52 protein-coding genes and 8 pseudogenes (1 of these 60 only partly in view) are annotated in these 55,949 nt (G+C 69.4%); 30 read left to right on the top strand and 30 right to left on the bottom strand.

From position 1 onward, the window contains the following. The 3 genes from ACIBEI_RS32105 to ACIBEI_RS32095 all read left to right on the top strand — a co-directional run. Positions 1-712, top strand: the 3' portion of a protein-coding gene (locus ACIBEI_RS32105; protein WP_398893709.1) for an ABC transporter ATP-binding protein. 242 nt of this gene lie to the left of the window's left edge; only the last 712 of its 954 coding nucleotides appear in the window; the start codon falls outside the window, past its left edge; the stop codon is at positions 710-712. A 416-nt stretch (positions 713-1,128) separates the two neighbouring features. Next, positions 1,129-1,344: a hypothetical protein gene (locus ACIBEI_RS32100; protein WP_398893708.1), complete on the top strand. Its 216-nt coding sequence runs from the start codon at positions 1,129-1,131 to the stop codon at positions 1,342-1,344. Positions 1,345-1,564: 220 nt separating this feature from the next. After that, a complete protein-coding gene (locus ACIBEI_RS32095) occupies positions 1,565-1,954 on the top strand; it encodes a hypothetical protein (protein WP_398893707.1) in 390 nt (129 codons plus the stop codon). A gap of 293 nt (positions 1,955-2,247) precedes the next feature. Here ACIBEI_RS32095 and ACIBEI_RS32090 read toward each other — a convergent pair whose 3' ends face one another. Next, positions 2,248-2,634, bottom strand: a complete 387-nt coding sequence (locus ACIBEI_RS32090) for a hypothetical protein (RefSeq protein WP_398893706.1) — start codon at positions 2,632-2,634, stop codon at positions 2,248-2,250. A 204-nt stretch (positions 2,635-2,838) separates the two neighbouring features. Here ACIBEI_RS32090 and ACIBEI_RS32085 point away from each other — a divergent pair, with 204 nt between their 5' ends. Then, the gene (locus tag ACIBEI_RS32085) at positions 2,839-6,714 is read left to right on the top strand and encodes an XRE family transcriptional regulator (RefSeq protein ID WP_398893705.1); all 3,876 of its coding nucleotides are present in this window, start codon (positions 2,839-2,841) and stop codon (positions 6,712-6,714) included. Positions 6,715-7,338: 624 nt separating this feature from the next. Here the strand turns inward: ACIBEI_RS32085 and ACIBEI_RS32080 are convergent. Genes ACIBEI_RS32080 through ACIBEI_RS32070 form a run of 3 tightly spaced genes read right to left on the bottom strand, consistent with a single transcriptional unit; the run spans position 7,339 to position 10,505 of the window. Then, positions 7,339-8,580, bottom strand: a complete 1,242-nt coding sequence (locus tag ACIBEI_RS32080; RefSeq protein WP_398893704.1) for a sugar ABC transporter permease — start codon at positions 8,578-8,580, stop codon at positions 7,339-7,341. Continuing rightward, positions 8,571-9,350 carry an ATP-binding cassette domain-containing protein gene (locus ACIBEI_RS32075; protein ID WP_398893703.1) on the bottom strand — a complete coding sequence of 260 codons (780 nt, stop codon included), beginning with the start codon at positions 9,348-9,350 and terminating at the stop codon, positions 8,571-8,573. The genes ACIBEI_RS32080 and ACIBEI_RS32075 overlap by 10 nt, the downstream gene beginning before the upstream one ends. Before the next feature lie 30 nt (positions 9,351-9,380). Beyond that, positions 9,381-10,505, bottom strand: a complete 1,125-nt coding sequence (locus tag ACIBEI_RS32070) for a sugar ABC transporter substrate-binding protein (RefSeq protein ID WP_398893702.1) — start codon at positions 10,503-10,505, stop codon at positions 9,381-9,383. Positions 10,506-10,969: 464 nt separating this feature from the next. Between ACIBEI_RS32070 and ACIBEI_RS32065 the strand changes: the two genes are divergently transcribed. The 3 genes from ACIBEI_RS32065 (at position 10,970) to ACIBEI_RS32055 (ending at position 12,341) form a co-directional block, all read left to right on the top strand. Next, positions 10,970-11,413 (top strand): hypothetical protein, encoded by a 444-nt coding sequence (locus tag ACIBEI_RS32065; protein WP_398893701.1) that lies wholly within the window; start codon positions 10,970-10,972, stop codon positions 11,411-11,413. 311 nt (positions 11,414-11,724) lie between these two features. Beyond that, positions 11,725-11,964 (top strand): hypothetical protein, encoded by a 240-nt coding sequence (locus tag ACIBEI_RS32060; RefSeq protein ID WP_189844351.1) that lies wholly within the window; start codon positions 11,725-11,727, stop codon positions 11,962-11,964. Further along, positions 11,964-12,341, top strand: coding sequence for a fic family toxin-antitoxin system, toxin component (locus ACIBEI_RS32055; RefSeq protein WP_398893700.1), 378 nt, complete (start codon positions 11,964-11,966; stop codon positions 12,339-12,341). The genes ACIBEI_RS32060 and ACIBEI_RS32055 overlap by 1 nt, the downstream gene beginning before the upstream one ends. A gap of 386 nt (positions 12,342-12,727) precedes the next feature. On the opposite strand, the gene ACIBEI_RS32050 is transcribed toward ACIBEI_RS32055, so the two are convergent. Further along, positions 12,728-13,669, bottom strand: a complete 942-nt coding sequence (locus ACIBEI_RS32050; protein WP_398893699.1) for a LysR family transcriptional regulator — start codon at positions 13,667-13,669, stop codon at positions 12,728-12,730. Positions 13,670-13,740: 71 nt separating this feature from the next. Here ACIBEI_RS32050 and ACIBEI_RS32045 point away from each other — a divergent pair, with 71 nt between their 5' ends. The 4 genes and pseudogenes from ACIBEI_RS32045 (at position 13,741) to ACIBEI_RS32030 (ending at position 17,605) form a co-directional block, all read left to right on the top strand. Beyond that, on the top strand, positions 13,741-14,628 hold the full coding sequence (locus ACIBEI_RS32045; RefSeq protein ID WP_398893698.1) for an SDR family NAD(P)-dependent oxidoreductase: 888 nt from the start codon (positions 13,741-13,743) through the stop codon (positions 14,626-14,628). 59 nt (positions 14,629-14,687) lie between these two features. Beyond that, positions 14,688-15,506: pseudogene (locus ACIBEI_RS32040) on the top strand (oxidoreductase); the annotation flags it as partial. Between the two features lie 118 nt (positions 15,507-15,624). Further along, the gene (locus ACIBEI_RS32035) at positions 15,625-16,704 is read left to right on the top strand and encodes an LLM class flavin-dependent oxidoreductase (RefSeq protein ID WP_398893697.1); all 1,080 of its coding nucleotides are present in this window, start codon (positions 15,625-15,627) and stop codon (positions 16,702-16,704) included. 442 nt (positions 16,705-17,146) lie between these two features. After that, on the top strand, positions 17,147-17,605 hold the full coding sequence (locus tag ACIBEI_RS32030; RefSeq protein ID WP_398893696.1) for a hypothetical protein: 459 nt from the start codon (positions 17,147-17,149) through the stop codon (positions 17,603-17,605). Here ACIBEI_RS32030 and ACIBEI_RS32025 read toward each other — a convergent pair. The 5 genes from ACIBEI_RS32025 to ACIBEI_RS32005 all read right to left on the bottom strand — a co-directional run bounded on the left by ACIBEI_RS32025 (position 17,580) and on the right by ACIBEI_RS32005 (position 20,372). After that, on the bottom strand, positions 17,580-17,912 hold the full coding sequence (locus ACIBEI_RS32025) for a transposase (RefSeq protein ID WP_398893800.1): 333 nt from the start codon (positions 17,910-17,912) through the stop codon (positions 17,580-17,582). The genes ACIBEI_RS32030 and ACIBEI_RS32025 overlap by 26 nt on opposite strands. Before the next feature lie 5 nt (positions 17,913-17,917). Then, complete coding sequence (locus ACIBEI_RS32020; protein ID WP_398893695.1) at positions 17,918-18,862, bottom strand: NADP-dependent oxidoreductase; 945 nt, start codon at positions 18,860-18,862, stop codon at positions 17,918-17,920. Positions 18,863-18,965: 103 nt separating this feature from the next. Then, positions 18,966-19,412 carry a hypothetical protein gene (locus ACIBEI_RS32015; RefSeq protein WP_398893694.1) on the bottom strand — a complete coding sequence of 149 codons (447 nt, stop codon included), beginning with the start codon at positions 19,410-19,412 and terminating at the stop codon, positions 18,966-18,968. A gap of 267 nt (positions 19,413-19,679) precedes the next feature. After that, positions 19,680-20,066 carry a cupin domain-containing protein gene (locus tag ACIBEI_RS32010; RefSeq protein ID WP_398893693.1) on the bottom strand — a complete coding sequence of 129 codons (387 nt, stop codon included), beginning with the start codon at positions 20,064-20,066 and terminating at the stop codon, positions 19,680-19,682. 132 nt (positions 20,067-20,198) lie between these two features. After that, on the bottom strand, positions 20,199-20,372 hold the full coding sequence (locus tag ACIBEI_RS32005; RefSeq protein ID WP_398893692.1) for a hypothetical protein: 174 nt from the start codon (positions 20,370-20,372) through the stop codon (positions 20,199-20,201). On the opposite strand from ACIBEI_RS32005, the gene ACIBEI_RS32000 reads away from it, so the two are divergent. The 4 genes from ACIBEI_RS32000 to ACIBEI_RS31985 all read left to right on the top strand — a co-directional run bounded on the left by ACIBEI_RS32000 (position 20,371) and on the right by ACIBEI_RS31985 (position 25,160). Continuing rightward, a complete protein-coding gene (locus ACIBEI_RS32000) occupies positions 20,371-20,874 on the top strand; it encodes a MarR family winged helix-turn-helix transcriptional regulator (protein ID WP_398893691.1) in 504 nt (167 codons plus the stop codon). The two genes, ACIBEI_RS32005 and ACIBEI_RS32000, sit on opposite strands and share 2 nt — an antisense overlap. A gap of 639 nt (positions 20,875-21,513) precedes the next feature. Further along, a complete protein-coding gene (locus ACIBEI_RS31995) occupies positions 21,514-22,347 on the top strand; it encodes a PIG-L family deacetylase (protein WP_398893690.1) in 834 nt (277 codons plus the stop codon). Positions 22,348-22,942: 595 nt separating this feature from the next. Then, positions 22,943-23,575: a DUF2461 family protein gene (locus ACIBEI_RS31990; RefSeq protein ID WP_398893689.1), complete on the top strand. Its 633-nt coding sequence runs from the start codon at positions 22,943-22,945 to the stop codon at positions 23,573-23,575. A 769-nt stretch (positions 23,576-24,344) separates the two neighbouring features. After that, positions 24,345-25,160, top strand: a complete 816-nt coding sequence (locus ACIBEI_RS31985) for a class I SAM-dependent methyltransferase (protein ID WP_398893799.1) — start codon at positions 24,345-24,347, stop codon at positions 25,158-25,160. 455 nt (positions 25,161-25,615) lie between these two features. Here ACIBEI_RS31985 and ACIBEI_RS31980 read toward each other — a convergent pair whose 3' ends face one another. Continuing rightward, positions 25,616-25,816 carry a type II toxin-antitoxin system VapB family antitoxin gene (locus ACIBEI_RS31980; protein ID WP_398893688.1) on the bottom strand — a complete coding sequence of 67 codons (201 nt, stop codon included), beginning with the start codon at positions 25,814-25,816 and terminating at the stop codon, positions 25,616-25,618. A 103-nt stretch (positions 25,817-25,919) separates the two neighbouring features. On the opposite strand from ACIBEI_RS31980, the pseudogene ACIBEI_RS31975 reads away from it, so the two are divergent. Then, a pseudogene (locus tag ACIBEI_RS31975) lies at positions 25,920-26,509 on the top strand (transposase family protein); the annotation flags it as partial. A 135-nt stretch (positions 26,510-26,644) separates the two neighbouring features. Here the strand turns inward: ACIBEI_RS31975 and ACIBEI_RS31970 are convergent. The 6 genes from ACIBEI_RS31970 to ACIBEI_RS31945 all read right to left on the bottom strand — a co-directional run bounded on the left by ACIBEI_RS31970 (position 26,645) and on the right by ACIBEI_RS31945 (position 31,388). Further along, positions 26,645-26,962: a putative quinol monooxygenase gene (locus ACIBEI_RS31970; RefSeq protein ID WP_398893687.1), complete on the bottom strand. Its 318-nt coding sequence runs from the start codon at positions 26,960-26,962 to the stop codon at positions 26,645-26,647. Positions 26,963-27,264: 302 nt separating this feature from the next. Next, positions 27,265-27,840 (bottom strand): hypothetical protein, encoded by a 576-nt coding sequence (locus ACIBEI_RS31965; RefSeq protein WP_398893686.1) that lies wholly within the window; start codon positions 27,838-27,840, stop codon positions 27,265-27,267. Then, positions 27,837-29,231 (bottom strand): hypothetical protein, encoded by a 1,395-nt coding sequence (locus ACIBEI_RS31960; RefSeq protein WP_398893685.1) that lies wholly within the window; start codon positions 29,229-29,231, stop codon positions 27,837-27,839. Before ACIBEI_RS31960 ends, ACIBEI_RS31965 begins: the two co-directional genes overlap by 4 nt. Then, positions 29,228-30,037 carry an ABC transporter ATP-binding protein gene (locus tag ACIBEI_RS31955; protein WP_398893684.1) on the bottom strand — a complete coding sequence of 270 codons (810 nt, stop codon included), beginning with the start codon at positions 30,035-30,037 and terminating at the stop codon, positions 29,228-29,230. The genes ACIBEI_RS31960 and ACIBEI_RS31955 overlap by 4 nt, the downstream gene beginning before the upstream one ends. A gap of 35 nt (positions 30,038-30,072) precedes the next feature. Further along, complete coding sequence (locus ACIBEI_RS31950; RefSeq protein ID WP_398893683.1) at positions 30,073-30,888, bottom strand: zf-HC2 domain-containing protein; 816 nt, start codon at positions 30,886-30,888, stop codon at positions 30,073-30,075. Further along, positions 30,885-31,388 (bottom strand): RNA polymerase sigma factor, encoded by a 504-nt coding sequence (locus ACIBEI_RS31945; protein WP_398893798.1) that lies wholly within the window; start codon positions 31,386-31,388, stop codon positions 30,885-30,887. The genes ACIBEI_RS31950 and ACIBEI_RS31945 overlap by 4 nt, the downstream gene beginning before the upstream one ends. 985 nt (positions 31,389-32,373) lie before the next feature. Between ACIBEI_RS31945 and ACIBEI_RS31940 the strand changes: the two are divergent. Beyond that, positions 32,374-32,811 (top strand): annotated as a pseudogene (locus ACIBEI_RS31940) (carbohydrate binding domain-containing protein); the annotation flags it as partial. A gap of 15 nt (positions 32,812-32,826) precedes the next feature. Here ACIBEI_RS31940 and ACIBEI_RS31935 read toward each other — a convergent pair. Continuing rightward, entirely contained in the window at positions 32,827-33,459 is a 633-nt protein-coding gene (locus tag ACIBEI_RS31935) for a TetR/AcrR family transcriptional regulator (protein WP_398893682.1), read from the bottom strand. 72 nt (positions 33,460-33,531) lie between these two features. Here ACIBEI_RS31935 and ACIBEI_RS31930 point away from each other — a divergent pair, with 72 nt between their 5' ends. The 6 genes and pseudogenes from ACIBEI_RS31930 to ACIBEI_RS31905 all read left to right on the top strand — a co-directional run bounded on the left by ACIBEI_RS31930 (position 33,532) and on the right by ACIBEI_RS31905 (position 39,450). Next, entirely contained in the window at positions 33,532-34,689 is a 1,158-nt protein-coding gene (locus ACIBEI_RS31930) for an FAD-dependent monooxygenase (protein WP_398893681.1), read from the top strand. 123 nt (positions 34,690-34,812) lie between these two features. Then, a pseudogene (locus ACIBEI_RS31925) lies at positions 34,813-35,053 on the top strand (transposase); the annotation flags it as partial. Further along, positions 35,054-35,569, top strand: a pseudogene (locus ACIBEI_RS31920) (transposase family protein); the annotation flags it as partial. It lies immediately after the preceding pseudogene. Between the two features lie 87 nt (positions 35,570-35,656). Beyond that, positions 35,657-36,625, top strand: coding sequence for a LacI family DNA-binding transcriptional regulator (locus ACIBEI_RS31915; protein ID WP_398893680.1), 969 nt, complete (start codon positions 35,657-35,659; stop codon positions 36,623-36,625). A gap of 102 nt (positions 36,626-36,727) precedes the next feature. Continuing rightward, entirely contained in the window at positions 36,728-38,047 is a 1,320-nt protein-coding gene (hisD, locus tag ACIBEI_RS31910) for a histidinol dehydrogenase (protein ID WP_398893679.1), read from the top strand. Positions 38,048-38,088: 41 nt separating this feature from the next. Beyond that, positions 38,089-39,450, top strand: coding sequence for an MFS transporter (locus tag ACIBEI_RS31905; RefSeq protein ID WP_398893678.1), 1,362 nt, complete (start codon positions 38,089-38,091; stop codon positions 39,448-39,450). Positions 39,451-39,815: 365 nt separating this feature from the next. On the opposite strand, the gene ACIBEI_RS31900 is transcribed toward ACIBEI_RS31905, so the two are convergent. The 4 genes from ACIBEI_RS31900 to ACIBEI_RS31885 form a co-directional block, all read right to left on the bottom strand. Next, positions 39,816-40,088: a DUF6896 domain-containing protein gene (locus ACIBEI_RS31900; RefSeq protein ID WP_398893797.1), complete on the bottom strand. Its 273-nt coding sequence runs from the start codon at positions 40,086-40,088 to the stop codon at positions 39,816-39,818. A 439-nt stretch (positions 40,089-40,527) separates the two neighbouring features. After that, positions 40,528-40,929, bottom strand: a complete 402-nt coding sequence (locus tag ACIBEI_RS31895) for a DUF5958 family protein (protein ID WP_398893677.1) — start codon at positions 40,927-40,929, stop codon at positions 40,528-40,530. After that, complete coding sequence (locus ACIBEI_RS31890; protein WP_398893676.1) at positions 40,926-41,582, bottom strand: Fic family protein; 657 nt, start codon at positions 41,580-41,582, stop codon at positions 40,926-40,928. Before ACIBEI_RS31890 ends, ACIBEI_RS31895 begins: the two co-directional genes overlap by 4 nt. Next, a complete protein-coding gene (locus ACIBEI_RS31885; RefSeq protein ID WP_398893675.1) occupies positions 41,579-42,256 on the bottom strand; it encodes a hypothetical protein in 678 nt (225 codons plus the stop codon). The genes ACIBEI_RS31890 and ACIBEI_RS31885 overlap by 4 nt, the downstream gene beginning before the upstream one ends. A gap of 14 nt (positions 42,257-42,270) precedes the next feature. Between ACIBEI_RS31885 and ACIBEI_RS31880 the strand changes: the two genes are divergently transcribed. Further along, a complete protein-coding gene (locus tag ACIBEI_RS31880; protein ID WP_398893674.1) occupies positions 42,271-42,654 on the top strand; it encodes a hypothetical protein in 384 nt (127 codons plus the stop codon). 18 nt (positions 42,655-42,672) lie between these two features. On the opposite strand, the gene ACIBEI_RS31875 is transcribed toward ACIBEI_RS31880, so the two are convergent. Then, positions 42,673-43,068, bottom strand: a complete 396-nt coding sequence (locus ACIBEI_RS31875; RefSeq protein ID WP_398893673.1) for a hypothetical protein — start codon at positions 43,066-43,068, stop codon at positions 42,673-42,675. A 335-nt stretch (positions 43,069-43,403) separates the two neighbouring features. On the opposite strand from ACIBEI_RS31875, the gene ACIBEI_RS31870 reads away from it, so the two are divergent. After that, positions 43,404-44,522, top strand: a complete 1,119-nt coding sequence (locus ACIBEI_RS31870) for a serine hydrolase domain-containing protein (protein ID WP_398893672.1) — start codon at positions 43,404-43,406, stop codon at positions 44,520-44,522. Positions 44,523-45,495: 973 nt separating this feature from the next. On the opposite strand, the gene ACIBEI_RS31865 is transcribed toward ACIBEI_RS31870, so the two are convergent. From ACIBEI_RS31865 to ACIBEI_RS31855, 3 genes are all read right to left on the bottom strand, one after another. Continuing rightward, positions 45,496-45,828, bottom strand: coding sequence for a hypothetical protein (locus tag ACIBEI_RS31865; RefSeq protein WP_398893671.1), 333 nt, complete (start codon positions 45,826-45,828; stop codon positions 45,496-45,498). Between the two features lie 469 nt (positions 45,829-46,297). Continuing rightward, positions 46,298-47,416 carry a fatty acid desaturase family protein gene (locus ACIBEI_RS31860; protein ID WP_398893670.1) on the bottom strand — a complete coding sequence of 373 codons (1,119 nt, stop codon included), beginning with the start codon at positions 47,414-47,416 and terminating at the stop codon, positions 46,298-46,300. A gap of 7 nt (positions 47,417-47,423) precedes the next feature. Then, positions 47,424-48,479: a ferredoxin reductase gene (locus ACIBEI_RS31855; protein ID WP_398893669.1), complete on the bottom strand. Its 1,056-nt coding sequence runs from the start codon at positions 48,477-48,479 to the stop codon at positions 47,424-47,426. Between the two features lie 87 nt (positions 48,480-48,566). Here ACIBEI_RS31855 and ACIBEI_RS31850 point away from each other — a divergent pair, with 87 nt between their 5' ends. From ACIBEI_RS31850 to ACIBEI_RS31835, 4 genes and pseudogenes are all read left to right on the top strand, one after another. Beyond that, entirely contained in the window at positions 48,567-49,706 is a 1,140-nt protein-coding gene (locus ACIBEI_RS31850) for a PucR family transcriptional regulator (protein WP_398893668.1), read from the top strand. Positions 49,707-49,799: 93 nt separating this feature from the next. Then, entirely contained in the window at positions 49,800-49,976 is a 177-nt protein-coding gene (locus tag ACIBEI_RS31845) for a hypothetical protein (protein ID WP_398893667.1), read from the top strand. A gap of 166 nt (positions 49,977-50,142) precedes the next feature. After that, positions 50,143-50,538, top strand: a complete 396-nt coding sequence (locus tag ACIBEI_RS31840; protein WP_398893666.1) for a DUF6188 family protein — start codon at positions 50,143-50,145, stop codon at positions 50,536-50,538. A 574-nt stretch (positions 50,539-51,112) separates the two neighbouring features. Then, positions 51,113-51,232: pseudogene (locus ACIBEI_RS31835) on the top strand (AAA family ATPase); the annotation flags it as partial. A gap of 70 nt (positions 51,233-51,302) precedes the next feature. Here the strand turns inward: ACIBEI_RS31835 and ACIBEI_RS31830 are convergent. Then, positions 51,303-52,010, bottom strand: a pseudogene (locus tag ACIBEI_RS31830) (LacI family DNA-binding transcriptional regulator); the annotation flags it as partial. 240 nt (positions 52,011-52,250) lie between these two features. On the opposite strand from ACIBEI_RS31830, the gene ACIBEI_RS31825 reads away from it, so the two are divergent. After that, positions 52,251-52,997 carry a hypothetical protein gene (locus tag ACIBEI_RS31825; protein ID WP_398893665.1) on the top strand — a complete coding sequence of 249 codons (747 nt, stop codon included), beginning with the start codon at positions 52,251-52,253 and terminating at the stop codon, positions 52,995-52,997. 57 nt (positions 52,998-53,054) lie between these two features. Here the strand turns inward: ACIBEI_RS31825 and ACIBEI_RS31820 are convergent. The 3 genes and pseudogenes from ACIBEI_RS31820 to ACIBEI_RS31810 form a co-directional block, all read right to left on the bottom strand. Further along, positions 53,055-53,675, bottom strand: a pseudogene (locus ACIBEI_RS31820) (IS701 family transposase); the annotation flags it as partial. 121 nt (positions 53,676-53,796) lie between these two features. Further along, positions 53,797-54,231: a hypothetical protein gene (locus tag ACIBEI_RS31815; RefSeq protein ID WP_398893664.1), complete on the bottom strand. Its 435-nt coding sequence runs from the start codon at positions 54,229-54,231 to the stop codon at positions 53,797-53,799. 59 nt (positions 54,232-54,290) lie between these two features. Continuing rightward, a partial coding sequence (locus tag ACIBEI_RS31810) for a PQQ-binding-like beta-propeller repeat protein (protein ID WP_398893663.1) occupies positions 54,291-55,949 on the bottom strand: 1,659 nt, incomplete at its 5' end.

Below are 55,949 nucleotides of genomic sequence, written 5' to 3'. Positions count from 1 at the left end.
GGACCTGCCCACCGCGGGCCGCGCGCGGGTGGCAGGGCACGACCTGCTCGCGCTGGGGCGACGCGAGCGGCTCGGCTACCGTCGCCGCACTGTCGGCTTCGTGTGGCAGCAGACCGGCCGCAACCTGCTGCCCTACCTGACCGCCCTGGAGAACGTGGCACTGCCCATGAAGTACGTACGTGTGCCGCGCCGCCGGCGTGCCGCGCGTGCCGCCGAACTCCTCGACGTCCTCGGCGTCGCCTACTGCCGCGACCGGCGACCCGCCGAACTGTCCGGCGGCGAACAGCAGCGCGTGGCCGTCGCGGTCGCCACGGCCAACACCCCGCAGGTACTGCTCGCCGACGAACCCACCGGCGAGTTGGACACCGCCAGCGCCGAGGAGGTGTTCGCCGCGCTGCGCCGCGCCAACGAAGAACTCGGCGCCACCGTCCTGGTAGTCACCCACGACCCGCTGGTCTCGGGTCAGGTCCGCCGCACGGTCCGCATCCGCGACGGCCGCACCTCCACGGAGACCCTGCGCGGGCCCGGCGGTGGGGGCGCCGAGGAGTACACGGTCCTGGACCGCGTGGGCCGCCTCCAACTGCCCCGGGACTACGTGGAGCACTACGGTCTGAGCGGCCGCGTCCGCCTGACCGGGGAACCGGACCATGTGGGGGTGTGGCCCGACAACACCGAACACCTCCCCGGCCCTGGCCCTGGCCCTTCGGCCTGAAGCATCCCAGCACGATTGCCGGTGCCTTGGTCCGCGGCGGCCGTCAGCCCGGTTCTCCTGGCGTAGGGGCACGCTGATGGTGGTTCGGGCGGTTCCCGGCAGGAGCAGGGACGGGCCCTCATCGCCCGCGCCGAGCGAGAGGGGCTCTCCCACGCCGGATTCCTCGCCGAGCTGCTGATAGCCGAGTGCGATACCGCGACCGCAGCCGGGCCGAACGACGCATCCGCGCTGCGCACTTCCCCCGCGAGAAGCCCCTGTGGCTATCTGGGGTAACGGTGAAGGCGTCCTGCCCGGTCGCTGTTCATCACGCTGCGGACGCGTCGGGAAGGCGGCTGGGGTTCATCCTCTGCCCAGGGTGCCTGCTCTTGGAGGTAAGCCCCTGTCCTATTGGAGTGGTGCTTCCGTAGCTTCACGTCATGACTACCGAAGCGCCACTCACCCGAGAGTCGTTCCGGCGCCTCCATCCGATCAACACGCCCCGGCCGGTGTCTGAGTTGCCGGATCGAGTCTGGACCGACGAGGACTGGGACCGGATCCGGCGCGGATATCGAGCCCGGGACATGGATGAGAAGTGGAACGTCTTCGTTGAAGGCGATGTCCTGCCGACCTCCGGGCCGGTCTCGTGGAGTTGACTGCTCGGGCTTCGGGAAAGAGCGATCTTCCCTCGGGCGTGGTGAAGCACAGTGTTCTGGGATTGCGCTCTGGATCATAGGCTCTGCAGCCCGGCGAGTGCTGTCACGATGTCGGGCTATGTGACTGGATCACCCGTTGCAAGCGCAGGATCCCGCCGTGTGCGTCGGCCAGTCGTGGTTCCGGCAGGCACCCCTTGGGCCACACCACCAGGAGGAACCAGTGTCATACCGGCAACTGCTCACCCCCGAGGCGAAGCTCGCCGACGCGAAGAAGCTGTTGAGCCTCCCGCGTATCGTCGTGATCTGCGGCTCCACCCGCTTCATGACCGAGATGAACGAGGCCGATCTGCGGGAGACCAAAGCCGGAAAGATCGTCGTCAAACCGGGCTTTGACATGAAGTCGCCGCACGGACTTTGGTCCGATCCTGTCGAGGCCGAGGCGCTGAAGGTTCGACTCGGCGATCTGCACCGGGCGAAGATCCGCCTCGCTGATGAGGTACTCGTAGTCGGCGACTACATCGGAGACAGCACCCGAGCCGAAATCGCCTACGCCCGGTCGCTGGGCAGGCCCGTGCGGTTCACGCACCCCGAAGTCGCCCCTGACGCCTGACCGCCCGCTGCCACCTCGACAACCAGGGCCGGCAGCCCGCCGCCTGCCCTCTCGCAATGGCTTCGGCCGCCGTCCACCCCACACCCTCCGCAGGCATCCCTTGGAATTGATCATCTAGACATCGACCGCCCCTGCCCTGCAGCGACGCGTTGACGAGTCCGCGGGCGCCATCTCTATCGAGGAACTGCGCGAGGAACTCGCCGCCCAGGGTCGAGCGTCACCCCTTCACCACGCGACACGTGGTGAAGGCGCCTTCGCGTTCCGGCCGCGGTCGAACCAGTGCTGAGTTCGGATCAGTTGTAGGCGGTGCATCCGATCACGCCGCGACTGATGTCCTTTCCGCAGGCACGCCACGGTGACCCGAAGGTGCCGACCGTGCCGCTGTTCATCGAGGTCGCGCCCGTGGGCACCGTACGCCAGGCGGTCACGACGCCCGATGCGTTCGTCACCCAGATCTCATCCCCAGGGGTGGCACCAGTGATCTGCCCGTGCCAGCCGTCGTCGCACCGGAAGAGGTGAACCCGCGTCGCGCCGGCGCTCACGGGATTCACCGGCTGGGTGCAGGCGGCGGCCTGGTCGAAGGGAGTCATCTCCGGCGAGGCGGTGGCCGGGGACGTGCTGATCAGTGCGGCCGCGATGGTTGTCGCACCGACTGTCAGAGTCGTACGAAGGTTCTTCATCAGCGGATCCTTTCGGGAGTGTGAGTATCCGTTTCCGTTCCTCAGCCTCGGCCGTTGGCCGTCACGAGTGCGGCCGGGCCGGTCGCTCCAGGTGTAGTGGCCCGCGCGTTGTTCGCCTTCAGAGCACTGGTGCCGAACAAACAACTCGTGAAAAATGTGACGCGGCTGTCAGGCCGTCACCTGGGGGAACGGGGAGGTGTGGCGATGCCGCGCAAGGAGCGACCGCTGGACGAGGGGGACGGTCCGTTACGGGAGTTCGCCGCGGGCTTGCGGCAGTTGCGGCGGAAGGCGGGCCATCCGCCCTACCGGACACTGGCGGAGCGGGCGCACTACTCGATCTCGACGCTGTCCTCCGCGGCGTCCGGGCAGCGGCTGCCGACGCTGGCGGTGACCCTGGCCTACGTGCGCGCCTGCGACGGGGACGTTCAGGAATGGGAGCGCCGTTGGCGGGAGGCGGCGGAGCACCTCGGTGACGGGGATCCCGCCCTCGGCCTGGCGGAGGAGTCCGGCACGCCACCGCCGTATACGGGTCTGCGGCCGTTCAGGGAGCAGGACGCGGGGTGGTTCTTCGGCCGGGAGCAGCTGGTGGAGGAGCTGGCCGAGCGGCTGGAGCGGCAGCGGTTCGTGATGGTGATCGGGGCTTCGGGGTCGGGTAAGTCGTCGCTGTTGCGGGCCGGTCTGGTGCCGCGCCTGCGGGACGCGACGACCGTGGTGGTGCTGACGCCGGGGCCCCGGCCGGTGGAGGAGTGCGCGGTACGGCTGGGCGCGCTGGCGGGCATCTCGCCGGGCCGGCTGTACGAGGAGTTGCGGCAGAACCCGGAGAACCTGGCACGGATGCTGCGGCAGATCGGCGCCCGCTCCAAAGGGTCCAACGGCTCCAACGGGTCCGAAGGGGGCGAAGGGGGCGACGGCGTCGTACTGGTCGTCGACCAGTTCGAGGAGATCTTCACGCTCTGCCGGGACGACGACGAGCGGCAGTGCTTCGTCGCGGCACTGGTCACTGCCGCGTCGACCGGGTCCGGCCAGTGCCGGGTGGCGCTCGGTGTGCGCGCCGACTTCTACGCGCACTGCACCCGCGACCCGCTGCTGGTGGAGGTCATGCGCGACGCGCAGGTGCCGATCGGGCCGATGAGCCTCGACGAGTTACGCAGGGCCGTCGTGAGACCCGCCCAGCAGGCTGGTCTCACCGTCGAGGGCGCACTGCTGGCGTCGCTCACCGCGCAGGCGCACGGTCACACCGGAGCGCTGCCGCTGCTGTCGCACGCGCTCCTCGAGACCTGGCGGCGACGCCGTGGTAACGCGCTGACGCTGGAGGCCTTCGAGGCAGTGGGCGGACTCGAAGGCGGCCTCGCTCGCACCGCGGAGGAGTTCTACGGGCAACTGAGCCCAGAGCAAAGGGATTTGGCCCGGAGGGCTTTTGTGCGGCTGACCGCGCTGGGCGAGGGGACGGAAGACACCCGGAGGCCGGCGCGCCTGGCGGAGCTGCGGGGGCTCGCCGAGCAGCCGGACGGCGACGACATCGTCGCCATACTGGAACAGGCCGCCCGAGCACGGCTGTTGACGCTGGATCACGAACGGGTGGAGCTGGCGCATGAGGCTCTGATCCGCTGCTGGCCCCGGTTGCACGGATGGCTGGCCGAGGACCGAGAGGCCCTGCGGGTGCTGCGCCGGCTCACCGATGCGGCACTGGCGTGGGAGACGCTGGGGCGAGACCCCGGCGCCCTGTACCGAGGCACGCGTCTCGCCATGGTCGCCGCGCTCGACCGCGCCGCCCTGTCCGTGCAGGAGCGGGAGTTCCTGGACGCGAGCCGGGCCGCCGCGCACAGCGAGCAGGCCGCCGCCCGCCGCGGTGTTCGCCGCCTGCGCCGGCTCACCGTGTCGCTGATTCTGCTCCTGATCACCGCCTCGGCCACCACCGTCTACGCGGTGCGTGCCGAGGGCACCGCCACCCGGCAGCGCAACATCGCCCTGTCCCAGAAGGTCGCGGAGCAGGCCACCGCGCTGCGCTCCACCAATCCCGCGCTCGCCACCCAGCTCAGCCTCGCCGCCTACCGCCTGGTCCCCACCACCGAGGCCCGGAGCAGTCTGCTCAGCACCTTCGCGACCCCGTACGCGACACGACTCACGGGGCACACCTACAACGTCAACGCGGTGGCCTACTCTGCCGACAGCCGCACACTGGTCACCGGCAGCAACGACGACACCGCCCGTCTGTGGAACGTCACCGACCCCCATCGCGCCCGCCCGCCGGCCATCCTGACCGGTCACACCGGCAAGGTCAGCCACGCTGCCTTCAGCGCCGACGGCAGGACCCTGGCCACCGCGAGCTGGGACGACACCGCGCGGCTTTGGGACATCACCGCCCCGGACAGCCCCCGCCTGCTGGCGGTCCTGCGTGGCCACACCGGCGATGTCAACGCCGTGGCGTTCAGCCCGGACGGCACCACCCTCGCCACCGCGAGTACCGACAGCACCCTACGGCTGTGGGACGTCACCGATCCGCGCCGTCCCCGCACGAGATCCTCACTGCGCGCGGACGACGACACGGACGCCGCGCTCGTCTCCGTGGCCTTCGGTCCCGACGGCCGCACCCTGGCCGCAGCCGGCTTCGACCGAGCCGTACACCTGTGGACGCTCGACGCCTCCGGGAACGCCCACCGGTCGGCCACCCTGACCGGCCACACCGCAGCCGTCAGCTGGGTGGCCTTCGGTCCGGACGGGAAGACCCTGGCGAGCGCGAGCTGGGATCGCACCGTGCGGCTGTGGAACCTGGCCGCCCCCGGACGCCCGGCCCCGCTGGCGACCCTGACCGGCCACACCGACGGCGTGCGCTCCGTCGCCATCAGCCCGGACGGACACACGCTCGCCAGCGCGAGCCTGGACCACACCGTGCGGGTGTGGGACATCGGCGATCCGCGCCACCCGAGGCAGCAGACAGCGCTGACCGGGCACACCGACGCCGCCGTCTTCGTGGCGTTCAGCCCCGACGGCCGAACCCTGGCCAGCGCCGGGGACGACCACACCGCACGGCTGTGGGACCTGCCCCTCCCGGCTCTCTACGGCCACACCGACACCGTCTGCGGGCTGGCGCTGAGTCCGGACGGCCGTACCCTCGCAACGGCCGGTTACGACGGCACGGCCCGGCTGTGGAACGTCGTCGACCCCCGTCGCGCCCGCCCGCTGGCCACCCTCACCGGTCACACCGACACCGTCTGCGGACTGGCGCTGAGTCCGGACGGCCGTACCCTCGCCACCGCCGGTTACGACGGCACGGCCCGGCTGTGGGACATCACTGTCCCCCGCCGCCCCCGCTCATTGGCCACCCTCACCGGGTACGGCGATCACGTGAACACCGTGGCCTTCAGTCCCGACGGCCGCGCCCTGGCCACCTCCGACCTGGACGGCACCGTACGGCTGTTGGACGTCTCGGACATCCGCCGCCCCCGCGAGCTGGCCTCCACCACCGCCCACCCCGATGGCGCCAATGCGGCCGTCTTCAGCCCGGACGGCAACACCCTGGCCACCGGGGGATGGGACCGCAGGGTAGGACTGTGGGACGTCGGCGACCTCCGCCACCCGAGGAGGCTGGCCGTCTCCCCGGCCCTCCCGGACGGGGTCAACGCCGTTGCCTTCCGCCCGGACGGCAAGACCCTGGCCACAACGGAATTCGGCGGCGTGACGCGCCTGTGGGATGTCACCGACCGCCGCCTGCACCAGAGCGCGGCTTTCGGCGGCCACGTCGGCGACGCCTTTTCTCCCGCCTTCAGCCCCGACGGGAACACGCTGGCCACCATGGGTGCCGACGGCACCGCCCGTCTGTGGGACACGACCGATCCGGTCCACCCCGAGACGTTTGCCTCGCTGACCGACGACGAGCCCATCACACCGGTGTTCGCGGCGGTGTTCGGCTCCGATGACCACACCCTGGCCACAGCGGGCGCGGACGGCGTCGTCCGTCTGTGGGAGACGGACCCGGAGCGCGTCGCGGACCGCGTGTGCCGACTCAGCCGTCCCGCCATCACCCGCGCCGAGTGGAACACGTACTTCGGGAACCTTGCCTACCGGCCCCCGTGCCCGTAACAGGCCACCTGCGAACGTACTCAAGGTCAGTGCCGCCGCGGTGGTGGACGACACTGGACAGCGCGGGTCGGTCCGAGGCCGACGAGTGGTCGCATCGGGACGTGGAGCCGGCTCGGACGCCGGAATCGAACAACCTTCACCGAGGGTGAGGACTCCCCGTGATCGCTGTCAGATCCCGACAGCGAACGCCCCGGCTCCTGGCCAACCGCGGTGCGTTCCTCGTCCTCGTGGTCCTCGTGCTCCTCGTGGTCCTTGTGCGACTGCACCGCGTCGCAGATCTCCGGGGGCGCCGGTGGAGGCGAGGCGGGCCGGGGAGCAGGCTTGGACGGTGCCTCGTGCTGCGGTGCGACTACGGCTGGCACTGTGCGGCCGAGGTCCACAGGCTGCCGGGGCACACGTCCCCCCCCGGACTGCTCGCTGGGCGTGAAGGGCTTCGCGCTCCGGCGCATGAAGGATGACTTCCGTGACGGCCGCAGGACGGTCCAGACGTTCACCGCTACGCGTCCGGTCGGTCGGTCGTCGGCGGTGCGGCTGTCGACCACTCGCCGCGGCGTGATCGGAGCCCCGCTCGGGCCCCGAACGCTAGGCGTCCTCCTGGCACTGGCCGGATCCGCCGGACATTCCTCAGTCCCGCCCGCGCGACTCCGCGGCGCGCCGTGCCAGCGCGTCGAAGACCACCGCGGTGAGCAGCACTCCACCGGTGATCATGAACTGGACGGCGGGCTCGACCCCGAGCAGCGCCATGCCCGAGGCGATCGACTGGATGATGAGCACTCCCAGCAGGGCGGACCAGGTCGAGCCGCGTCCGCCGAACAGGCTGGTGCCACCGATGACGGCAGCGGCGATGGCGTTGATGAGCAACATGCCGGAGCCTGGGACCTGGGTTGCCGAGGTGAGGCGCGACGCGACGAACAGGCCGCCGACCGCGGCCAGGGTCCCCGACACCAGGAACACGGCGATTCGCACGCGGGCCACGTAGACGCCCGCCCGCCGGGCCGCCTCCGCGCCGCCGCCCAGTGCGAGGACCTGCCTGCCGTAGGTCGTGCGGCGCAGGAAGAGGTCCGAGGCGACGATGACTGCGAGGAAGATCAGGAGCGCCAGCGGCAGGCCCTCGAACTGGCCCAGCACGTAGACGGTGGCGAACGTGACCACCGCGAGCAGAGCCGTACGCGCCCAGATCTCACGCACCCGCCGGTAGGGCATCCCGACGGAGCTGCGGCGCCTGCGGTCGTGGTAGGAGAGGAGCAGGTACGCGACCGTACCGAGCGCCGCCAGGCCGTACGTGACCACGGCGGCGCTGAAGTAGCGGCTGGTCAGCATGGCGACCAGCCCGTCGTCGCTGAAATTGATGGAGCTCTCCGGCCCCAGCAGGTAGAGCATCAGGCCGTTCCAGGCCAGCAGGCCCGCGAGGGTGACGACGAACGCGGGTACGCCGACCTTGGCGAAGAAGAATCCGTGGACGGCCCCGGCGGCCGCACCGCAGACGATCGCGATGATCACGGCGAGCCATTCGGGCATTCCAAGGTTCACGTTCAACGACGCGAACATGGCGCCCGCCAGGCCGGCGAGCGAGCCCACCGACAGGTCGATCTCTCCGATCAGCAGCACGAAGACGATGCCGACGGCGATCATGCCGGTCCCGACAATGTCCACGCTGAGGACGGACAGGTTGCGCGGCGAGAGGAAGTTGTTGTTGAGACTCTGGAAGACCAGCCAGGTCACGGCGAGAGCGAGCAGAGCCGGGGCCGGGCCGAGTTCAGCCTCGTGCAGCCTGCGGCGCACCGCACCGGCGTTCGCCCTGAGACGGTCGGCGGTGGGCGAGGCATCGGCGGCGCGCGCCGGCGTCCTCCTCCACCTCACGGCCATGCCTCTTCGGGGTCGGTCGTGCGATGGGCGACGGCATTGTCCGTCGCGCCGGTGATCGAGGAGATGATCTGTTCCTGGGAAGTGGTGTTCACGTCGAAGAGGCCGTTGTTGCGGCCGAGGCGCAGCACGGCGATGCGGTCGGCGACGGCCTTGATGTCACCCATGTTGTGGCTGATGAGGAGCACCCCGGTGCCCCGGTCGCGCACCTGCTCGATGAGGTCGAGGAGCTGATTGGTCTGCTCGATGCCCAGCGAGGCGGTGGGTTCGTCGAGCAGGAGAAGCCTGGGCGCGCTGAGAAACGAGCGGGTGATCGCGACGACCTGCCGCTGGCCGCCGGACAGCGTGGCGAGCGGCGCACGTACGTCGGGGATGCGGATGGACAGGGTCTGCAGCAGCTCGCGGGTGCGGCGCTCCATCTCCACCTCGTTGAGGATGCCGAGCCGGTGGATTTCCCGGCCGAGGTAGAGATTGCCGACGACGTCGAGGTTGCCGCACATCGCGAGGTCCTGGTAGACGGTCGAGATCCCGAGCATCTGGGCGTCCTGGGGGCGCTTGATCTGGACCGCGTTGCCCTGCCACTCGATGACGCCCTTGTCGGCGGGGCCGACTCCCGAGATCACCTTGACGAGGGTGGACTTTCCGGCGGCGTTGTCGCCCACCAGGGCGACCACCTCCCCGGCTCTGATCTCGAGCTCGACGTCCACCAGCGCCTGGACGGCAGCGAAGCGCTTGGAGACGCCGCGCAACGCCAGCAGGGGCTGTGCCGGCACGTGGCCACCTCCTTCCGCCTTCGCGGAAGCTCATGGAGTGAGTCCGGCCTTGTCGCAGGCGGACCGGAGCTTCGAAGTGCAGATCTGGTCGATTGTGTACATACCATCCTTTACCAGAGTGTCCTTGATGTTGCCGACCGTCACTGAGATCGAGGGGAGCAGGACCGCGGGGATGTCCTTGCTGGTGACGCTGTCGACGGTGTCGGTGGCGATGGAGCCGACCGACTCGCCGCGCCCCAGGGCGACGGCCATCTCGACGGCTGCGTCGGCCGCCGGCTTGAACGGCTTGTAGACGGTCATGTACTGGCCGCCCCTGACGATGCGGCGCACGGCCGGGAGGTCGGCGTCCTGGCCGGTGATCGGGGGCAGCGGTCTGACCTCCGTGGCGTTGAGGGCGGAGACCACGGCACCGGCGAGGCTGTCATTGGCAGCGAGAACGCCGTCGATCTTGTCCGCGCCCAGGGCGGCGATGGCGCCGGTCATGTTGACGTAGGCGTTCTCCGGCCGCCAGCCGACGGTGTCGTACGACTTGCCGATCTTCACCTTGCCCTTGAGGACGGACAGGGCGCCCTGCTTGTACCAGTCGGCGTTGGGGTCGGTCGTGGCGCCGTTCATCATGACGATCTGGCCACCGTCCGCCTTCGTGCCCATGGCCTTCAGGAGCCCCTCGCCCTGAAGCCTGCCGACCGTCGTGCCGTCGAACGTGACGTAACCGGAGATCGGGCCTTGCGCGAGCCGGTCATAGGCGACGACCGGGATACCGGCTCGATCCGCGGCCTCGACCGTCGAGCGCAGCCCCTTGGCGTCGACGACGGCGAGGATCAGGACATCCACACCCCTGGTGATCATGGCCTCGAGCTGCTGCCGCTGAACCGCCGGTTCAGGCGTGGCGGCGACGGTCGCCGCCGGGCAGTCGGGGCACAGCTGCTTCAGCTTCTGCTCGATCAGCGGCCTGTCGAACTGCCCGAAGCGCGAGGCGCCGCCGCCCGGAAGCAGTACGCCGACGGTGAGGCTGTCGCCGCCGCCCTCCCCGCCCCCGCCCCCGCCCCCGCCGCAGGCTCCGGTCAGGGTCAGACCGGCGGCAACCGAGATCGCCACGGACGCACGAGTGAGGGACCTGCGCTTCACGGCCGGAAGGCTGACACCGAGACCCATTTTCGGTTCCTTAGAAATGTTGCCCCATTGTGCCCAATATGAGGGGTTTGGTACCAAGCGTAGTCAAGGCATTGGTTTCGTCCCTTTCAGGTCCGGCACTTCCGGACGAGGGCCGGATGTGACCACGGCGGCACGACGCCCATGCTGAGGACTACCGGCAACTTCCGCTCGTCCTGCACCTCGCGGAACGCGCGGTCGGCCGGTGGATCGAGCGGTTGAAGTCGAGCAAGCGCCCCTGAACGTCGCCATCTCGAACAGGAGCTCCTGAACGTCGCCATCTCGAATCCGCGACCGCCACCCATGAGCCGGCCGTGTAGTCGCGTCGGACTTGGACGCCGCCCGCGTCGGACGGGCTCCACACCCCCGCACCCGGCCGGCGAGGAGTCGTCCCTTCGTCAAGGCACCCTTGCCAACGGGACTGAGTTGTAGAAGGCCGGCTCCCTGCTCACCAGCGGGCCAACCGCATGCACTGGTCCCGCGACAAGCGGATCGAAGCGTGCGCCGCCATCGTCGCCGAGTCCACCCGTATCCAGCTCGCCCTGCGCCGGGCATGGCGTCACGGCGACCCCCTGGACTGGGTGCCCTGGAATGTGGCTCTCGGAACGGTCTGGCTGGTCGGGAGCCCAGCCGTGGTCGCCGCCGCGGCGACCATGGACCAGGTCTTCTGGGATCACAGCGACCAGTTCGTCCAGCAGACCGCCACCAGTGAGACGGCCTGGAAAGAGGCCAGAGACCTCATGGAGGCCGCCCGGCTGGACTTCATCAACGCGGCCCGGCTGCACGTCGACCCTCGGCACAACAAGCTCACACAGGTGCCTGTCAGCCGACCTCCCCTTTTCCGTGCAGCCGCTCCCAGCGCAGGCCCACCACCGACCGGACGCGCGGTGCCGGACAGCTCCGGCGCCTGAACTACCGGACCGTCGGCCTACGGCACTGACGCACGCTTGGGCCTGGCCGCCGCTGCCGAGCCGGCCGCCATGCGGGACATCGCTCTCGGCCGCCCGCGCGAACCGGTGGCGTACGAGCCCGCCGCGCAGCGCCGGAGCCTCGGCAGGAGAGTCCCGGCTGGGCGGGGGAGACCTGTTTGGGATGCAAGTGGTGTCGACGTGGACGTGAACGCCTTCCCAAGCGCGCCGACAAGACAAATAGCGCGCGGACAAGAGAAATGCCGACGTGCGAAGACCGGTCGCCCACTGGTACCAGCTGTTACCATCTGGGAATGGCGAAGTCACAGAAGGGCTGGCGCGTCGACGACGAGATCGCGGAGCTGGCCACGGCCCGGGCCAAGGACCGCGGCATGAGCGTCGGCGACTACATCGCTGCTCTCGTGCGGGAAGACGTCGGCGGGCTGCGTCAACGAGGCGTGGACGCGGCCAGGCGCTTCCTCGACGAGCACCAGGCGGTCTTCGACGACGTCGAAGACGCCGACCGTCGCTCCTCGGGGGCTCACGCCGCCTGATGGACCTGTACATCGACGTCCCCTGGATCCTGCAAGTCGCGGAAGTCGCGGGTGCGGCGGATCCCGCCCCCGACGACTACGGGGTGCCCGTGGCCGCGGTCGCCTGCCACCGGGCCGAACTGCTGGAAACACCTGTCTACGACGGCCCCTACGCCCGGGCCGCCGCGCTGGTGCACATCCTCGGGCGCTGCCGCTGGCTGGAGCGTTCCAACATGGCCGTGGCCGCCGCGACGGGCGTGATGTACCTGGAGGCCTCCGGGATCCCGGTCAAGCCCACTCGCGAGAACGCCGTCGCCCTCCGCGACATGCTGCGCGATCCCGCCTGCACCGCCGCCAGGATCGCCACCCTGCTGCGCACCTGGCCCCAGGCCACCTGAACGGAACTCATCAGTGTGACGGACCGGGGAGCGCGAGAAGCCGCCCCGGCGTGGTCCATGGCATGGATGAACCTCTGCAGTGGTCTTGGTCGACGGAATGCCCGGCGTGCCATGCGGCCGCGAGTTGGAAGAGTTCCGGGGCGCCCTGGGCGCGGGCGTAGGGCTGGAAGCGGGGGAGTGGGTCGTCGACGAGGCTGAGGTGGCGGGGTGCTCCGATGCGGCGGGCCAGGCGGTAGGACTGGTTGCGGTTTCGATGAGGGTGGCGTTGAAGGTGAGCCGGTCCACGATGGCCGCGCAGAGCCGCGGATCGGTGAAGGTGCGGCTCCAGTCCGTGAAACCCGTCGAGCGCGCCGCTGCGGGTGACACCGCGCATGCTCGCTCCGCCGTTACAAGGGAGACAGGGAGGGAACGGGTGTGTCGGCGTCGAGGGCCGCCGCGCGGAGGGCGGCTGCCACGCGGATGCCGGGGTCGGTCGGCGAGTGGGGCAGGCGGGCCAGAAGAAGGCGCCGTTGTTCCTGGGGGCCGCCGCGGACGGGCAGGACGCGGACGCCGGGTGGCGCGGCTGCGGCGAGTACGGCGGGCACGGTGGTCAGTCCGCAGCCCGCGGCGACCAGTTGGAGCTTGGCGAGCCAGTCGCGGGCGGTGTGGGCGATCTCGGGCCGCTCGTCCAGGCCCGGCCACACGCCCAGCAGTTTGTCCTCTCCCGAGGGGGAGCCGGCGATCCATCGCTGTCCGCGCAGGTCGGCCACGTCGACGTAGTCGCCGCGGGCCAGTGGGTGAGTGGCGGGCACCGCCAGGCACAGGGCGCGTTCGGTGAGTGTCTGCAGCGCGAGCGCGGGTGACTCGGTGTCCGGCGGCCGGAACGGCGGCGCGGAGGCCAGCAGGGCCAGGTCGAGGCTGCCGGCCCGCAGGGCGCGCACCAGCGCCGGGGTGCTGCCCTCCCGGCCGACGACCTGAAGATCGGGATCCGTCTGGCGCAGCGCGGCCAGGGTGCGGGGCACCAGGACGGCGCCGGCGCTGGGGAACCACCCCAGGCGGACCGTGCCGGCCTGCCCGGGCAGGCCGGACAGTTCGCGCGCGGTCGCGTCGATCTCGTCGAGCACTACCGTCGTGCGGCGCATGACGACGCGGCCCGCCGCGGTGAGCCGTACGCCGTCGCGTCGCCGCTCCAGCAGTTCGGCGCCCGCGGCCCGTTCGATCGCGGCGATCTGCCGGGAGACCGCCGACTGGGTGTAGCCCAGCGACGCGGCGGCCGCGGTGAAGGTTCCCCGCTCGGCGACGGCCCGGAAGACACGCAGCGCGGTGAGGGACACATCCGTGAAGTCCATGACGTTTACGCATACCACCCGTGCCGAACTTTCGTTGGACTCATGGATGCGGGGTTCCTAGCGTGACATGCATGAACGCATCCCGTATCGCCCTCGTCACGGGCGCCAACCAGGGACTCGGCCGCGCCCTCGCCGAAGGACTGGCGGCCCGCATGAACCCCGACGACCTGGTCCTGCTCACCGGCCGAAGCCACCAGCGCGTGACCGACGCCGCCCGCGAGGTCGGCCGGCTGGCCGGTACCCGCGCCCGCGTTGAAGGCCGGGTCCTGGACGTCACCGACACCGACGCCATCGCCCACCTCGCCGATGACCTCCGAGCCCGGCACGCAGGGGTCGACGTCGTCATCTCCAACGCGGTCGCCCGCGTGCTGCCCGAGGAGTCACAAGCCGAGCGGGCCGATGAGTTCATCGACGTCTCCAACACGGCCACGCACGCCGTCCTGCGCTCCTTCGGTGCCGTCCTGCGCCCAGGCGGCAGGCTGCTCGTCGTGGCCAGTAGCTTGGGCACCCTCGGCCACCTCGACCCGCGACTGCACCACCTGTTCGACGGCGTGAACCTCGACCAGATCGAGTACGCCGTCGAGTCCTGGCGCAGCGCCATCCACCACAAGACCGCACAGGAGGCGGGCTGGCCGGTCTGGCTGAACGTGCCCTCGAAGGTCGCCCAGGTCGCCGCCGTCCGCGCCCTCGCCGCCGAACGACGCGAGCGCGACCTCGCCACAGGCACTCTGATCGCGTCCGTGTGCCCCGGCATGGTCGACACCGCCACCTCGCGCCCCTGGTTCAGCGACTACAGCCAGGCGCAGTCGCCGGCCAAGGCCGCCGCGGCCGTGCTCGACCTGGTCTTCACCACACACGTCGATCCCGCCCTGTACGGCGAGTTGGTCCGTTTCGGCAAGGCCCTGGACTGGCACGACGGTTCACCTCCGGTGGAACAGGACCGGATCCTCACACCCTGAACGCACAGAGCCGTCACTCAGCACCTCAGCACACAGCGAGTAGTCCACTCATGAGTGCCATCACCACCCCGTTCGGCTTCTCCAGCACCGCAGCCGAGGTCGCGGAAGGGACCGACCTCACCGGCCGCCGCGCGGTGGTCACCGGCGCCTCCTCCAGCCTCGGGGCGAGACCGCTCGTGTCCCGGCCGCCACCTCTAAAACTGACGGTCATCGTTGACACCTGGGTCTTCGATCACCAGGGAGATCCACATGCCGAAGTCCACTCTCACCACCCCGACGCTTGACCGTGAGGCCAAGCGGCGCCTGGCCGCCGACGGCAACGCCCGCATCGACGTGGTGAGTTCCACCGGCCACCAGCAGTCACCGGTCGTGTGGGACGACATCGACTTCGCCTTCCGCCCCTACGATCCGTGGCCGGCCTACGGGCAGTCCAAGACCGCCAACGTTCTCTTCGCGATCGAGACGACCCGCCGCCGGGCCCCGACAACATCACCGCCAACGCCCTGATGCCCGGCGCCATTTACACGTACCTGCAACGTCACACCGGCGGCCGGGGCAGCGGCAGGGCCCGCGCCCACCTGATCAAGACGGTCCAGCAGGGCGCCGCGACCTCCGTCCTCCTCACGACCTCCCTCCTCCTCGAAGGCGTCGGTGGCCGCTACTACTTCGACTGCAACGAGACCGAGGTCGTCGACCGACGCTCCGGCACGCTGCACGGCGTCGCCCGGTACGCCGTCGACCCGGACAACGGCCGACGCCTGTGGGCGCTGTCGGAGAAACTCCTCGCACAGGAAGCTGACCTGCTGGGCCGGGTACCCAGCCGGGCCGTGGTGGTCTGCGGGGCCGCAGCGGGCCCATTGCCCGATCGCCGTGTATGAGCCGGGGCCCGCCACCGCGCCCTGCGACGCCACGAGTTCACGCGACTCCGCAACGGCCCTGCGCCGGAACCTGCCATGCTGATCAGGTTCGATTCGATCCTCACACCTTGGAGGTTTGATGCGTGCAGGCGTCGTCGTCGCCGCGCAGCCCGGTGTGGAGGACCTCGCCGTGCGGGCCGAGGAGTTGGGCTTGCACAGCTTCTGGGTCAACGACACCCCGATGGTCCACGGCGACCCCTTCGTCGCCTTGAGCCTGTGTGCGAAGGCCACCAGCCGCATCAGGCTCGGCATCGCTGTGACCTCACCGGCGCTGCGCTCGGCCCCGGCCGCCGCGAGCGGGCTCGCCAGCCTCAACGCCCTGGCACCGGGCCGGATCATCTGCGGAGTCGGCACCGGAAACACAGCCCGGCGCACCCTGGGCATGCGGCCGACCAGGGCGGCCGGGCTGGAGACCTTCACCGTGGCACTGCAGGACCTGTGCGCCGGGCGGTCGACCGAGTACCGCGAAGGTGACCGGGTCCGCGACATCCGGTTCCTGCATGCCGGGGCGCACGTGAACTCCGCCGACCCGATCGAGTTCGTCGTGGCCGCGCTGCTCGGACCGAAGGCCGCCGCCGTCGCAGGCCGTCGCGGCACCGGCCTCATCTCCTTCGGCCTGCTGGACCCCACCGCCTGGCACGCGCTGCACGACACCCGCCGCCACGCCGCCCAGGGCACACCCCGCGACCCCGACGCCCACACGGAATTCCGGGCGGACTCCTACGTGGTCACCGCGCTCCACCTGCTCGACGAGGACGAGGACCCCCACGGCGAGGCGGCCCGGGACGCGACGGGCCACCTCGTCCTGTCGCTGCTGGCCTTCGCCGCCGACACAGCCGCCGACACACACGCCTTCGCCGAGCAACTCGGCCCCGAGGAACGTGAGGCGGTGCGGCGGCTCCTCGACCGGCGCGGCACCACCGCCACCGCGCCGGACCGGCACACCAAGCTCTACCCCAACTACCTCGGACGCATCGCACCGCAGGACCGGGACCTGGTTCTGCCCTCGCTGATGAACACCCTGGCCCTGGTCGGCACCCGCGACGACCTTCTCGCCCGCATCACCACCCTGGAACAGGCAGGCGTCGACGAACTCCTCATCCAGCCGGTGATCGACCCGCCCACCGAGATGGCCCTGCTCGCGAAACTCCTCAGCTGAGCCGACCCGCCTGCCGCACGTCCTTGACCTGCACGCCTACAAGATCACCAAGCCTTCGCAGTCGGCCTGGTGCGGGGGCGCAACGCGTCCTCGTGGTGCAGATGCTTGTCGACGAGGCCGCGGAGGTCGTCACGTACCGCGTAGGCATCCCCTTGGCCCTCGGCAGCAGGTGCTGCAGACCGTACGGGGCCGCGTCCCCGGCAAGCTCGGCGAGCGTCCAGCAGTTCTTGCGCGGCAGGTCCTACGGCAGTCCGAGCACGAACACCCGTGCCCTGCGCTGCGGTTCCACCCGCACAAACCGCCCCGCGATACGGCCCATCAGGGCCTTGAAGGCTCCCTGTCAGTGGGCAGGATGCATTGCCGCGCCCCCATTCCCGGACCAGCCCCGACCAGCAAGATCGCGATCATGGAGGCGGAGGGCGCAGGCCGGTAGCCTGCCGATGTGGCTGAGCCTTGGGACGAGCAGCAGTTGATCGCGGACGGCTTCGAGCGCGCGTACGCCGTCTTGGATTGGTACGACGGACCGCGTCAAGGACTCGCGGTCATCAAGGGTGTCCCGCACTACTTCGAGGGTTGGGACTATCACCCGGCCAACGTGGCCGACGAGTACGTCGTCTGGCCCGCGAGCGAGGCGGCAGTGGCGATGGAGCGCGAGCAGTGGGCAATCTACGTCAGGTACGAGGTTTCTGACGCCGGGAGGGACGAGCATCCGGCGAACGGAGGGGGCAATGCCCGCTACGACGAACTGAACTTGCTCCTCACACCACACCGTCAGGCGCCGGACGACGCTCGGCGGCTGCTGGGCGAGGTGCGGTTGGACGACGGAGAACGCTACCGGCCGGACGGGGGAGACGTCTGGTTCCGGTGGCGTCCGATCAGTGACGCCTCCGTCGATCACTAGGCGGATGCCGACCAGGTCCGCGACGACCGGCGCGCCTCTGAGCTGAACCTCCCGGCGACGACGCACCCAGGCCCGCATCCGCCGTAGCCATCTCCGGGGTCCAGCCAACCGCGCCCCTGGCGCCGAGTTCGTCCAGGACCGCGCGGTGTAGCCGGCGCCGCGGGCTCGCCTCGGTCCACGCCGTGATCCGGCGATGCGCCGTCGTGGCAGAGGTGCTGAACGTCGGTGGCACATGCCGCCAGGTGCAACCGGTGGCCAGGACGTACACCACCGCGGTGAACCCCGCCCGCTCGTCTCGGTGGGGGATCGGCGTCAGGCGACAGGTGGGACGACGATGACCTTGCCGTGCACCGTGCCTTCGGCGGCCCGGGCGTGCAGCGCCGACAGCTCGGTCAGCGGCACCCGCTCGGCGACATCCACGCGCAGTTCCCCGCGGTCGATCAGTGCGACCAGCCGCGACAGCTGGTCTGCGTCGCTGCGGACGAACAGGTCGATGCCGCGCACGCCGCGCTCCTCGTCGGCGGGCGCGGGCATCCACACCGTCGTGTTCACCACGACCCCGCCCGTACGGACCAGCGTGACGAGCGCGGCCAGCTCGGCAGGGTCGACCGGCGCGAGGTTGAGCACGACGTCGACCGGCGCGGTCACCGCCGCGGTCACCCTGGTGGTGGTGTGGTCGATGACCTCGTCGGCGCCGGCCGACGTGACCGCCTCGCTGCTGCGCGGGCTGGCCGTGGCTATCACGTGGGCATCGGCTCGCTTGGCCAGTTGCACGGCGTAGCCGCCGACCGCTCCGCCGGCGCCGTTGATCAGCACGCGTTGTCCGGCCGTCAGCTTGCCGTGATCGAACAGCGCCTGCCACGCGGTGAGGCCCACGACTGGCAGTGCGGCGGCGTCGGGCAGCGGGACGCTCTTGGGGGCCGACGTCAGGACCCCGGCCGGCGCGAGGACGTACTCCGCGGCGGCGCCGTCCCCGTCCATCGGCAGGAAGCCGACGACGTCGTCGCCGACCGCGATGCCGTCCACTCCCTCGCCCAGCGCGTCAACCGTGCCGGCGACGTCGATGCCGGGAGTGTGCGGCAGCACCACCGGTATGGGGCCACGCATGAAGCCGCCGCGGATGTTGCCGTCGACGGAGTTGAACGACGTCGCGGCGACGCGGATCCGGACCTCACCGGCCCCGGGGACGGGCTGCTCCACGTCCTCGTAGCGCAGGACGCCGGGGTCGCCGTACTCGTGGAAACGTACTGCCTTCATTTCGGTTCTCACCTTCACTGCGATCCAAGTTGCTTCGAATTCGAAGTAACTGTTGTAGACGCTACCTCTGCTTCGAATTCGAAGCAAGTGCAAGTGCTGTCGGTCACTGCCGGTGCGAGCGCATCGCCGCGGCGAGTTCGGCGGCGGCCCGGTCGATGCAGGCGTGCAGCCGTGCCGCGTCGCTGTGAGCCGTGGACCGCCAGTCGGCGGCGCCCGCGACAACGACCGTGGGCACGGGGTCGGCGTGCACGTCGGTCAGGCGTCTGCATAGCACCTGCGCGAGGTCGGGCGGCTTCAGGCGGGAGTCGCTGTTGAGCGCCAGCAGCACCGGCATGCAGGAGAGGACGCTGTCTCCGAGGGCGGCGAAGAACGAGTCGAACACCTCGCTCGGGGACGCGGTGAGTACCGGGGCCGCCACCACGAGTCCACCGGCCGCCACGACCGCCACGGCCGCCTCCCGCAGGTCGAGGCCGGCGCGGCCCTGGGCGGAGTGCCGGGCGAGGTCGGCCGTCAGCCGGTGCAGCTTCAGCCCCTCCACCTCGGCGCGCACCCCCGGTCGCCAGTGACCGGCACACGGCCTCCGTGACCCAGTCCGCGAGCAGGCGAGTCGGACGCGGATGACCGACACCGGCGCTCACGACGGCCAAGGACACCGGACTCCACGCGGCGGTGCTCATCCCGGCATCGTGTTCTTGGCTACTTGCCCGCGGCCGGGCTGTGGTGCCGTCACCGGGGAAGGCCGAGGACGACGTTGCCGGACAGTTCCGCCGCCTCGGCGAGCAGCTGCGCGGGGATCTCGAAGCCCTCCGGTCGTGGCTCACGAAAGCCACGGCCCGCGTGGCGGAACATCTTCTCCAGCCCTCTCCAGCCCTCCGGGAGTCGAGATGAGCAGTAGGCCTGCCTTCTCGGAGGTGATGCGGTCGCCGTGCGGGATGCGCCGGGGCAGGAAGACGATGCCACCCTCCCGCAACTCGAGCTCCTCGTCTCCGGCCCACACCAGCGCAGAACCGGCCAGGAGCAGGAAGACCTCGTCCTCGTTGTTGTGCACGTGGAACGGTGGAGCCTCGCCCTTGCTGACGTCGAAGCGTCCGACGGTCAGCTGCCCTCCGGTCGCCTCGGCGTCGAGCAGGACGCTGAAGACACTCCCGCCGATCCACTCGAGTTGCTGCTGGTCCTCACGTTGCGCGAGGTAGGGGATGCTCATGGCCGGTCCTCGGGATCCGTGGGCGGCGGCGCCGTCCTCCTTTCCGCAACCCTGCGCCGCACCACTGCCCGATCTTCATGTTCTGCGGTGCTCGGTCGGGTCCAACGCTGCCCACTCCGTGCGCTCACGAGGTCATGAGGTCGGGCCGATGAGACCTCGCGTGCGCCCGATCGCCCCGATCGATCCGATCCACCCGCCCGGGACGGCACCGGAATTCGCGGAGGAGGTCAGTTCCAGCTCCGTCTGCGATGGCTGGAACAGCGGCACGCCACACTCTTCGAATTCGAAGCAGTAGACTCCGGTCATGCCCGATTCACCGCCGTCGCTCGACCCCGTGCAGCTCGGCGCCTACTTCGACCTCGTCGAGGTGACCAGCCTGCTCCGGCATGCGGTCGAGCAGCAGCTGCGCGAGACCGGTGATCTCAGCTATGTGCAGTTCCAGCTGCTGGCCCGCCTCGGAGACTCGCCGACGGGCAGCCACCGCATGACCGACCTGGCCGACGGCGTCGTCTACAGCCGCAGTGGCCTGACCTACCAGGTGGGTCTGCTCGAAAAGGAGGGCCTGGTCGTCCGCGCTCCCTCACCGGACGACGAGCGGAGCATCACCGTCACCATCACCGATGCCGGGCGCGAGCTGCTTGCGAAGGTGCTGCCGGGCCACGTCGAGGTGGTCAGCGGCCTCCTGTTCGAGCCGCTTTCGCGCGACGACGCCAAGGCTCTCGCGGGCCTGCTGGCGCCGGTACGCGACCACATGCGCTCGACGCCGCCCCGCTCGGCCGCGCCTCGCCGCCGCAAGGGTGAACCGTAAGGACTCGACAGGCGTCGGAGCCCCGGAGACCGCAGAGGATCACCACGAGTGTGATCAGCCGCGCGGCAGGATCGGTCCACCGGTCGACGTTCGCGGACTGTTCGCGTGGGGTGTGGCGTGTGGGGTATGGGCGGAATCCGAGGGTCCGCGGTGCGGGGTCCGCTGGGGTTCGCGGGGTGAGTGATCGCAAGCCAACTCACGCTCTGCCAGTTCCACGTGCTCCCACTGAGGTCCGCCTTGAACTGCTCGGTCTACTGGGGAGGCCTATTCGGCCTAGATGCCCCGCACGGATGACAGATGGATGCCGCGTCGACCCAAGATCAGCACCAGGCGTCATTCTCAAACCACTTGGCAATCTCAAAGGTCAGCGCCCCACCAGCTGCCAACTCGAATCGGACGGGACAGCGGGTCGCGCCTGTACGTCGTTCGCGTTGAACGCCGACGCCTGCAAGGCCAAGCGGCCGCGCCGGGAACATCCGGTCCGGTCGGCACAGTTGCATCGACCGAGGGACCGGCGCCGCAGGGGCGGGGAAAACGGAGACCACAGGTCGGCCGCCCCACCAGGACCCGGGCCCCAGATCGCGGCACGCCCGCCGCGCTACTTGGATCAAGACGTATTTTCGCTGGAGGACTGTTTTGATGACTGACCGGCCCTTGACGCTCATGGCAGTACACGCTCACCCCGACGACGAGGCCACCGGAACCGGAGGGGTCCTCGCGCGATACGCGGCGGAAGGCATCCGCACGGTTCTCGTGACGTGTACCGACGGTGGTTGCGGTGACGGACCTGGGGGTGTCAAGCCGGGCGATCCCGGCCACGATCCGGTGGCCGTCGCCTTGCTACGCCGTCATGAACTCCAGGAGAGCTGTGACGTCCTGAAGATCAGCGACCTGGAGATGCTGGACTATGCCGACTCCGGGATGATGGGCTGGCCGAGCAACGACGCCCCCGGATCCTTCTGGCAGACCCCCGTGCAGGAAGGCGCGGCCCGACTCGCGGAACTCATGCGACACTACCGTCCTGATGTCGTCGTCACCTACGACGAGAACGGCTTCTACGGCCACCCCGACCACATCCAGGCCCACCGCATCACGATGGCGGCGCTGGAGATGACCGCGCTGACACCGAAGGTGTACTGGACCACGATGCCCCGCTCGGGGATGCAGCGGTTCGGGGAGATCATGCGCGAGTTTCATCCGGACATGCCGGAGCCGGACCCCGCCGAGGCTGCCGCGATGGCCGAGATCGGCCTCCCCGACGATGAGATCACCACGTGGGTGGACACCACCGCGTTCAGCGGCCAGAAGTTCGACTCGTTGGCCGCGCACGCCAGTCAGGGCGAGAACATCTTCTTCCTCAAGATGGGCAAGGAGAGGTTCGGCGAGTTGATGGGCATGGAGACCTTCGTACGTGTCCAGGACGCGACCGGCGCGGCCATACCCGAGAACGATCTCTTCGCCGGACTGCGCTGATCCTCCCGGTCGGCCTCCCGGTCGGTCAGCCGGCCGACCGGCCGGAAATGCTCATCGGCCGCATAGCGCGATCGAGCGGGGCACACACCCGGAGGCCGGTCCACGCGAGTTGCGCTCCGGCAGCTCGCGTCCGGGCCCTCGCCGACGGCGCCGACGTGTGCCCGCACTGCCCACCCGACACCGCGCTCGTCCGCGAGCCACCTGGCAACCGCACAGTTGGGGGACTTGCGGGCTGCTGACCCGGAAGGTGCGCGACAGTCCATGTCCCGGGCCCGGCGGTCTGCTCCGATCAGGACAGACCGCCGGGGAAGTGACACGAGGCTGAGGCTCCCATGTCCGACACCGTGAGACAACGGAAGAAGCAGCGGGTCACGAGTGCGGTCTCCGACACCACCGCGAGGCCCTGCACGGCTGTGGGATCTCACGTCCCGCCGCGCGCACTCTCCGTGTTCCTCGACGAACTCGCCCACCGCGCACGGCACATCGAACTGGCCGGCGAGCCCCGCCGCAACACCTCCCACCCCGGCTGCGGTTACGCCTCCCTGCCCGTCTCACTCTCCGCGTGCCCGGACTGTGGGTGGGCTATTCTGCGCGCATGCGCGGACAGTTCACCGGCTGGCCGGAGCAGGCCCTGGACGTGTTGTGGCAGCTCCAGGGGGAACCGACCCACGCGACCCGCGAGCGCTGCCGCGCGGACCGCGAACGCCTGGTCCGGCAGCCGATGATCGCCCTGCTCAACGCGGTCGCGGACACCGACCCTCGGTACGAGGACTTCTCCGTCTGGCACTACCGCACCGACTCCTGGTGGTGGCAGAACCAAAGCGCGGTGATCCGACTCGGCCGTAAGATCGAGATCGGTCTCCGGTTCTCGCTGGACGGCCTGCGGATCCAGGGCGCGTGGTGGTACCCCGATCCCGGCCAGGTGGACATGTTTCGCAAGGCCGTAGCCTCCGAGGGGAGCGGCCGCGAACTGTCCGCCATCGTCGAGGACGTGCGGAAGAAGGGCTACGACATCTCCGGGGACGTGATGAAACGCTCCCCGCGCGGCTATCCGACCGACCACTCCCGTACGAACCTGCTGCGCCACCGTTCGCTGATCGCCGCCCGTCCCCTCGGCTGCGAGGAGTGGCTGCACACCCCCGAGGCGGTCGACCGGGTCCTCTCGGCCACCGCCGACCTGGACGCCCTGTTGATGTGGCTGGTCCGCCACGTGAAGCGCACGGCCTGACATCACGAGGGCGCCGCGCTCGGAAGGTGATGCGCACCTTCAACGCCAACAGGTCGTCCATCGCCCGACAACCGTCCGGCGACCGTCCAGCACCTCGGCCAGGGAGTTGGCCCGGTCGAAGACCGGCCCCGGGTTGTGCCAGAGGTGTCACCGATCGGCGACCTGAAGGGCTTGTGGGCAGCCACGGGTGGCGCCTTCGGCGACGAAGGGGGGCGCGGTCGCGGCAGACAATCTCGATGCTGGGCCGCTCGGCGAGCCAGGCCGCCAGTTTGTCCGCTGGGCGTACTCGTCCACGCCAACTCACGCGGGGCGTGACGGCAGAAGGGCAGAGCAGCGCGGCGATCAGCCTCAGCAGCGTGTTCTGGTTGACCGAGGACCCGAACGCGTCCGCCCCCCCCCCCCCCCCGGGCGCCGGCCCGACCCGCGAGCACAAGACCCACCTAGACCGAAGCCGATCGCAGCCTCTCGGTCCCTCGGCCGAACTGGTGGGTAAACCCGGACACTTGCCCGACTCCGCTGACACGCCCTCCACTTGAGGAGAACAGCAACTCGTCCAGCTGCGCGCGTACTTCGTTCACGGCGCAGCACTGTCGACCACACCGCACTCCGGCCGGGCGATCTTCGGGCGGACTTCAGTGGTCGAAGGCGATCAGTGCGTGCATGAACGGCTGGCCGCGCATGAAACTGGCTCCCTTCATCAGGCCCCTTGGAATCGGTCTTCTAGGCTGGCACGGTGACTGATGAGGGGGAGCCGGTGCAGCCGTCGGGAGTGTGGGCCACGGCGGTGGGGGTGGCCAGGGTGCGGGCGCTGGAGACCGAGCGGGAGAACGCGCTGTTCCGCGATCCCCTGGCACAGGCCTTCGCCACCGCCGGCGGCCTGTGGCCCTCCTCGCTGCCGCTGCCCGATGACGCGGCCGCGCGACGCCGCCGGTTGGCCGTGGCGTTCTCGATCGTCATCAGGACGAAGTTCCTCGACGACCTGTTGCAGCAGGCCTCCGGGTCCGGGGTCCGGCAGGTTGTGCTGCTCGGCGCCGGAATGGACAGCCGGGCCTTCCGGATGGACTGGCCCGAGGGCACCCGGCTGTTCGAGGTCGACACCGCCGCGCCACTGGACTTCAAGGCTTCGGTGCTGCGTCAGGAGCGGGCCGTCGCACGCTGCGAGCGGATCACCGTCGCGGTGGATCTGCGTGAGGACTGGCCAGGCGCGCTGGCCGCCGCAGGGCACGACCCGGCCGTGCCGACCGTGTGGATCGCCGAAGGACTGCTGATCTATCTGCCCGAGGATGCGGTGGAGGTACTGCTGGCCCGGATCAGCACGCAGTCGGCGGCAGGCAGTCGGATGGGTCTGACATTGGGCTCGCGTGGCGTGATCGAGCGTTTCGGCGCGGACGCCGCGCAGGGATCGGCGGCGTCCATGTGGGTCTCGGAGATGCCCGACGACCCGGTGGGCTGGCTGGCCAGGCACGGCTGGGAGGCCGACATCCACACCCTGCGCGAGCGCGCCGCCGCCTACGGCCGCCCGATCAGCACCCCGCCACAGCACGAGGAGCGGCCTGGCGGACTGATCTCGGCGGTCCGCCGGTAGAGCGCCTCCCGGTTCCCTGGATGATCGGTTCCAAGGGGCCCAGTGAGTGGAGCCAGGTTCATGCGCGGCCAGCCGTTCATGCACGCACGCGCTGACCGCCTACGACCACTGAAGTCCGCCAGAAAATCGTCCGGCTGGATGGCGGTGTGGTCGACAGTCCTTCGCCGGGAACGAAGTGCTGCCGCGTTGGTCCGTCGCTCGAACCTGCGGGTGAGGCCGGGTACTTGCTCGGGGTCGGGGAAGGTTCTCTGCTCGCAGGATTCCTCCTGGCAGATGAACCTCCGCACCCGCAACGACACTGCCCGCCGTCGGCAGATCACGAGGAAATACGGCGAAGAACTGTCGACCACACCACCGCCTAAGGGGGCTGTCCCGTAACTACCGTTCGTCGTCTGTGCCGGCGGACTCTTGGATGCGTTGCCTGGCGGTTTGAGCGGCGGTACGCGGCAGGATGCTCAGCCTTGCGGCTCCTGCGGCTTGACGTCGAGCTCCCGCAGACTTTGGTCCTTGAGCTCGGTGCGGGCCTCCGTGCGGTGGCCACGGGCGATGTAGTCCCGCACGATCGCCTCGACCGCGTCCTGGGGCGAGCCGATCCCCGCCAGGACCATCACTTCCACTACGAGTTCGGCGTCGAGATTGATATTGACCTTGGCCACCGTGCCCCCTTATCGCGTCGCAGCCGCACTCTAGCTGCTCATGGTTCCGTAGCATTCGCTCAAGATTCGATCTCAGGGAGGTCCCGAATGGGATGATCTTGCTGTGGCTGGTGTGATCACGGCGTCGGAGCCGTCCTGGATAGCCCGTTCACCGGGCTGCGTCCGCGTCAGTTCGACAGACTGATTCACCGCGTTGCGGCGCGAGGGCGCGGATCCGGTCCGGAAGGGCCGGCCATGGAGCCTGCGGCTGGAGGACCGGGTCCTGCTGGTCGCCACGTACTGGCGCATCAACCTCACCCTGCGCCAACTCGCCCCGCTGTTCGGTATCTCGAAGTCGGCCGCAGACAGCGTCATCGACCACCTCGAGCCGTCGCTCTCCAGCAGTGCAGGCGGTTCCGCAAGGACACCGTGCTGATCGTGGACGGCACACTGGTGCCCACCCGCGACCACACCGTCGCCGAGCAGTCGAGGAACTACCCGTACTCCACCAACCACCAGGTCGTCATCGACGCCGACTCGCGGCTCGTCGTCGCTGTCGGCCGGCCGCCGCCCGGCAACCGCAACGACTGCAAGGCGTGGGAACTGTCCGGCGCCAAAGCCGCCGTCGGCAGGACCACAGCGATCGCGGACGGCGGCTACCAGGGCATCGGCCTGGTCATCCCGCACCGCCGCGAGCCCGGCCAGGCCGAACTCCGGGCCCGGAAGGGCCGGTCGTGCGGTGGTCATGGTCGCGGCCTTTCGTGGGGTGGTGGCGGACGGTCGGGTGAGGAGAGGGTCGGCACGGGAGGCGCCGAGCCAGCAGGGCCGACGTATGGGGCGACCGGCGGGTCAGAAGGTGGCCTTGCCGCGGACCGGGACGTAGTCGGTGTACTCGGACTCCTTGGCCAGCAGTCCGTCGAGCTGCGCCACGATGGCCTGGGCGGCCTCACCGGCGAAGATCCGGTGGTGGTCCTCCTCGCTGGTCCAGCCCTGGGTGACGTGGACGATGTCGGGGCTGGAGGCGGACCGGGAGGCGAGGTAGACGACGCAGTGTTCGCTTGCGCCGGGGCTGCCTTCGTTCAGGCCGGTCAGCAGCAGTTCGACCAGTTGGTCGCCCATTGCGGGCTTGGCGGTCAGGGTGGCGTTGAAGCCGTAGTTGGCCATCATGGCTGCCCTTTTCTCGGTGGGGGAGTGAGGTGACTCCATTCAACTGAGCTGACCCGCGGAGACGTCAGAACGATGCTTGCTCGTACTTGCACAATCCTCGTGCACACGGGCGGTGCGACACGGCGTGGTGACGCAGCGGACGCATATACCTCAAGGATCGAAGATCTCCGCACCTTGCTGGCCCGTCCGACCGCCCGTGGTCGACAGCCGTCACGTGTACGTGGCCCCCGACCGCGGCATCGCCGCCATCAACCTGCCACGTGGCCCGACGGTGACTCCCGATCCGGGGTATCGGGGCCCGGCTACCGCCTCGGTCCCGCGACGGCGTAGGCCGTGGTGCCGACGACCGTGAGGGCAAGGGCCGTCCAGGTGCCCGCTGCCGTGCCGGGAGGCAGCAGCATCCACGTCGCCACCTCCATCGGCGCACTCGTCGGGGGCGGGGCGAAGAACGAGAACATGAGCCAGGCGAACGGCAGGGTCCATGCGTGCTGGCCGCCGGAGAGCGCGGCGCCCAGGGCGACCAGTCCCATCAGGCCCGCGCTGTCCCGGACGATGAACGCGGTGGTGGCCATGGGCGCGCTCATGGTCTGCACTGGCAGCAGCGCCGCGGCGACGACCGCGCCGGCGAGCAGCACGTGCGCCGCTCTGCGGGGCACCCAGCGGAGCGCGGCCGTCCGGTCCAGCGCGAGGTCCTGCCCGCTGAGCCCGATCGAGAAGGCCATCGCCCCCGTGGAGAGGACGAGCGTGGGCAGCCGTGGATCACCGGGGCCCGCGCCCTCGTCCCGGGCGAGTGCCCACACCGCCACCACGCCGATCACCACCGCGGCGAGCGATGCGGGTATCTGACGCGAGCGCGCGTACAGCGTCAGCCATCTCACCGGGAGGCACCGCCGGACAGCACCTCGAACGGGTCGCCCTCGCAGGAGAGCGCGGCGGCGTGCATCGCGTTGATCCGCGAGATTTGCTCGGCCCGGGGAAGCGCCTTGAGTTTCCTCCACACCGGGCGGGTCTCGGCTTCGGCCTCGCGGCGCATACTCGCCGGTGTGCCGCCGAGCGGCTTGAGGTCCCCGAGGACCCAGCCCACCGCGACGGTCTGCGCGAATTCATCGCCCCCGAAGCCGCTCCAGCCGACGGGAGTGCACCCTGGCACCATGCCTTTGGCGATCAGGGCCCGGGTGAGCTCCTTGCCCTTCGCGGCGGCGACGATGTTGTCGTCGAAGTCGAGGAGCACGGTTTTGCGGGACCACTGCGGCGTGGAACCCTCCGGTAGTACGGCGGTGTTCTCCCGGACCGAGACCGGCGCCTGATCGCCCAGGGCTCCGTGCAGCAGGCGCAGCGCCTCCTTGCCGGGACCCGCGAGGTCCGCGAGTCGTGCCTGCTGCGTCTTCGTCACGCACACCGGGCCGTCGCACACCAGCTTTGCGGCGGCCTCGTCGACGACGTACATCCGGCGTGAGTCGGTGGGGAGGATGAGCAGGGCGATCGCCGCACCGGCCAGGAGAGGCGTCAGAGCGGTCAGTCGGGCGCGCCGGGTGGCGGCGACCAGCAGTGCGAAGCCGGTCGCGGCCATGCCGAGCAGCCAGAGCGTCTGCCCGACGTGCACGGAGGCGGAGAGCGTGACGAATGCCTCGCGCGCGTCTTCCACCGTCGGTGACAGGAGCGAGAGCCGGTTCGGTTCCGTGCTCGGGAACCCGTCCGCGGTGTCCGTCTCCGTGCGGCCCAGCGACATGTGCATGAGGGCCGTGAACACGAAGGCGCCCATGGCCAGTGCGGGCGGGGTGAGCGGGGACGGCAGGGCCCTCCCGGCCCCCATGCCCAGCACGGCTCCCGCGACGAGGAAGAGTGCCCCCACCAGCGAGATCGGCAGCCACCCGAGGTGTGTGTACTCGGTGTGGGCGAGCACCTGGACCCCACCCACGAGGACGAGGAACGCGAAGGCCGATGCCAGCGTGATCGCCGTCGCGCCCGCCAGAGTGGCCGCGCGGTGCCGGGCGGGCCGCGGGGTGCTCGTCAGCAGCTCGGACATCTTCGAGCGGTGGTCGCGCAGTCCCTGCAGCGCCCCGAGCCCCACGGCGAGCGGCCACAGGTAGAACAGCAGGGAGCGGGTCCATAGCGCCAGTGGCGTCCACTGGGCCGTCCACGCCGTGGTGCCACTCCACCAGGCGCCGTTCAGCAGGTACAAGAACGCCAGCGCGGGTGCCAGGACCACGAGGCCGGCCCACGGGGCGACCGAACGCCTCAACTCGATACGCAGGACGCGGCCGTTCACCAAGTGCCCCTTCCCTGCTCGGGGTTGAGCAGCAGGGCCGAGTAGCCGCGCTCAAGCGGGCTGTCACCCACGTGTTCGGGGCCGCCCGCCGAGGCCAGTTCGTCCGGAGGGCCCTGGAAGACCAGCCGACCCTCGGCGAAGAGCACCACGTCGGTGCAGGCGGCGGCGACGTCCTCCACCAGATGGGTCGAGACGAGCACACAGGTGTCCGTACCCAACTCCTGCAGCAACTCGCGGAAGCGCAGCCGCTGCGCCGGGTCCAGGCCGACCGTCGGCTCGTCGAGGAGCAGGATCGTCGGGTCGTTGACGATGGCCTGGGCGATACCCACCCTGCGCACCATGCCGCCCGACAGGGCCTTCATCCTCTCGTCGGCGCGGTCCGCCAGACCCACCCGCTCGACGGCGCGCTGCACCGCCGCGGGGATGTCCGCCTTGGGCACCTCCTTCAGCCACGCCATGTACTCGACGAACTCGCGCACCGTGAAGCGCTTGTAGTAGCCGAACTCCTGCGGCAGATAGCCGATCCGGCGGCGTACCGCACGGTGCTCGCCCATGCCGCCCACGGACTCGCCGAGCAGCTCCAGGGCGCCCTCGGTGGGACGCAGGACGGTGGCCAGCGTCCGGATGAGGGTGGTCTTGCCCGCTCCGTTCGGGCCGAGGAGGCCGTGCACACCGGTGCCCAGCGACAGGTCGAGGCCGTCGACGGCCATCCGATTCCTGCCGACCCTGACCTTCAGCCCGGTTGCCTGGATCTCCCAGGCGTAGGCCGTCGGTGCGATGTCGGCCGCGCTCACGGCGGACGTCATGTGGTGTTTCCTTCCCATGTTCTTTCCGATGGTCATCAATGGGCTCCCAGCACGGTGTACGCGCCTCTGCGGGCGATCACGACACCGATGCCGAGTGCCAGGATCAGCCCCCACGCGGGCAGGCCGTCCGTCTGTAGGGCGAAGGTCGTACGGCTGGTGGCCAAGGTCGGCGCCACGACCACGGCGGCCCAGACAGTAGCGAGCACGACGGCCGCGCGGGTCACACCGACGACACCGCCCAGCGCCAGCGTCGTGGCCGTGAAGGCCAGGCAGGGCAGCAGCCACTGCGCCACCATCACCCCCGTGACCCATCCGCCCACCAGCAGCGCGGGGACGACCACTCCGAGCACGGACGCGGTGCGCCTCAGCACGAGATACAGCCCGGCCCTGGGCACCGAGGCCGTCAGTTCGTACGCCGGGTCCAGACCGCGCGACCAGGACGCCGCGACGCCGAGCACGGGCAGGACCGGCGCGAACAGCAGCACCAGCGACACCTCGGCGGAGCCGGTGTCGGACAGGTCGAGCAGCAGGGCCAACAGAGTCACCCCCACGACCATGGCCAGCCACGGCACCATCGTGGGCGTCATCCACCTCGACAGCGGCGCCGACCAGCGCCGTCCGCGCGGCATCGTGGCGGTGACGGCGATTTGGGGTTCGAGGCCGGACCACACGGTGTCGACGAGCGACGCCACGGCGGGCACCCCCGCACCGACAGCGGCGGACAACCGGTCACGGCACACCCGGCACATCTCCAGATGCGCCTCCACGGCCCACACTTCGTCGGCGGCGAGGTCCGCGCCGCCACGCACGTAACTCTCGATGATCCGCTTCGACGCGTGTTCGATACTCATGCCAGCGCCCTCCGCATCTCGATCCGGGCCCGGCGGGCACGGGTCTTGACCGTGCCCTCGGGCAGCCCGAGCAGGACCGCGGTCTCCCGGACGGACAGCCCGTCGAGCACCATGGCCTGCAGTACCTGTCTCAACTCCGGCGCGAGACACCGCAGCGCGTCCCCGACATCGCCGCCGACGGTCTCCGCGAGCGCCAACTCCTCGGCGGCGGGCGCCGCGTCGGGCACAGCGGCGGCCGGCGGCGGCTCCGCGTGGTGGGCCCTGCGCCGGAACGCGTCGACGAGGCGGCGCGCCGCGATCGTCCACAACCAACCCGTGGCCGTCCCTCCGACCGCGGCCCCGGCGAACGCGCCCGCCGCGCGCCACACCGCCAAGTAGGTCTCCTGCATGACCTCCGCGACGATCTGCTCGTCCACACACCGGCGGCGCAGCCGCACCGCCATCCACGGCGACGTACGCCGGTACAGCTCCTCGAACGCGGCACGGTCGCCCTTTGCCACGAGCCGGACGAGACGCTCCTCGTCCACCTCGTGCAGCGCTGCTCTGACTGATCTCACACCTGCTAGACGCCCGGCCCGGGCGACAGGTTTTCCCATTGCCGTGATCCACGTCACGCAGGTGGTCCTGCTGTCGTGGGCCTTTGGGTATCGGTTATTCGGCAAGGTCCGAACAGTGAGGATCTGCCAGGCGCGGCCGAACGGGCCGTGGATGTCGCGCCGGACGGTGCTGGTGGGGCCCGCGATGACAGTGTCTCCAGGCCGGTCCAGCGGCCCTCCGGCTGCAGGTACAGCCGCGCCTCCGGCCCGACCGGTACACCCAGCGGCGTGGGTCGTGCGTTACGGGGGTCGCGGCACCGACGCCTCGCACCTGGAGGTCGAGAACATCGGACCGGTCCGAGTCAACGCCCGGTCGACGTACGGCTGTCCCTTGCCTCACGGGCGTCCCGTGTGGCGTCCCCGGGCGCGGCGTCGGCTGAACCTCTGGAGCGGGCGTTGCGTATCAATGTCACAGGGGCAGCTCAGGTCTCTGCCACGGGACGGAAGGAGAGCGCCGTGCCCACCACGCCCGCGTCCGACTCACCGGACGACCGCCCCGCGCTCGAGCCCATCCGCGTGCTGCGACCGCGCCGCACCGACGCGCTGGCCCAACTGCTCGACGAGATACGCCAGGACAAGGACTACCGCAGCCACGGGACCGTGGCCGCACCCGTCCCGCACACCTGGACCGGCGGCGAGACAGAGGAACTCCCGCCTGTCCCCGACGGCATGACGAAGGAATTTCCCGCCCGTCCCCGGCGGCACGGCGAAGGAATTTCCCGCACCCGACGGCGACGCCCGCCCGCCGCAGCCCGTGGGTCGCCCGCGCCTCGGGCCCGGACAGCGCCGCGCGGCCGTGGTGATCGCCCTCGTCGCGGCGGCCGTCGTCGGCTTCAGCTGCTCCCTCCTGATCGCCGGCCGTACCGATACGACTCCGGCCGCACCCTCGGCGAGCGCGTCGGCTGCGCCGGGCGGGGTCGGGGCTGTCGACGCGCTGACCAACCCCGGCTTCGAGTCGGGCAGCCTCGCACCGTGGACCTGCACCGGCAACCCGGGCTCGATCGTCTCTTCCCCCGTCCACACGGGCTCCAAGGCCCTTCAGGGGGCGGTGAGTTCGAGCGACATCGCGCAGTGCAGCCAGACCGTCGCGGTACGGCCGAACACCACCTACTCACTCAGCGGCTGGATCCGCGGCTCCCACGTCTACCTGGGTGTGAACGGCGGCGCCTCCACCTGGGCCACTTCCCCCTCCGGATTCAGCCCACTGACCGTCTCCTTCACTACAAGCGCCTCCCAGACCAGCGCGACAATCTACGTTCACGGCTGGTACGCACAGGGCAGGTACTACGCCGACGACATCACCCTGGACGGGCCTGGTGGCGGTGGCGCCTAACTGATCGTTTCAGGATGAGCGCTTGGGCGGCGGAGACACATGAGGCCGCAGGCCAGTTCGAGGGCGACCGCGGACACCCGGGTCCTGACGTAGGGCGGCGGCGACCAGGCCTTCGAGGGCCTCGCGCGGTACTTCGCCGCCGCTCACCAGCCGGTCGAAGACCAGGCCATCGATGCAGGTCAGCAGGATGTGAGTGCGATTCTCGACGTCCGTCACGCCGTGCGCGGCGAGGAACACCCGGACCGCATCACGGCCGGCGTTCTCGCGGGCCACGAGGATCTCGCGCAGCTCTCGGTCGCGCACACTCTCCACGGCGCAGGCGTAGCGGGCGAGCGAGCGGCGGCGGCCCTCGCCGGTGAGTCGCTGTCGGGCGAGCAGCACCATGCCGTCCACCAGTTCCACGGCGGTGCGCAGCGGTGGAAGCTCTTCGGCCATCGTCTGCAGTTCCGCCTGGTCGAGTTGGACCAGGCGTGTGACCAGTCCGGTGAGCAGCGCGGCTCGGGTGCGGAAGTAGGCCGAAGTGGTGCCGGGCGGCATGGCCGCTCTGCGGTCGACTGCACGGTGGGTCAGGCCGCGGATCCCTTCGTCGGCAAGCACGTCGAGAGCCGCGTCCGCGAGGAGGGTGCGCCGGTCCGAAGCCATGACTCCTTTCTACACCTGTAGAGCCTCGGATAGAGTTCCCTTCTACAGATGTAGAAGGGTGAGGGCTTCGGTATGGGCAACACGGCAGTGGTGGTCGGAGGGGGCATCGGCGGGCTGGCCGCCGCGATCGGACTGCGCCGCATCGGATGGGACGTAACGGTCGTCGAGCGCGCGTCCATGCTTGAGGACGCGGGGGCGGGCATCTCACTGGCGGCCAACGGCCTGCGGGCACTGGACGAACTCGGCGTCGGCGGCGCGGTACGGGAAGCCTCGCGCGGCCAGTACAACGGCGGCACTCGCACGCCACAGGGCGGTTGGCTGGCCAGGATGGACGGCTCGGCGCTGGAGAAGGCGGTGGGCACACCGATCATGGGCATCCCGCGCTCCACCTTGCACCGACTGCTTCGCGACTCCCTGCCCGCCGAGGCGCTGCTGATCGGTTCCGAGGCGGACTCGGTCGAGCAGATCGGCGCCGGGACGGTTCGAGTCGGCTGCGGCGACACGGTCCTGGACGCCGATCTGGTGGTGGCGGCCGACGGCATCGGCAGCACAGTGCGCAGCCATCTCTTCCCGGCCCACCCCGGCCCGGTCTACAGCAGCTCGACGGTGCTGCGCGCCATCACCGACCAGCCGGTCGACCTGCGCACCGACTTCGAGCTGACCTGGGGACACGGAGCCGAGTTCGGGCACATCGCCTTCCCCGACGGGCGGGCCGAGTGGCACGCCGTCCTCAACCTCCCCGCCGGGACGCGGTTCGCCGACCCACTGGCCGAACTGCGCAGACGATTCCACACCTGGCACGACCCGATCCCCGCCCTGCTCGACGCGACCCGGCCCACCGCCGTGCTGCACCACGACGTCAACGAACTCCGCACGCCGCTCCCCTCCTACACCGTCGGCCGGACCGCGCTGCTCGGCGACGCGGCACACGCGATGACCCCCAACCTCGGACAAGGCGCCTGCCAGGCGCTGGAGGACGCGATCACCCTGGCCGCCGTGCTCGCCACCGAGCCCACCGTTGAGGCCGCGCTCGCTCGCTACGACGCCGAGCGCCGACCGCGCAGCCAGTCCGTCGCGCGGGCCGCCCGGCAGGCCGGGCGGATGGGCCAGCAGCTCTCCCACCCACTGGCCGTCGCCCTGCGGAACACGGCGATGCGGCTGACACCCTCCCGCGTCGCAACGCACATGATCCTTCGGCACCACGCCTGGGTCCCACCACAACTGGGCTGATCCGAAACTGGGCTGATCCGATTCGCGCCCTGCCAACTCACCACCAGACACCGCAGACACCGTCCGAGACAGAGTCGGAGTGCGGGTCGGGCCGTTGGCGGTCACGGTGGGCACGGTGCCCGGGTGCATGCTGATCCTGTTCCGGACCACCTGTGGGGGAGCGGGTGGTTCCACTGCTGCCGCGTCCTCCCGAGCGCAGTACCGCTGCCGCGGGCGACTGCGTGTTCCCGACCGGGCGGCCCTCGTCGACGTCCCGCACGTGCTGCGGACCGGCGTCGAATGGCGCGACGTCCCGACGGAGACCGGGGGCTGCTCCGGGGTGACGGCGTGGCGCCCACTGCGGGACCGGACCGAGGCCAGCGTCACGAACCTGACGACGCGGCAGCTGGGCCAGCTGTTTGGCGTCTCCTCTTCCACGGTGCGCAGGGTCGTCCAGCGGCTGGGCCCGCCGCTCGCGCTTGAGCCGGTGTCCCGCACGGCCGATGTCGCAGACCGGATGAGGATCGTGGACGGCACGCTGATCCCGATCCGTGACCAGAGCGTGCCCGCGTCCAGCCGCAACCACCGGTTCTCGGCGAACGTGCAGGTCATCGTGGACGCGAACACCAGGCTGGTGATCGCGGCCGCACGGCCGGTGCCGGGCACCACCGCGGACGCGCACGCCTGACGCGCGTCCGGGCTGAGCCGGCACCGCCAGGGCGTGACGGCGCTCGGCGACGGCGCCCATCTCAACGGCGGCATGGCGGTAGCCCACCGCAAACGCCCCGGGCGAGCTCTCCTCCAGGCTGAGGAGGACGACAACGCCGAGCACCGTAAGGTCCGAGCCAGCGTGGAACACGTCATCGGCCGCATGGAGAACTACAAGATCCTCCGGGACTGCAGCGGCCCAGCCCTGACGATCCGTATCCTTGCTTCGACACGACCCGGAGGTTGAGTACCCATGGCGCGGCGGCCGAACGTCACGAGCGTGCAGATCGCCCGCGAGGCGGGTGTGGCGCAATCGACCGTCTCCCGCGTCCTCAACGGCGGGAGCGTGGCCCCCGAGACCCGGCGGCGGGTACTCGCTGCGGTTGCCAAATACGACTTCGAGCCCAGCCAGGCGGCGCGGAGCCTGGTAGGTGCCCGCTCGGGGCTCATCGGGGTGGTCATCAGGGACCTCACGAACCCGTTCTATCCGGTGATGGTCAAGGCGATGGAGCGGGTTTTGCACGAGCAGGGCCTGCGCCTGTCGCTGGTCACGGATGTGATGACCGCAGATGAGGGCCTGGCGCTGTTGCGGCGCGAGGGCGTGGACGGGGTCGTGTTCACCTCGGCGGTACGGGACGAGCCGCTGGCACATCGCATGCTGGGTCACGGGATCCCCGTTGTGCTGTGTCACCGTACTCTCGAGGACTTCCCGGCCGACCAGGTGGAGGCCGACAACGACAGGGCCGGCAGGCTGGCTGCCGAGCACCTGCTGAGCCTGGGGCATCGTCACATCGCGATGGTGTGCGGCCTGGCCGGGGCGAGCACGGCGCAGCAGCGCGGCCTCGGATTCCGCGAGCGGGTGCGCGCCGCCGAAGGCGTGACCGTGACGGAGATCGACGGAGCCTACGACTACGCCACCGCCTACGACGCCGTGCGCACCCTCCTCGGCGGCGCAGAGCCGCCCACCGCGCTGTTCTGCCACAACGACGTCATGGCGTACGCGGCACTCAACGCGGCCGCGGCGGCGGGCGTGGCAGTGCCGCGCGAGCTGAGCGTGGTGGGCTGTGACGATGTGCCGCTGTCGGCGTGGGAACGCATCGATCTGACGACGGTGCGCCAGCCGCTGGAGCGGATCGCGCAGGTCGGCGTCGAGCTGCTGCTGGACCGGCTGGAGAATCCGGAGGCTCCTCTCCGGCATGAGGTCCTGCCGGTGGAGTTCGTCGGCCGTTCCACCACCGCTCCGGCGTGAACCGCTTCTGAGACACCTCTTGACGGCTGTGCAGTTCGCTGTTCATGCTGTGGATACGTATCCATTGGATACGTATCCACACTGCGAGCAAAGGAGCTGGGCGTGTCCCGCACCATCAAGGCCGCCACCACCTCGTCCACCGCGCCGTCCGGCAACGACACGGTCGGGCAGACCGTCCGTGAGCTGATCGCCGACGTACGGAGCCGTGGCGACGAAGCCGTCCGCGAGCTGTCGGCGCGTTTCGACCGCTGGGAGCCGGAGTCCTTCCGCCTCGACGGCGAGCAGCTCGCTGAGATCATCGGCACGCTCGACCCCCAGGTCATCGAGGACATCAAGACGGTCCAGGCCAACGTCCGCCGTTTCGCCGAGGCGCAGCGGGAGTCGATGTCGGAGATCGAGATCGAGACCGCACCGGGCGTGTTCCTCGGTCACCGTCACGTGCCGATCCAGTCCGTCGGTGCCTACATCCCCGGCGGCCGCTACCCCCTGACCGCCTCCGCGCACATGACGATCGTGACGGCCAAGGCCGCCGGCGTGCCCCGCGTGATCGCCTGTACGCCGCCGATTCGGGGCGAGATCCCCGCCGCGACCGTCGCAGCGATGCATCTGGCCGGCGCTGACGAGATCTACATCCTGGGCGGTGTCCAGGCGATCGCCGCCATGAGCATCGGCACCGAGACGATGACGTCGGTGGACATGCTGGCCGGGCCGGGCAACGCCTACGTGGCCGAGGCCAAGCGCCAGCTCTTCGGTGAGGTCGGTATCGACCTGTTCGCCGGGCCCACGGAGATCCTGGTCGTGGCCGACGACGACGCCGACCCGTTCGTCGCCGCCGTCGACCTGCTCTCCCAGGCGGAGCACGGCCCGGACTCCCCGGCCGTGCTGGTGACCACCAGCGAGCGCGTCGCCGGTGAGGTGCAGCGGCACATCGACGAGATCCTGCCCGGCCTGCAGACCGGCGACATCGCCGGCCAGGCCTGGCGGGACCACGGCCAGATCATCCTGGTCGATGACCTCGACGAGGCCTACCGCGTTGCCGACGGCTTCGCCTACGAGCACGTCCAGATCCTCACCGAGAACCCCCGTGAAGCGCTGGACAAGATGCACGCCTACGGTGCCCTGTTCCTCGGCGAAGGCACCTGCGTGTCCTACGGCGACAAGGTGATCGGTACCAACCACGTGCTGCCGACCCGTGGCGCGGCCCGCTACACCGGCGGCCTGTGGGTGGGCATGTACCTGCGCACCGTCACCTACCAGGAGGTCCGCGAGCCGAAGTCGTCGGCCGACCTCGGGGTGCTGTGCGGCCGCGCGGCCCGCGTCGAACTGTTCGAGGGCCACGCCCGCTCGGGCGATGTCCGGGCGGCCAAGTACGCCGGTGTCCCGCTGCCGTGGACCGACCACTTCGAGTCCGTCCGCGCCTGACACCACCGCCCCTCCCCACACCCCCGATCAACGGAGATCACATGCCTACCGCCGCTACCCCGACCCCGGAACAGGTCCGTCGTCGATCACTGCAGTCCGGCACCATCGGCGCGATCGTCGAGTGGTACGAGTACACGATCTACGGAGTCGCCGCTGCGCTGGTGTTCGGGAATCTCTTCTTCCCGAACTTCGCACCCGGGGTAGGCCAGATCGTCTCGCTCGCCACGTTCGGCGTCGGCTTCCTGGCCCGCCCGATCGGCGCGTTCGTCGCCGGGCATCTCGGGGACAGGATCGGACGCAAGTCCACGCTGATCCTCACGTTCTCGATCATGACGGTGGCGACTGCGGCGATCGGCTTCGTGCCGACCTACCAGCAGATCGGGGTGGCGGCGCCCCTGTTGCTGTGCGTGCTGCGGCTGGCACAGGGCTTCGCGGTCGGCGGCGAGTGGGGCGGGGCGGCCATCGTCGCTGTGGAGAACGCGCCGCGGGGCCGCCGCGGGTACTTCGGCTCCTGGCCGCAGATCGGGGTCTCTGCGGGACTGCTGCTGGGCACGGCCTCGGTGTCGTTCGCATCGTGGATCTCCGGCGACGCCTTCGAGGAGTGGGGTTGGCGGCTGCCGTTCCTGTTCAGCGTCGTGCTGGCCGGCATCGGCTTCTTCATCCGGCTGCGCGCCACCGAAAGCCCGGCCTTCCTCGCCGAGAAGGCCAAGATGGACGCCGAACTCGAACGCCGCAAGGCGCCTGCGGCGATCCTCTTCCGAGATCACCGCAAGCCACTGCTGATCACCATCTTCGGCCGGTTCGCCGAGGCCGGGAACTACTACCTGTTCACCACCTTCATCCTGTCCTACGTCACCACCACCCTCGGTGCGCCGAAAAGTTACGCTCTGGCCGCGTCGATGATCGGTGCGGCGGTGAACATCGTGATGATCCCGATATTCGGGGCAGTGTCCGACCGCATCGGACGGGTGCGGACCTTCCTCATCGGCGGCGCGCTGATCGTGGCCACCACGTGGCCCAGCTTTGCGCTGATCCACACCGGACACCTGTGGGCGATCGTCATTGGGGTGGTGCTGTTCCTCGCCCTCGGGCACGCCATGGTCTACGCACCTCTGCCCGCGCTGTACTGCGAGATGTTCCCCACCTCGGTGCGGTACTCCGGCATCTCGATCGGCTACCAGATGGCATCGATCCTGCTCGCAAGCTTCACCCCGGCACTGGCCAGCGCGATGGTCCTATGGGCCGACGGCAGCCTGTGGATGGTGATCGGCTTCGTGATCGTGACGACGCTGATCGCGATGGCGGCGATCGCGTTCGCCCCCGACCGCCGGGACCGCGAACTGAGCGAGATCGGCGCCCTTCACAAGCACACCGACACCGCACCGGCCTTCTCATCACGCTGACGCACTTGCCATTGACGACGGGTGTAGGCGCTGTGCGGGGAAGGGCGGAGCCGGAGAACGCCGATCGGACACGGACACGGACACGGACACGGACCTGTACGCCGACCAGGGCTACGACTTCGACAAGTACCGGCGCCTGCTGCTCAAGCGCGGCAGCAAGCCCCTGATCGCCCGAAGTGGCGTCGCCCAAGGCTCAGTACTGGGCGAGGTGTGTTGGGTCGTCGAGCGCGCCTGCGCCTGGCGGCACCAGTTCAAATGACTCTGCGCACCCGCTACGAACGACGCGCCGATCCGCACCTGAGCCTGCTCGCACCAGCCTGCAGCCTCATGCGCCTCCGCCGCCCACAAACCTCATCCTGACACGATCAGTTGGCTACGCTGAACCACCCCGGCCGCACCTCGGTCAGGAGCGGTTGCAGCGACCGCACTGTGGACCGCATGTCCTGATCCGTGACGTCAAGAGGCTCAGGCAGGCCCAGCCCATACCCGCACAGCCGCCAGAGGTCGAAGACTGCGCTCCCGTCGGCTGCGAAGTCCACATCAACCTCAGTGCCGTTGTCGGTCACGAAGCGGCACCCTGCCCCATGAACCTTGTAGCGGCTGTGGCCCCGAACACCTGGCGTGTTGCGGGGCCACAGCCGTATGTGTGCTGGTCAGATGGTGGAGTTGAGTCACCTTCGGGTGCGGCGCAGGTTCTCCTGCGAGGTCAACAGGGCGAACACCTTGTGCTCCTGGTGGTACGCGCGCCACCGCTCGGCCAGCTGGCGGTCGGCGAACTGGCCTCAGCCGTCAGTTCGATCGCGTCCCAGCCGCTGGCTTCGTGGGCGAATGCCGGGCGCGTTCCGTGAACGACGGGCCCCGGTAGTAGCTGACCTGGTAGGCGGTCACGTTGCGCTCGGCTTAGACGCGCATCGCGCTGGGCACCTGCTGTCGGTAGCTCGGTAGCTCGGTAGCTCGGTAGCTCGGTAGCTCGGTAGCTCCGTGCAGGTCGAGAAGGTCCAGCATTCTTCGGCCGTCAGCCCAACTTGCGCGGGCGAAGTCCAGGAGCGGAGAGTCAAGCGGACCCTGGACTCGTCATCATCCGTCAGCGACGTCCAGTCTGTGCCACCAGTGACCGCATGCGCCGGAGCAGAAGCGCTCGCGGCGCCGTTCGTCCGCGATCGCGAGTACCGCGACCAGCAGCCGGAAAGCCTTGCGGCGTTCGTCGGCGGGGACGAGGCCGGCGATCTTCCCCAGTTGCTGGTCGATCGGGCCGCGGGTGATCAGAACCGCGGGCGTATGCGTGGGGCGCAGCCCGGCACGGCGGATGCTCTCCGGTCCGTCTTCGGTGACGGCGCGGGCCTGGACGCAGTGATGACACAGGAACAGCAGCGTCTCGGCCTGCTCCTCCGGGACGAGTGCGTCGAACCACTCGATGCCCTGCGACATAGGGCGCAGCCCCTGGGCGAGTTCGTTGAGTATGACGTCTCGTACGGTCATGACTGCCGCCCCTTGGACATGCGGCGCTCCGCCGCGGAGATCAGGATCCCGAGCAGCATCGCCAGATCGGCCACGCCCTCGGCGTCGTCGGCCCAGCGGGTGGCTTGTAGCGGGTGTACTTGGTCGAGGCGGACACCTTCGCGGGCAAGGACGAAGGCCAGCGCCAGCATGGCTGCGCGGGCGTTACCGTCCTCGAACGGATGGAAGAACAGGACGTCGAGGTAGGTCCGGCTGGCGCGTGAGGGGAGGGGCAGGTCCGGTTGAGTGCTCTCGGACAGGCAGCGCTCGAACCGCGCCTGCGTATCGGGTGTGAGGCCGTAGCGTTCCCGTCCGCCCTTCGCAAAGGCCGGCGCCGTGCGGAAACCGACAGAGGCACGACGCAGCACCGTCCGCTGCCAGTTCGCCATGAGGGCGAAGCTCAGCCGCCTGCCCTGTTCCGCGTCGGCGAGGGCCAGATCGAGCGCGGTCAGGACCCGCTCGGTCCCTTCGGCGTCGCGGATGCCGCGTGTGGTGGTGAAGAAGTCCCGGAAGCCGTCGCGTGCCGGTGCTCCCGCGTCGTTGCGGGTGCCGCTCCAGCACGGCCAGGACATCCGCGTACGAATGCGCAGCCAGTCGGCGAGGGCGTCCTGCTGGTGGCCGGCCCCGGACGTCACTGGTTTTCGTCCACGGTCCGGGCGAACCGCGAACTCACCGCGTCGACCACGACGACGTCCGGTGCGATCCAGCTGCCGAACCGGCCCCCGACCGCGCTTTCCACGATCTCCCGGGCTCGCTCCTCGTCGATGCCGCTGTAGGCGAGGAACCAACCGAGGACCTGCTTGCAATGTCTGTACCAGCCGCTCTCGGCCCCCGTCCGGTCGGCAACCACGGTCACCAGCCGCGTGCACGCGCGTTCCCAGTGCCAGGGATCAACAAGGGACGAGGAGCCGGCCGAGTACGACGGGGGCGCCAAGGCGGCGAAGCGCTCTGCCAGGTCCTCGATCCAGTCACGCCATTCGAGCAGGGCTTCGACAGCCAACGGGGCGGTCACGTCCGCTGTCGTCACGGAATGGGCGGCACAGCACCACACATCGACGATCCCGCCATCGGTGTCGCCTTCACCCACCGACCAGTTCCAGCCGCAGGCCCACCGGCCGAACCGCTCCACCAGGAATTCGGTGACGGGGTCCAACGAGCGCCACCAGAGCTCTTCGACGACGTCAGGGCTGGGCAGCAAGGGTGCCACAAGGCCGGCCAGTGCCTCCGCGGCATCCTCGTCCAACTCGAACGGATGCCGCGACGGGTCCACTTGCTCCCAGGTCAACGTGCGTGCCCACAGTTCGCTCACCACGCCACTCTGCCGTGCTCAACCGTACGAACTCCAACCCATTACTGAGCAGAGGCACGATACGGGCGCGGCCGGCGGGACCGCTGGCACGACCTGACGCGCAACCCGCCGCGCTCCGTACGCGAGGCGGTGGGGGACCTGCCGAGGACGGCCGCGATGTCGACTGGGGCGCCGCCTCCGACCTCCTCGTCCAGGACCACGACGTCCTGATGATGTTCGACGACTCCCTAGACGGCATCGAGGACGGCGGCAACAACGTCAACCAGGCGCTGGGCATGGTCAACCTCGCGCCGCTCGACTGGTTCACTCCCTTCGACCCCGAGCAGGAGGCTTTGAGACAGCCAGGACGCTCCGCAACTCCGTGTCAGCGTTCACGGAATTCCCCACGATCACCATGATCAGCTTCACGCAAGTCCTCACCGGGACTGCCACCACCGGTCCGCCTCGGCGCGAGCCAGTTCGGCGTCGTACTGGCTCGCCTCAAAGTGAAACTCCGGCGGCGGGGCGGCGGGGGCGTACGGAACCTCCCAGTCCGACCATCGAATGACGTCCCCGAAACGCTGCACGACCACGGAGAGAAATCCGCAGCAACCGCCGGTGCACTCGGGTTCGCCCAGCTCCACGCGTCGCGCCTCACTGGTTGCCCGCAGCAGGCTGGGGCGGCCAGCAGGCAGAACATCAGCCGCGAGCGGCCCGCGACCCCCCTCTTCGACTGCCGCTTCGACTACGTCCTCGCCATTGACCCAGAACCGAAGCTGGGCAGCGAACCGAGGCCCCTGCGGCAACACCCTGATCTCCAGCCGATCGAACATCAGGTCACCCTACGTGCCGAGCCTCCGTTGTCCCCATGGCTGATCGCCTGACGTTCGAGGTGGGGAAACCGGTGACCGTCCACCCCCGCGCGCCTGAGAGCGCGATCTCCGTAGCGGCAGCGTGGGGGAATCCCCCGGCTGGATACGGTGACAGGCCCCATCGCGGCGGCCTAACCCTCTTAGGAAAGTAATGGTGTTCGGGACGAATCGGACCGTGGGCTCTGTTGAGGGGGACCGTCTGTGACAGCGGTTGTAGCGCTTTGCGGCGAGTGGGGCAGGGGTGGGCGTACCGTCGCCGCCGCTGTGGGCCGGCAGGTGCACACAGGGAGGGCGGGATGAAGCGAGCAGGTAGGGCGCTGATGACTGCGACGGCGGCGTTGGCGGTGATCGCGGCGTCGTCCGCGGCCGTCTCTGCCACGCCGGAGGAAGCCGAGCGGAGCGGACTGCAGCAAGGGCTGGACGACGTGGTGGCTGTCGGCGCGGTGGGCGCGCTGATGGAGGTGCGTGACGGGCATGGCGTGTGGCGGGGCACCAGCGGGGCCGCCGAACTGGGCGCGACGCGGGCGGTTCCGGACCGGAGCCGTTTCCGGGTGGGCAGCATCACGAAGACGTTCGTCGCCGCCGTCGTGCTGCAACTCGTCGGCGAGGGGCGGCTGCGGCTGGACGACACGGCAGAACAGTGGCTGCCCGGAGTCGTGCCCGACGGACATCGCATCACCGTGCGGCAACTGCTCAATCACACCAGTGGGTTGTACGACTTCAAGCGCACGCTGCCGATGCCACCGGAGCCGGAGTTTCTGGACAACCGTTGGCGGACCTGGACCGCGGCCGAGCAGGTGGAGCGCGCCGTGGCCAACCCGCCGACGTTCGAACCGCCGGGTTCCAAGTACGAGTACTCGAACACCGGATACCTCCTGCTGGGCCAGGTCGTCGAGAAGGTGACCGGCCGCTCGTACGCGGAGGCGATCGAGCGCCGGATCATCCGACCACTGCGGTTGCGCGACACATCTCTGCCGGGGACGTCTCCGTACATACGCGGACCGCATCCGCGCGGCTACGTACCGATCAGGCAGAACGGCGAACCGCGGCTCGTCGACTACACGGAGATGAACCCCTCGGTGATGGGCGCAGGTGGGGAGATGATCTCCACGGCGAAGGATCTCAACCGGTTCGTCGCCGCACTGCTCGGTGGGCGCCTCCTTCCGGGCCACCTGCTCGACGAGATGAAGACACCGGCTGTCGAGGGCCGGAGGTACGGGCTGGGGCTGGCCTGGCAGGACACTTCGTGCGGGGTCCGTGCATACGGCAACGACGGCGATGCCCTGGCGTACCAGGCCTGGACGTTCACCGCGGAGGACCGGCGACGCCAGGTCACGGTCGCACTCACACCCGACTTCCGCGGCGACCCGGACGACGCCGTCGACGCGCTTCTGGACAAGGCCTTCTGCGGCTGACCGGTTGAGGGCTGTGACGGTCAACTCGCCGACGTCACACCGTGTTTCCGACCAACGATCGGACACAAGTCGCCAAGTCGTCGTCCGACACGGCCTCACGAAACCCGGTGGCCGTCCCAGTCACAGCACTCGAATGCCTCCCAGCCGGTCCACCTGACGGACACGCCGCAGGCGTGCGCGGTACGCGCCCGGGCGCTCCTGCTCACACGCACGCAGCTGGCGGAGGACCTCCCGCAGGTTGTGGTCATCGGCGTCGCCGCAGCCCCTCCGGTCGGCATCTGAGGCGACGAGCTGTTGCTCCCGTTCCTTGTTGGCTTCAGGAAGGTAGGGCTGCCTGAAGCTCGTTGACGCGTACAACCAGCTCCTTCGCACCGTCCTGGGGAAGCTGCCGTCGGCGGGGCTGTCGCCGAGGTCACCAGCCTGCTCGCGCCCGGCAACGGCCGACGAGGCTGCCGCGGGTCAGCCTGTCGGGGGAGGCCTCGGCGAATTCCCGTACGCGGGCGGTCGGGCGGCGTAGCTTGCCGGGCATAGCAAAGACTGAACCCCTGGCCCAACTCGTCGACTACGCGGGCATAGGCCAGGGCTGCCTGGTCTGTTCCGACCAGCACGTGACCGCCACCGATACCGAGGCCGTCGCGCACATGGCCGCTCACAGTCCGGCCGAACTCGCCTGGGCACTGCTGCTGTGGGCGGGCCAGACCCAGGCCCTGACCGAGTGGTGTGTCGAACACGAAGGCATCCCGGACGATGCAGCACCTGGGACGAGTACCCGTACGGTGCCCGGGAGGACAGGCCGGAGGAAGCGGACCGGGGCGGGACTGTCACGCTTGTCTTCTCGCCCCGGGCAATGAGTCGACCGCCGCCCTACGTTCAGCACTGCCTATTGCCTGGTGTTACCGCCCGGTCGTGGGCGGCGCCCAGAACCAGAAGTCCTGAACAGAGTCGGCAAGTCAGACGTCGGTAGGCCGACAAGTCAGACGTCGGTAGTTGGTCCGAGGGTGTCCAACCAGACGTCGAAGACGAAACGTGTGTCGTTGGGGCCGCCCTCCAACCACCACGTGCTCACTGTGGCGACGTCGTCGGTGACCTCTTCGATCGTGCACTGGATGCTGGTCGGGCATGGGTAGGTTGAGGTCGACATCAGGTCTCCGCCGAAGTAGGCGCTCTTGCCGACCAGTTGGTGAGGGCGGTCGTAGGCGTCGGCGAACTCCACCAGAACCAGGCCCGGTTGCGGATCGTCGGTGAGCCAGTAGACAGCGGTCGCGGGCAGTTCGCAACCATCACCCTTGCCCAGAATTGGTCCCATGGCCGCATATTACCGACCGGGTGTCGCATAGGGCCACAGGTGGCAGACCGCACGCCACAGCCCGCTCACGCGACGCCCTCCGCAGTGCACTGCACGTCAACACGTGCCTTCGCGATGCTCGCGTCCACCGGCAGCACCTCGGCGTTCGCGATCGACGGGAACAACAGCTTCTTCAACCGGTGCACGGTGAACCCGGCCGGCGGACTACTTCCGCGGGCGACAGGAGTCTCCAGAAGAATCCGCTCACAGCCGTGGCCGACGGCCGGCTCTGGTGCAGATCGGCGCGGCCACCGAGGCGCGTTTGTACCTGCGGCGGTGACCCGAACAGGGCCACGAAGCCCTCCTCGTGGGCCTTGGCCTTGGCCTCGTCCAGGTCCTGGGAGATGACCGTGGCCCTGTCACTGCTGATCCAATGAGCCGACCCCGGCGGTGCTGCCGGTAACCGAAGGATCTGAATCGATACCGGGTATCAGGCCGCGAGGAGCTCCTGCTCGCGGTCCGGCGTGTTGACCTTGGGCTTCTTGTTCGGCAGCGAGAGCCGGAAGACCTTGTGCCACGCGGAGAACACCTGCTTGGGCAGTGGCCCGGTGACGTACTCCAACTCGTACTTTTCGAACAGCGCGCGCACCTTCACCGCGACCTCGGCGTACCGGTTGCTCGGCAGGTCCGGGAACAGGTGGTGCTCGATCTGGTGCGACAGGTTGCCGGTCATGAAGTGCATGGCCTTGCTGCCACTGATGTTCGCCGAGCCCATCATCTGGCGCAGGTACCACTGGCCGCGTGTTTCGCCCTTGATCGACCGGCGCTCGAAGACCTGCACGCCCTCGGGGAAGTGCCCGCACATGATCACCGAGTGGGTCCAGAGGTTGCGGACCAGGTTCGCGGTGAACGTGGCGGCGAGCGTGGGCAGGAACGACGGGCCCGACAACAGCGGGTGGATCACGTAGTCCTTGAGCACCTGCTTGCGGATCTTGCGACCCACGGCCTTGGCCCGCGCGCGGAACTCCGGGTTCTTGCGGCGGCGCCTGTTCAGGTTCTTGCCGAGCTCCAGGTCGTACGCTGCGATGCCGTACTCGAAGAAGCAGGCGTTGATGAAGTTCCACAGCGGCTGGCCGAGGTGGAACGGGTGCCACCGCTGGTCCTCGTCGACCCGCATGATGCCGTAGCCGAGGTCGTTGTCCTTGCCGATCACGTTGGTGTACGTGTGATGCAGCTCGTTGTGCGAGTGCTTCCACTGCTCGGACGGCGAGACGTGATCCCACTCCCAGGTGGTGGAGTGGATCTTCGGGTCGCGCATCCAGTCCCACTGGCCGTGCAGGATGTTGTGGCCGATCTCCATGTTGTCCATGATCTTCGCCACGGACAGCCCGGCGGTGCCGATCAGCCACGCGGGCGGGAAGATCGAGAACAGCAGCACGCCCCTGCTGACCAGCTCGAGCTTGCGCTGCGCCGAGATGACCTTGCGGATGTAGGCGGCGTCCTTCTCGCCGCGGTCGGCGATCACCTCGTCGCGGATCGCGTCGAGCTCGCGGCCGAGCTCCTCGATCTGCTCCGCGGTCAGGTGGGCGGTGGGGTCGATGGCGGTCAAGGTGCTCCTACCGTTCGATGTCGCAGGGGCCCGCCGCGGCGGACACGCAGGTCTGGATGAGTACGCCCGGCTCGGCCTCGGTGATCTCGCCGGTGCGCAGGTCGCGGACGGCGCCCGCCCTGAGCGGCGTGACGCAGCCGAAGCAGATGCCCATGCGGCACCCGGAGGGCATGAGCACGCCGGCCTCCTCGCCGACGTCCAGCAACGGCGTGGCGCCGTCCGCGTCGACGGTCTTGCCGGTGGTGCTGAACGTGACCTCGCCACCGTCGCCGGCGACGACGATGCTGGGGCGGAAGCGTTCGGTGTGCAGGTGCTCTGGGACGCCGTGCTCGCTCCAGTGTTTTTCGGCGGCGTCGAGCAGGCCCGCGGGCCCGCAGGCCCAGGTCTCGCGCTCGGCCCAGTCGGGTACGAGTTCGTCGAGACGGGCGATGTCGAGCATGCCGTCGGTGTCGGTGTGCACCTCGGTGAGCCGCAGTTTCTTGTCCGCGACCAGGGCGTGCAGGTCGTTGCGGAAGATCACGTCCTGCGGCTGTGGCGCGCAGTGGACCATGACGACGTCGTCGAACTCGGTGTCGCGCAGCATGCCCATCACGGGCGTGATGCCGCTGCCGGCCGTCAGGTAGAGCACCTTGGCGGGCTTGGCCTGCGGCAGCACGAAGTCACCGGTCGCCTGGTCGAGCTGGATCAGCGTGCCCGGTTTGGCCCTGCGGACCAGGTGGTTGCTGACCTTGCCGTCCGGGATCGCCTTCACGGTGATCGTGACGCGGCCGTCCCGGCGGTCTGTCGGCGAGGTGAGCGAGTAGGCACGCCACAGGCGCACCCCGTCGACGTCGACACCGATCCGCACGTACTGACCGGCTGTGTGGCCGCGCCAGCCCCGTCCCGGCCTGATCACGATGGTCGCGGCGTCACCCGTCTCGGGGTGCACGGCCTCGATGCGCCCACGCAGGTCAGCGCCCGCACGCAGCGGGCTGACCAGGTCGAGGTAGTCCGACGGCAGCAGCGGCGTCGTGACCATCTCCAGCAGTTTCCACGCCCTGCTGCGGAGGGCTGTACTCGTCATGACTCCAGCTTGCTGCGCCTCAAGGCGTAAAGTCCTGACCGTAGGACGTAAATCTGGTCGACTGAATTGTTCGCAGGGAACAAAAACGTGAGCCATGCAATCAGGAGGGCCAGCGGACTGGCCCTGGATGAGACAACGGTCACCGCACTGCGGGCCGCGCTGAAGACCACCGCCGACGAGGTCGTCGAGGCGATCATCGACGAGGTCCCTCCCTACGCCAACGCCCTTTCGGGCCGCATGGGCGCCACCATCCGCCGAGCCGTCCGCACCGCCCTGGGGCACTACCTGGACCTCGCGAGCGGGAACGCCACGGGCGGCGACGCCGGTGACGCGGCCTACGAACTGGGCCGCGGCGAGGTCCGGGACGGCCGTTCGATGGACGCCCTGCTCAGCGCCTACCGCGTCGGCGCCCGCGTGGCCTGGCGATGCCTGGCAGCGGGTGCCGTGCCCGCGGGTCTGCCCGCCGCCGAGGTCGCCAAGTTCGCCGAGCTGACCTTCGCCTACATCGACGAGCTCTCCGCAGCGAGCGCCGCGGGGCACGCCGACGAGCTGGCCGCCCGGGGCAGGGACCACGAGCGCCACCTGGAACACCTGGCCCGCGACCTCCTCGCCGGCGCGAGCCCGGACGTGCTGCTGGCCTCTGCTCAACGGGCCGGGTGGCAGCCTCCGGTGTCACTGACCGCGGTCCTGCTGCCCGCCGCCCAGGCCCGGCCTGTCTACCGCGCGCTCGACCCGGGCACCCTCGTCCTCGACGATCTGCCGGATTCCACCGGTGTGCTGTTCGTCCCCGATGCCGACCGATCACATCTCGTGCGGCAGCTGACCAACCGCACCGCCGTGGTCGGCCCGGCCCGGCCATGGACTCGTGCGTCCGCCTCGTACGCACGAGCCGTACGCGCCCGCTCCCTCTCCTCTGATATCCGCGACACCGAGGACCACCTGCCCGAGCTGGTGCTGAGCGCCGACGCGGACGCCTTCGCAGACCTGCGTACCCGAGCCCTCGCACCGTTGCGAACCTTGCCCGACGCGACCGCGCGGCGGCTGGAGGAGACGTTGCGGGCCTGGCTGCTGCACCAGGGCAGGCGGGAGGAGGTGGCGGCGGCGCTGTTCGTCCACCCCCAGACCGTCCGGTACCGGATGTCGCAGCTACGGGAGCTGTTTCCGGATCTCGCATCGCCACAGCGGGTCCTTGAACTGACGCTGGCGGTCGGTCTTCGGGGCAGCTGACGCGTACTTCGACCGTCCATGACCGCGTCCGCGTCACCGAGACTGCGTACTGCCGCAACAGCAAGAAACGACTCAGGGAAGGACTGCTGCGAAGTGTCCGACACACCTGAGATCCGGGAAGAGCTGCCCCAGCGCATTGAGGCCCACCGGGCCGCCCTGGCATCCTTACTCGCTGAGCCGAGCCTCGGCACACCCGCAGAGGTCGGCCACCGGGCTGATGTACTGGTCTCGTCCCACGAACTCGGTCCCTGGCACGACGGGCACGGGTAGCAAACTCCCACCCGAACGCGGTCGCCGCCGAACTGAACAGCGGGCCCCGCAAGACGACGCTCGGCCGGGAAACGCCGACCGAGCGCCTGTCTACACTGTTCAAGGCCCAACAGAGCCGGTCGTCGGCTTTCCGTCGACACACGGCAGAACCGCGGCAGGGGGAGCGGTGCGAGTACCTGCGGAGCTGGTCGGCACCCGTGTCACACGCGCGGCCTTCGACCACCAGGTCCGGATCAGCTTCACCGATCATGCCCCAGACGGCCGCATCCGCATCGAGGGCGAGCTCGTCATCGAGACACCGTTCACCCTTACGGACTCCTCGGGCCATCAGGCCCTACTGATGCCAGCCACTGGACCGTCTCTGGCGCCGGTACTCGACCTGTTCGCCAAGTGTGTCACCGAATCCGAGGTCACGGGGCAAGGCACCCTGTCCCTCGGCTTCGACGACGGCACTCGGCTCAGCATCGAGCCAGACCCCGACTACGAGTCGTGGAGCCTCACCGGCTCAGGAATCGATCCCGTCCTAGTTGGCCCAGGTGGCGAAACCGACTGGCACCACTGATCATCGCTGCAACCGACACCGTTGCGGCACTCAACCTGTTGCAACGACCGCTGGAATCCAGCTGGTCGGCCCGACCACGACATTTCGTATTCCGTGGAGTCCCGCTCCGATACCTCGCAGTACAGGGGTACACGGTGATCGGGGCGGCTGGCGCAGCGGTGCGCACGCGCGGGAACGCCCGAGGGGGAGCGGCACATCGCCCCCGGCCCTGTCTCGGCTGCGCAACCAGAACTATCGGTGCGTAGCCGGACGCCGAGGGTGCCCCGCGCGGCTGCGCAGCCACACGAGCAGGCCGATTGCGCACGACGCGAGGCCCGGTGCGCGACGGCCCGCGCCCGGGCTGCGCAGTCGGCAGTACGCACCGATTGCGCGGCCGGATCCGCCCGTCGTTCAACGCGGACTGCGGGCACCCGGTGGCAGCCGGACCGCCGAAGCGGGCGGTCACATTCCGAATCTCCGAGGAGGGCGTCGCGGGTCGCGGCAGCCATCACACGGAACGTTCCGGAGAAAGCTCTGCCGATCGCGGCCAGGCCGGCCTTCGTCGCGGAGTCCTTCCGCTCCGCGGCCTTGTCACCGGCTCTGCGCGGCCATCGTCGACCGGCTGACCGTCAACGGCGCCATCATCCCGACTGGCACCGAGTTTTACCGACTTGCCCGCACCAGCGCTCTGGCTGAGCAGACCGCAGATACGTGATCAATTCAACCGGCGTGGGCAACAGAGTTGACTTGCCGGATGACAGCGGCCTCGATCTGTCCTGGCTCGAAGGCCGCAGCTGCCACACGGAGTTCAGAGTTGAGGGCGTTCCAGACCTCGTCCACGAATTCGTCCAGCCGTCGAGTCGGTCGATCGCGGAGGCCTGGTTGAGCGGGCCGGCAATGGTCCCGATGCGTCGGCGTCCCAGTGACACGAGGTGCCGGACGGCTTCCCTGGCTCCGCCGCGGTTGTCGGCGTCGACGTATGTGTAGCTGTGACTGCGGCGGCCCGAACTGCTGGCCGGGCGACCGCCGAAGATGGCGGGCAGGCCCATGTGCTCGACCATGGCGGGCAACGGGTCGTCGGTGCGCAGTGAGAACAGCAGGGCGCCGTCGACGTGGCCGCCGCCCAGGAAGTTTCCGACGCGCGGATAGTCGTCCGGCTCCTCGATGAACAGAAGCACCGGCTGTGCTCCTTGTTGGACGAGTTCGTGCCGGATGCCTCGCAGGTGGCAGTCGAAGTACGGGTCCACGAAGAGCCGGTTCTGCGGTTCGGTGACCACGACGGCGACCGCGTTGTTGCGGCGGGTGACCAGGCTTCGGGCGGCTTGGTTGGGTACGTAGCCGAGTTCGTCGACGGCCTGACGGATGCGTTCGGCGACCGTGGCTCGCACTCTGGGCTCGCCGTTGATCACCCGAGACACCGTGGACTTCGACACCCCTGCCCTGCGCGCTACGTCCTCAAGTGTGGGGCGATGTCCGTTCGATCGTTCCGTCAACGCCTTCTCCGATGCGCGCAGTTCCCTCGGGCGCTGGACACGTTAGCCGTCGATCACCGGCATCAGCAGGTGAATTCGGCCCGGCTCCGGCCCTGTTCGGCCAAGCCGACCCGGTCCTCCGACGCCGAGAGGATCGTGCCGTTGCCTGCGCCGGCCTCATGCTCCGACCGCTGCACGCTCGCCGAGAAGTCCTGAAAAATTGGCGCGACGTCCGGTCCTGGCGCATTGGACAATCGTCCGGTGCCTGATGAGAAGCATTGCCTTGCCCTTCGCGTTGTCGTTCCTGATCCCACGCAGAGAGGTGAAAACGTGGAGGTTTTGGTGCTGGTTGACGGTAGGGACATCCTGGCCGACGCGTTTGCGGAGGGGCCGGGCGAAGATCCCCGGTACCTCTTGGTGCCGGACGGCCCTCTCACTGCTGCGTCCGAACCGCACGAGGTGCGGCTGGCCGAGGCATCGTGCACCGAAGGCTGCTGCGGCGCTCTGTACGTGACCATCCGGCTCGACGGCGACTACGTGCTCTGGGACGGGTGGCGCAATCCCGACGAGGACGAGGTCGACCTGCCTGCCTTCCGCTTCGAGGCTCAGGAGTACCGAAGAGAAGTCGAACGAGCGACCGCGGACCGCAGCTGGGAATGGCCGGCGTGGACCGTTGCACGGCTGCTGGACAAAGATCTCCAAGCGCGGGCTGACCGGCTCGCAGGGTGGGAATGTGAACTCGGCGCTGTGTCCGCCTGGCCCTGGGAACCGGACCAGGTCAACGTCTTCCTCTTCCATCCAGGCCGCTCCGCATTCAGGGAAGACCAGCCATGGCTGCAGTTCCGGATGACCCTCGCCGTGTCCAGTGACGACCCGGCAGACCAAGCTCAATGCCTCGCTGAGCAACTCGTCGCAGCCGACCCGCGCCAAGCCGCCGAGGTCTGCGGTGGCTCACCAGAGTTCGCCAGGCAACTTGGCTACCCCTGGCCGCAGCGTTGGAGAGCCTGAGCGCAGGAGACACCGCACGTGAGGAGTAAGAAGTCTCCGCCAGCACGGAGCAACCCGAGCCGCTGCCGTACCGGTCCGACGATGTTCCAGGGCGGTCCGCAAGTGCGGGTTGTCGCCGTAGACCTCCTCGCCCGCGACCCAGTGCGCGGGTGCTCCCGCGTCCAAGGCCCGCTCGACCATGCGGGCGGCAAGTTGGGGTTTGGTGGCGAAGGCCAGGCCGTCGGGGATGCCCGCGCTCCGGCAGCGGTCCGGTGCCTCGGTCCACGAGCGCGGCACATACAGGGCTCGGTCGATGGCGGCGTGTCCGCGGGCGGCGGAGTACACGAGATAAACGGCGACCTGGGCGTTCTCGACTCGGCCGGCCGTGCCGGTGTACTGACGCTGGACGCCGACGGTCGCGGTGCCCTTCTTCAAATCGCCCGTCTTGTCGACCACGAGCACCGCCTCGGTGTCGTGCGGGTGCTCGACCACGTAGGCACGTATGTCGTCACGAATCGCGTCGGCGTCCCATTTTGCCCGGTGGAGCAGGTGCTGCATGCCGTCCGGAGTGGCATCGCCCGCGCGCTCGGCCAGGGTCCAGCAGTTCTTCCTCGGCAGGTCCGAGAGCAGCCCGGAGACCAACCGCCGCACCCGGCGACGGGGTTCAACTCGGGAGAACTGGCCGGCGATCCGGCTCATCAGTCCTTCGAATGCCTCCTGCCAGTGGGCAGGCACTACGCCGGCGTCCGAGGCCGCCGCGTGATCATTGGTTGTCCACACAACACCCCATGATCAACGGTGGTCTCGGACGCCACCGAAGTCAGTAGTCGGGCCCCTCGACTCGGTAGCGAACGTCGACACCGGCAACGAACCGCAGCTCACACACGAGCCGACGGGCGCCGTCCGGCGCCAAGCGGTGCGGCGCCAACAGCAGCTCCAGCTCGTCGTAGCGGGCGTCGACCCCGCCGTGGCCCGGATGGCTCTCCTGTCCGACCTCGCCCGCCTCACGGCGCTCATACCACCTGGCGTAGATCGCCCACTGCTCGCGCTCCAGCTCCGCCACCGCCTCGCTTGCGGGCCAGACCTGGTACTCATCGACTTCATGGCTGTGGTCGTAGACGTGCATCTCGAAGTAGTGAGGCTTCCCGTCGATGTCAGCAAGGCCGGCCCACGGTCCGTCGTACCACTCCGATTCGGCGTACACACGCTCGAAGCCGCCCGCGATCAACTGCTCTTCGCCCCAGATCTCAGCCACGCAGGCAGGCTACCGGCGGGCAGCTTCCGTATCCATGATCACGATCTACGGCTGGAGTACTAGCCTCCGGTGTCCGGGGGGCAGCCGGTTTTGGGGTCTTGTTCGGCTTCCTGGTCTGGTAGGTAGCGGGATTGTTCGATCTGGGTGAGGTCGCGGCCTATTGCGCGGCAGATCTTGTTGATCGCCGTGGCGGGGGCTGGTAGGACCGCGTTCCACACGCGTACGGTCTGGTCTGTGCTACCGGTGGTCAGGGTGCGGCCGTCTCCGCTCCACGCGATTGCGTGCACTGTGTCGTTGTGTCCGGAGAGTGTGGCCAGGGTCCCGCCGGTGGCCACGTCCCACAGCTGGACCTGGTTATTGGTGTTGGCGGTGGCCAGGGTGCGGCCGTCTGGGCTGAAGGCCAGTGGGCCGGTGGATCCGGCAAGGCTTCTGAGGAAGCGGCTGCGGGCGCTGCTGTCCCACATCATCACGGTGCTGTTGCCGCCTCCGGCGGCCACCGTGCGGCCATCGGGACTGAACGCCAACGATTCGAGCGGGGCGGTTTGGTCGGTCAGGCTTTTACGGAGGCGGCCGGTGCCTATGTCCCACAGCCGCACCTGGCTTTCGCCGCCTTCCACGGCCAGGATGTGACCGTCCGGGCTGAACGCCAAGGGCCGGTCGCTCGTTGCCGCGATGTCTGGTTCGATTGGGAGGCTTCTGCGGAGGCGGCCGGTGGCGGTGTCCCACAGTTCTGTGCCGCGGTTGACGCTGCTGGTGGCCAGGGTGTTCCCACTCTGATTGAAGGCCATCGAGGAGGCGACACCGAGAAAGGTGGACACGACTCTGCGGAGCTGGCCGGTGCTGGTGTCCCACAGTTCCATGCCGCGGCCGGAGCTGCTGATGGCCAGGGTGCGGCCGTCCGGGCTGAGTGCCAGCGAGTTCACCGCAGTCGTGTGTTTGGGCAGGCTGGCTCGGAGGCGGTCAATGCGGGTGTCCCACAGGCGTACGACCCCGTTTCTGCTGCCGGTGGCCAGGGTGCTGCTGTCCTGACTGACCGCCATGAGCTCCGCATCCCTGAGGCGTCCGGTGTGGATGGCCCGAGGGCTGGCTGCTGTGTCCCACATCCGCACGGTGCCGTCGTCACTGGCGGTGGCCAGCGTGCGGCCGTCCGGACTGAATGCCACCGCGTTAACCGGGCCGGTGTGTCCGGGGAAACTTCTGCGGAGCTGGCCGGTGTCCGCGTCCCGCAGGTGCACCGTGCGATCACTGCTGGTGGTGGCCAGGGTGTGGCCGTCTGGACTGAATGCCACCGACACGAACGGACCGACACGCGCAGGGAGACTTCTGCGGACCCGGCCGGTGTCCGTGTCCCATATCCGTATGGTGCCGTCGTCGCTGCCGGTGGCCAGGGTGCGGCTGTCCGGGCTGAACGCCATTGACAACACTGGCACAGCCGCTTCTGCTCCGGCCGCGTCGGCTCGACGGTGCAGGGACTTGAGATGGCGGCCGGTGTCCGTGTCCCATATCCGTATGGTGCCGTCACGGTCACCGGTGGCCAGGGTGCGGCCGTCCTGGCTGAACGCCAGCGCCATTGACAACACTGGCACAGCCGCTTCTGCTCCGGCCGCGTCGGCTCGACGCTGCAGGGACTTGAGATGGCGGCCGGTGTCCGTGTCCCATATCCGTATGGTGCCGTCACGGTCACCGGTGGCCAGGGTGCGGCCGTCCTGGCTGAACGC

It is taken from the genome of Streptomyces sp. NPDC050988 (assembly GCF_044456225.1).
In the GTDB taxonomy this organism is placed as follows: Bacteria; Actinomycetota; Actinomycetes; order Streptomycetales; family Streptomycetaceae; genus Streptomyces.
This window is presented reverse-complemented; position numbering and strand designations above follow the sequence as displayed.

Bases quoted from the DNA above. Each gene is read 5' to 3' on its own strand.
- ACIBEI_RS32045 (WP_398893698.1), top strand. From the start codon at position 13,741: ATGAACGCATCCCGTATCGCCCTCGTCACGGGCGCCAACCAGGGACTC.
- ACIBEI_RS32020 (WP_398893695.1), bottom strand. From the start codon at position 18,862: ATGAAGGCAGTACGTTTCCACGAGTACGGCGACCCCGGCGTCCTGCGC.
- ACIBEI_RS32035 (WP_398893697.1), top strand. From the start codon at position 15,625: ATGCGTGCAGGCGTCGTCGTCGCCGCGCAGCCCGGTGTGGAGGACCTC.
- ACIBEI_RS32080 (WP_398893704.1), bottom strand. From the start codon at position 8,580: ATGGCCGTGAGGTGGAGGAGGACGCCGGCGCGCGCCGCCGATGCCTCG.
- ACIBEI_RS31855 (WP_398893669.1), bottom strand. From the start codon at position 48,479: ATGACGAGTACAGCCCTCCGCAGCAGGGCGTGGAAACTGCTGGAGATG.
- ACIBEI_RS31955 (WP_398893684.1), bottom strand. From the start codon at position 30,037: ATGACGTCCGCCGTGAGCGCGGCCGACATCGCACCGACGGCCTACGCC.
- ACIBEI_RS31970 (WP_398893687.1), bottom strand. From the start codon at position 26,962: ATGATGGCCAACTACGGCTTCAACGCCACCCTGACCGCCAAGCCCGCA.
- ACIBEI_RS32085 (WP_398893705.1), top strand. From the start codon at position 2,839: ATGCCGCGCAAGGAGCGACCGCTGGACGAGGGGGACGGTCCGTTACGG.
- ACIBEI_RS32060 (WP_189844351.1), top strand. From the start codon at position 11,725: ATGGCGAAGTCACAGAAGGGCTGGCGCGTCGACGACGAGATCGCGGAG.
- ACIBEI_RS31950 (WP_398893683.1), bottom strand. From the start codon at position 30,888: ATGAGTATCGAACACGCGTCGAAGCGGATCATCGAGAGTTACGTGCGT.
- ACIBEI_RS31905 (WP_398893678.1), top strand. From the start codon at position 38,089: ATGCCTACCGCCGCTACCCCGACCCCGGAACAGGTCCGTCGTCGATCA.
- ACIBEI_RS31935 (WP_398893682.1), bottom strand. From the start codon at position 33,459: ATGGCTTCGGACCGGCGCACCCTCCTCGCGGACGCGGCTCTCGACGTG.
- ACIBEI_RS32000 (WP_398893691.1), top strand. From the start codon at position 20,371: ATGCCCGATTCACCGCCGTCGCTCGACCCCGTGCAGCTCGGCGCCTAC.
- ACIBEI_RS31990 (WP_398893689.1), top strand. From the start codon at position 22,943: ATGCGCGGACAGTTCACCGGCTGGCCGGAGCAGGCCCTGGACGTGTTG.
- ACIBEI_RS32050 (WP_398893699.1), bottom strand. From the start codon at position 13,669: ATGGACTTCACGGATGTGTCCCTCACCGCGCTGCGTGTCTTCCGGGCC.
- ACIBEI_RS31930 (WP_398893681.1), top strand. From the start codon at position 33,532: ATGGGCAACACGGCAGTGGTGGTCGGAGGGGGCATCGGCGGGCTGGCC.
- ACIBEI_RS31870 (WP_398893672.1), top strand. From the start codon at position 43,404: ATGAAGCGAGCAGGTAGGGCGCTGATGACTGCGACGGCGGCGTTGGCG.
- ACIBEI_RS32010 (WP_398893693.1), bottom strand. From the start codon at position 20,066: ATGAGCATCCCCTACCTCGCGCAACGTGAGGACCAGCAGCAACTCGAG.
- ACIBEI_RS31865 (WP_398893671.1), bottom strand. From the start codon at position 45,828: ATGGGACCAATTCTGGGCAAGGGTGATGGTTGCGAACTGCCCGCGACC.
- ACIBEI_RS32055 (WP_398893700.1), top strand. From the start codon at position 11,964: ATGGACCTGTACATCGACGTCCCCTGGATCCTGCAAGTCGCGGAAGTC.
- ACIBEI_RS32100 (WP_398893708.1), top strand. From the start codon at position 1,129: ATGACTACCGAAGCGCCACTCACCCGAGAGTCGTTCCGGCGCCTCCAT.
- ACIBEI_RS32005 (WP_398893692.1), bottom strand. From the start codon at position 20,372: ATGACCGGAGTCTACTGCTTCGAATTCGAAGAGTGTGGCGTGCCGCTG.
- ACIBEI_RS32070 (WP_398893702.1), bottom strand. From the start codon at position 10,505: ATGGGTCTCGGTGTCAGCCTTCCGGCCGTGAAGCGCAGGTCCCTCACT.
- ACIBEI_RS32065 (WP_398893701.1), top strand. From the start codon at position 10,970: ATGCACTGGTCCCGCGACAAGCGGATCGAAGCGTGCGCCGCCATCGTC.
- ACIBEI_RS32090 (WP_398893706.1), bottom strand. From the start codon at position 2,634: ATGAAGAACCTTCGTACGACTCTGACAGTCGGTGCGACAACCATCGCG.
- ACIBEI_RS31995 (WP_398893690.1), top strand. From the start codon at position 21,514: ATGACTGACCGGCCCTTGACGCTCATGGCAGTACACGCTCACCCCGAC.
- ACIBEI_RS31875 (WP_398893673.1), bottom strand. From the start codon at position 43,068: ATGTTCGATCGGCTGGAGATCAGGGTGTTGCCGCAGGGGCCTCGGTTC.
- ACIBEI_RS31895 (WP_398893677.1), bottom strand. From the start codon at position 40,929: ATGACCGTACGAGACGTCATACTCAACGAACTCGCCCAGGGGCTGCGC.